Genomic DNA, 55,676 nt, shown 5'->3' with positions numbered 1-55,676 from the left:
CGGCGGCGGCGCGCATGGCGACGCCCCAGGAGGTGAACCGGAAGGCCAGCAGGAACGCGGTGATCAGCAGGGCGGCGGCGAGGAACGCGGCGATGCGCGTCTGCGCGATGGTGACGGAGCCGATCGTGACGACCGCGTCGCCCCACGGGTCGCCCGGCGAGAGCACGTCGGTGCCGATCCGGCGGGCGAGTTCGGTGGTCAGCAGGATGTCCACGCCGATCGTCACGATGGCGAGCACGCTGTGGTCCCGGCCCCGGTAGCGGCGCATCACCAGGAACTCGACGGCCGCGCCGACGAGGGCGGCCCCCGCGATGCCGGCGGCGAGCGCCGGCCAGAAGCCGATGTCGTCGTGGAGGACCGCGGTGACGTACCCGCCCGCGAGGAGGAGGGAGGCGTGGGCGAAGTTGACGACCTCGGTGGCGCGGAAGATGACCACGAATCCGAGGGCGATGAGGGCGTAGACGGACCCGAGGGCCACTCCGCCCAGGAGGAGTTCGGCGAAGGTGGTCACTCGGCGGTCTCCTGTCCGAGGTAGGCGCGGACGACGGCCGGGTCGTTCTGTACGTCGGCGGGGGCGCCGTCGGCGATCCGGCGGCCGAAGTCGAGGACGGTCACGGAGTCGGCGAGCCGCATCACCACGCCCATGTCGTGTTCGACGAGGACGATGGAGATGCCGAGGCTGTCGCGGACGCCCGCGATGACGGCCGCCGTGCGGCGGCGTTCGTCGCCGGTCATGCCGGCGACCGGTTCGTCGAGCAGCAGCAGCTTGGGCTCCATGCACAGGGCGCGGGCCAGTTCGGCGAGCTTCTGCTGCCCGTAGGGCAGGGAGGCCGCCGGGTGGTCCAGCTTGTCGGCGAGGCCCACGAAGTCGGCGATCTCCTTGACGCGGGCGCGGTGGCGGGCCTCCTCGCGGGCGGCGGACGGCAGGCGCAGTCCGGTGGCCAGGAAGCCGGCCCGGGTGAGGCGGTGGCGGCCCAGCATCAGCGCCTCGGCGACGGTGGCGTACGGCGGCAGGGCGAGGTTCTGGAAGATCCGTGCGACGCCGAGGGCGGCGATGCGGTGCGGCGGCAGTCCGGTCAGCTCGTGGCCGTCGAACCGGACGCTGCCGGAGGTGGCGCGGTAGACGCCGGACAGCACGTTGAAGGTGGTGGACTTGCCGGCGCCGTTGGGGCCGATGACGGCGTGCACGGTGCCCGGCTCGACCGTGAAGCCGACCCCGTCGAGGGCGGTGAGTCCGGCGAAGCGCACGGTGAGGTCGCGGACCTCGAGGGTGGTCATGCGTCCTCCCAGCGGGCCAGGTGCGGCACCGCGGCCGGTGCGGGGTCGGCGGCCGCCTGTTCGTCGACGACGCCGAGGTAGCGGCGGCGCACCTCGTCGGAGGCGGCCAGTTCCCCGGCGGGCCCCTCGGCCGCGACCTCGCCGACCTCCAGGACGTACGCGTGGGAGGCGAGGCGCAGCGCGAGGGCGGCGTTCTGCTCGACGAGCAGCACGGAGGTGCCCTGGGCGTTGATCTCGCGGATGGTGTCGGCGATCCGGGCGGCCATCAGCGGGGCGAGGCCGAGGGACGGCTCGTCGAGCAGCAGCAGGCGCGGGGAGGCCATCAGGGCGCGGCCGACGGCGAGCATCTGCTGCTCGCCGCCGGACAGCAGGCCGGCGCGCTGGTGGGCGCGGTCGGCGAGGACGGGGAACAGTTCGTGGACGCGGGCCAGGGCGGCGGCCCGTCCGGTGCGGGCGGCGGTGAGCGCGCCGGCGCGGAGGTTGTCCTCGACCGTCATGCGGGCGAACACCTGGCGTCCTTCGGGGACGTGGCACAGCCCGGCCACGACGACCCGGTCGGGCGGCAGGCCGTGCAGCGGTCGGCCGGCGAAGGTGACGGTGCCGGCGGTGGCGGCGCCGCCGTGGAACGCCAGCGTGCGCGACAGCGCGCGCAGCAGGGTGGACTTGCCGGCACCGTTGCCGCCGAGGACGGCGACGCAGGCGCCTTCCGGTACGTCCAGCGAGACGTCACGGAGGGCGGTCACGGGCCCGTACCCGGCTGTCAGCCCCCGCACGTGCAGGGCGGCAGCGCTCATGTGTTTCCCCTCGTCCGTGTGTTCGGTGGCGCTCACCCCAGCACCGGCCCCGGCCGCCCGTCCACGCCCGTGGCGGGAATCGCTGCCGTTGCCCAGCGGGCGTGGCGGCGGGTTGTGCACGCGCACAACACCGCGTGTCAGGGGCGTGCGCGACGGGCCGGGGCGGTGGCATCCTCCCGGCCATGGGAGCGCGACGACCGCGTACGGGGGACGACTGGAAACTGCTCGCTCAGGCGTGCGCGGCGCTGTTGGAGCGGCTTCCGGAGCTGGTGGACGAGCACGTGCGGGAGCTGCACGCGTACTCCCCCGCGTACGGCCGGGTCATCGGCTACGACCAGCACTGGCAGGAGGCCCGGGACGCGATGCGGATCGGCATCGAGACGATCTCGGCGCCGAGGGCGTCGCCGCGCCGCGACCTGGACCACGCGGAGTGGCTGGGGCGGCGGAGGGCCGAGCAGGGCCTGCCGCTGGAGCTGATGGTGCACGCCTACCGGCTCGCGGGCCACCAGGTGTGGGACGCGCTCCTGGAGGCCGCGTCGGCGGACGCGCGGCGTCTGGCGGTGCTGATGCAGTCGGCGACCATGGTGTGGTCGGCGGTGGACGCGCAGGCGGACACGGCGTCGGAGGCGTACCGGGCGACGGAGCTGGAGCTGCGGCGCCGCACCGACGAGCAGTTGCAAGCACTGCTCGACGCGCTGCTGGAGGGGGGCCGGTCGGCGGAGGTCGCGGCGCGGGCGGCGGCGGGGCTGGACCTGCCGGAGCGGGGGCGGTACGCGGTGGTGGTGCTGCGCACGGCCCGGCGGGACCTGACGCACCGGCGGCTGGAGGCGGAGGGGCTGCGGTTCGTGTGGCGGATGCGCACCGACTGCGAGGTCGGTGTGGTGTCGCTGGACGAGGGCACGGGGCTCGACGCGCTGGCGGAGCTGATGGAGGGGCGGTGCCCGGGTCCCGGCGGGATCAGCCCGGTGGTGACGGGGCTGACGGAGCTGGGCCGGGCGCGGCGCCTGGCGGAGCTGGCGCTGCGTACGTGTCCGGCGGACGCGCCCGCGATCGTGCGGCTGGACCGGCGGATGCCGGGCGCGCTGGTGGTGAGCCAGCCGGAGCTGTCGTCGCTGCTGGTGTCGGAGGTGCTGGGGGCGCTGCTGGACCTGGACCCGGCGGACCGGGCGGTGCTGCTGGAGACGCTGGACGTCTGGCTGGACTGCGAGGGCTCGGCGGGCCGGGCGGCGAGCCGCCTGTACTGCCACCGCAACACGGTCTTCAACCGGCTGCGCCGTCTGGAGCAGCTGACCTCCCGCTCGCTGTCCCGGCCGCGGGACCTGACGGAGATGACGCTGGCCCTGGACGCCTTCCGGCTGTCGCCGGGGTGACGGGGGCGGGCCGGGCCCGCTGCCGTGCCGGTCCACCGGTCACGTACGTGGTTCCCCCGAACGGGTGCAGTCGTCCGGGTCCCCGGTGCCGTTGATCCAGTGCGGTGTCCCGCCCACCCGGGCGGGGCCGCGCGGGCACGGAACGCTCCTGACGGGGCATACGGAGCCCGACGGCCGCCACTCACCGATCGGGGGATCCGCCCATGACGTCCGACCTGCTGCTCGCCCTGTCCGTCCCGGCCCTGGTCGTGGCCTCGGGGCTGTACGCGCTCGCCGAGTCGCAGTGGCGCCGCCGCCACCCCGCGCCCGGACCGGTCCCGTACCTGCCGGGGCGCGGCCCGTCCGCCGGGTACGAGCAGGTCGCGGCGGCGGAGGCCATCGTCGCCGACGCCTACGCCCGCTACGGGGACCTCTACGACCTCCCGGCGCCCCGCGACGGGCGGGGCTCCTTCGCGGGCCGGGGCGGGGCGGGCGGCGCGACCGGGTGACGGCGCCACGGACGTCCGGTGCGGTCCCGTCCCGGTGCAGGCGCCGGGGCCGCACGGGGCATCAGGTCGGCACCGGGCATCAGCTCCGTGCCGGACACCGGGGCGCCACCTGACACCAGGGACGCACCCGGCACCAGGCCGCCGCGTGTCGCGTCCTGGGTCCCAGAGTCGTGTCCCGCCCCTAGGTCAGGAAGTCCCGCGCGATGTTCGCCGCCTGGCGCTCCAGCAGCTGGCCGGCCTCGGCCATGCACCGGGCCGGGTCGGGCTCCAGCTCCAGCAGCGGGTAGGCGCGGCGGATGCCGGCCCGCCCCAGCGCCTCGGGCGGCAGGGCGAGGCGCCCGCAGACCGCGACGACCTCGATGCCCTCCGCCCGGGCCGCCGCTGCGACACCGGCGGGGGCCTTGCCGTGCAGGGTCTGCTCGTCGAGGGAGCCCTCGCCGGTGATCACCAGGGTGGCGCGGGACAGGGCGGGGCCGAAGCCCAGGACGTCGAGCATCACCTCGATGCCGGGGCGGAAGCCCGCGCCAAGGGCGACCAGCGCCCCGTACCCGATGCCGCCCGCCGCTCCGGCGCCCGGCGACGCGGCCAGCTCGGCGGCGCGGTCGCCGATCGAGTCGGCCAGGACCGACGCGAAGTGGGCGAGCGCGGCGTCCAGCTCCGCGACGTCCTCCGGGGAGGCGCCCTTCTGCGGCCCGTACACCGCGGGGGCGCCCTTCGGGCCGGTCAGCGGGTTGTCGACGTCGCTGGCGAGGACCAGCTCCACGTCCGCGAAGCGGGCGTCGATCCCCGAGAGGTCGGCGGTGGCGAGGTCCCGCAGGCCGCCGCCGCCCGGCCCGACCGGCTCCCCGTCCTTGTCCAGGAACCGGGCGCCGAGCGCGGCCAGCATGCCGGCACCGCCGTCCGTGGTGGCGCTGCCGCCCACGCCGAAGACGATGGTGCGCGCCCCCGCGTCCAGCGCGGCGCGCAGCAGCTCGCCGGAGCCGTACGTGGTGGACGTCAGCGGTGCGAAGACGCCCTCGGGGAGCAGCTGGAGGCCGGACGCCTCCGCCATCTCCACCACGGCCGTGCCGTCGCGCAGCGCGTACGCGGCGGTCACCGGCGCGCCGAGGGGGCCGGTGACCCGCACCTCGCGCCGTTCGAACCCGGCCGCCACGGCGGCGGCGACCGTGCCGTCACCGCCGTCGGCCACGGGCAGGGTCTCCACCTCGAGCCCCGGGACGACGCGCCGGAGCCCGGCCGTCACCCGCTCCGCGACCTGTACGGCCGTGAGCGAACCCTTGAACTTGTCAGCCGCGACGAGCACGCGCGCGGCCTCAGTTACTGCTCCGTCCGTCACCCTTGCATCCCTTGCTTTCGAACAGGCAGTCGCGCCGGGGCCGACCCTATCCGGAGGGCGAGACGCTGTGCCACCCCTGTCCGGCGGGCGGACCCGCTGGTCAGGCTGCCGACCAGGGCCAGTCCGCCGTCCGTCCGGCCTCCAGCAGCGGCACCATCCGGAACGCGGAGTCCGTGAGGCCGCCGAAGGTGTGCCGGGCGGCGTTCCCGGACGGGGCGTGGCCCGGCCGGTAGCCGGCCAGGTTCCAGGTGTAGACCGGCACGTCCGCCGGGACCTGCTGCACCGGGTCGCCGTGGTGGCTGTAGGACGCCTGCTCGTCGGTGACGATCAGCACCCGGTCGTGGCGGCGGTAGTGGGTGCGCACGGCCTCGGTGGTGTTGGTGCCGCCCATGCTGTGGAAGCGGTCCAGGACCTTCAGCACCGACTCCCCCGCGCTGTGGGGCACGGGCGCGCTGCTCGTGCCGAACTCCACCAGGTCGGCGTCGGCGGCCCGCATCGCCACCGCCGCGCCGAAGACGGCCGCCGCGTCCGCGCGGTTCAGCCGGGAGCGCTGCGACAGGGGCGCCCACATGGAGCCCGAGCGGTCGACCAGGACGAGGGTACGGCCCGGCAGCCGCGGGACGTTCGCCAGCGAGTGGCCGAGCGCCTGCTCCAGCGGGTACGACCAGCGCAGCGACGGCGCGTGCTGGTAGGCGGCCAGGTAGCGGAACGGGAACTGCCGGGAGGTGGCGACGGCCTCCGGGTCGGAGATCCGCGCGGCGACGTCGGCCGCCACCCGGTCGCTCACGCCCGCCTCGTCGAAGTTGCGCAGGTTGCGCAGGAGGGCCATCGTCCCCATGGAGGGGATGACCGCCTCCCAGGCGGCCGCGTCCAGCGGGCCCTGGAGCCAGCCGGCGAGCGCCTCCCAGGTCATGCCGGCCTCCGCCAGCCGCTCGGCCCCGCCGGGGCCGGTGACGACGGCACGCCGCTCGGCGGCCGGCAGCTCCATCAGCGCCCGGTGAGCGATGAGCATCCGGCTCGACGCGGGCGGCTGCGCGGCCTCGGGGTGGTGGCGGCGGTCCAGGGCGTACTGGAAGAGCGCGCCCTGCCAGGGCTTGTCCGGGTCGGGCGCGGCGTGCACCAGGTTGAGGACGTCGCCGAACCGGTACCCCTTGGTGGCGGTGTCGTACTTGAGCAGCGAACGGGGCCCGTAGAGCCGCCGGACGGCGTCCGCGATGCCCCGCTTGACCGGCTTGGGGACGTTGCGGCCGTACCGCGAGGTCCAGTAGCCGAGCAGCTCGCCGGGCTCGTCGGCGCGCTGGAGGACGGAATCGACGACCCGGCGGTTGGCGGGGCCGTCGGTCGCGGAGGCCTCCAGACGGGCCCTGACGTACTCGGCGGCGCCGACGAGGGCCGCGGTGCGCATGTTGCCCTCGCCGCGCAGCCAGCCCAGCAGTCCGGCCGTCCACTCGGGGTCCTCGACGGCGAGCCTGCGGACGAGCGCGGCGAACCGGTCGTCGCGCTCGCCGGCGGACTCGTAAAAGGTCTCCTGGGTGACGAAGTTGGCCACGGCGAGCAGGAACAGCTCGGAGCGCGGGTCGCGCAGGACACCGGCGCCGCCCTGGTGGGTGGCGGTGCGGCCGGTCGAGCGTACCGGCGAGACCGCGCGGCCGACGGCCGCGGCGGCGGACCTGCGGATGTTGAAGCGTGCCATGTGAATTCCCCCCGAATTCGGTGGGGACGCACGGCGGAGGGGGTGCCCGAGGTCGCACGCCGGCGACGGCCGTCACGACAGCCGCTCCACCTGGCCGAGCTGCACCGGCGGCTGCCGGTGGCGGGATTCGAACCCGCGCCCTGCTGTCCCCTGAGAAGTATCCGTCGCCTTCGCACCGGGCACCCCGTCCGCCGCGCCTCCCGAGATCAAGGAGGCCGCGGCATGGTTTCTTTGGAGGAAGTAGCCGCGGCCGGCGCACCGGGAGGTGCGTGACGTACTGCTGTCCAGAGTTCAAGGCCGGCGGAACCGACAAGGTGCTCTACCGACTGAGCTACACCGACCCGAAGTCGATGGCGGGACTCGAACCCGCGACCGCCCCATTAGCAGTGGAAGTAGGTCCTGCCTTCGCACCTGGACGCTGATCACTGTAGGGAGGCGGGCCGGTGGCGCGCCACGCATTATCCGCCGGGACGCCGTCCCGCGCGGTCGGGTCGCGGCTCTCGGCCATTCGTGTGACGCTGCCATACATGACGTGGGCATCGTGGACGACGACCGACGTGTACACGGGTCGTGGCGGGGTCCGGACCGACGAGCTCGGAATCGTCACCGGCAATGTCACCGTGCACACCACATGGGCGGGCGGCGAGGCACAGATCGCCGTCCAGTACAGCGGGGCCTCCGACTGGTTCACCATGACCGGCAGCCCCGTGCAGTGCCGTTCGGAGCGGGACAGCCGGGATCTGCACGAGGCGGTGGTGGAGGCCGTGCGGGAGGGCGGCGGGGCGGTGGTGCCGTCGCCGTCCCTGCCCTCTCCGTGACGTACGCCGCGCCCCGGTCACGGCGCCCGGTCCGGGCGGTGGCGCCCACTAGGCTGGCGCAGTGACCACCACCGATTACGCGGCGTACATCGCCGGACTCCCCCGTGTGCTGGCCGGTGCCGCGGCGCTGCTGCGCGACGGGGAGGGCCGTGTCCTGCTGGTCGAGCCGAACTACCGGGACGGCTGGACGCTGCCCGGCGGGACGGTCGAGTCGGACACCGGGGAGACCCCGAGGCAGGCCGCCCGGCGGGAGACCCTGGAGGAGATCGGCCTCGACGTGGAGCTGGGCGGGCTGCTCACGGTCGACTGGGTGCACGGGGCCGCGCGGCCGCCGATCGTGGCGTACGTGTACGACGGCGGCGTGCTGGACGGGGAGCGGTTCCGGGCGATCCGGCTCCAGGAGGAGGAGCTGATCTCCTGGAAGCTGGTGGAGCCGGAGGACCTGCCGACGTACCTGCTCGGTTCGCTGGGCTTCCGCGTGACGGCCGCGCTGGACGCGCTGGCGTCCGGACGGGGTGCCCTGGAGCTGGAGAACGGCCGCCCGGTGCGGTGAGCGGAGGCGGGGGCGCTGCCCGGTCCGGGGAGGCGGCGGGGCTGCGGGGCTGCGGGCAAATGGCTCGCGGCGGCCGGCGGACGCTGCGTAGCCTCGGCGGCATGACTCTCGTCGCGATCCTGAGCGGTGCCGGCATCTCCACGGACTCCGGCATCAGTGACTACCGCGGCCCCGACGGGCTGTGGCGGCGCGATCCGGAGGCCGAGAAGCTGGTCACCCACGCGTACTACATGGCCGACCCGGACATCCGGCGCCGGGCGTGGCTGATGCGGCGCGACGCGGCGACGCCGCCCCCCGCACCGAACGCCGCGCACCGGGCGATCGCCGAGCTGGAGCGGACACCGGGCCACGCGGTGCGCGTGATCACCCAGAACGTGGACGGGCTGCACCAGCTCGCCGGAATGCCTCCCCGCAAGGTGCTCGAACTGCACGGCACCGCGCGGTCCGTGGTGTGCACCGGCTGTGCCGCGCGGTCGTCGATGGACGAGGCGCTGGCCCGGGTCGGGGCGGGCGAGGACGACCCCGCCTGCCGGGCGTGCGGCGGGATCCTCAAGCCGGCGACGGTGATGTTCGGCGAGCGGCTGGACCCGGTGGTGCTGGGCGAGGCGATGGGGATCGCCAAGGCGGCCGAGGTCTTCATCGCGGTCGGCTCGTCGCTCCAGGTGCAGCCGGCCGCGTCGCTCGCCGGGACGGCGGCGGAGCACGGGGCGCGGCTGATCGTCGTGAACGCCGAGCCGACCCCGTACGACGAACTGGCCGACGAGATCGTGCGCGAACCCATCGGCACGGCCCTCCCGGCACTGCTCGCACGGCTCGCCAGGACCCCCCGCTCCTGAACCGGACACCCGTGGGCGGGTGCGCCCCAGGGGGGTGGTTCGAAGGTCCGGCCACCCAGGGCATGGCCGCTGTCCACAGGTTGCTTGGGTTTCACCGACTGGACCACCCAACGGTGCAAAAGGTGTGGGCCGACAGGGATTCGCCGGCCGCCTCGTCGACTGGGCCGCCAACACGCTCAACCGCATGGTGCAGGTCGTCCGCAAAGAGCCAGGCCAGCGCGGCCATCAGCGTGATGGTCCGTCGGCTCACTCGCGGGCGCCCGGCTCATAGGCGGGGGCCTCGACCTTTGTGCCGCACCGCCCACTGAGGGGCACGGTAGGCGATCATCGCCACATGGAGCGAGTCATCGATCTCGACGAAGTGGTTGCCGCAGTCGCTGCCCGCCGGCCCGCCTGGCAGGCAGCAGGACTGGCCGTCGGGCCCGTCACCTGGCGCGACGAAGCAGCTCCTTGGCCGCAGCGTCTCGAGATCGACAGGTCCAGGGTGAGTGATCCCGACTCAATCGGCATCCACATACGCAACTCGCACGAGGCCGAACTGCACGTCGTCCTCTACCGCGGCGGCTGGGCCGACGTCGACTACATCGCAAGCATCGACGACGCAGGCGTGATCCCTGCCCCGGCGATGACTTCCGCCCAGGCCTTCGGAGCCTTGCTCGACACCTGCATGGCGCGCGTCTTCGGCCCCCACGTCACCATCGAGTAGGGCCCGGTTCACGCTCTCGCAGACGCTGCAGGTCACACAGCACCTGAGGCAGGGCATCCACGATCAACCGTCGGCTCGCCGCCGCTTGATCCGCCTGGTCCACCCTTGCGGACGCAGCGGCTCGGCGGAGCATCACTGATGAACATACGGGGTGGTACGCCGTTCAGGGCTTCAGCTCGTGAGAGTCAGCGGAAGTCAGCGGCTCTCGCCGGGCGGCCTTCGTGCTGGACGTGTGTGTTCCTTGGTCGGAGCACATGGTCAGGCGAAGGCCGCTTCTGTGTACGGCGGATACCGACCGAATGATCAAGTATGACACCCCTTCGAGGAACGCCTTCTACCGGTGGCGCAGAGATCCGGGTCCGCAACGGGTTGACCAGTCGCCGGCCGGTGACAGTCGCTCTCCACTGGCCCGCACGACAACAAGCCTGTCGTCCTCGAAAGCGATTCGATCACCAGCAGCCAGGAAGAGCGGGCTCGCCAGCTCGAAGGCATATCCGTCGCCGGTCTCAAGATCCTTGACCAGTACCAACCGCGACGTCGGCGTGGCTCCGTCAGCTATCAGGCGCATGCGAGATGGTCCCACGCGGCCTGAGATCACCTCGACCCCGCTCAGCGGCTGACCAACGGCTCAGACGTTGAAGATCAAGTTAGGGGCCGCGCAGGGCGAGAACCGGAAGCTGTATCGGCGCCTAGCCGGTCACAAACCGATTGAGCGGTGACAGCACCGGACGAGGGTCAACTCAAAGACGCGTTCCAGCCGGCTCCTGCCGCGACGAACAAGGCACCCCGGTGCAGGTCAAGAGCGCAGGTGTCAGTGGGCCTTCCCACGTGGACGAGCGGGCCGGGGCCCTGGAACGCATCTGTGCGAAGGCGGAATGCGTCCGGAGCGTCACAGCCGACGGTACGCAGTCGCCAGGGCGCTGACGAGTCGTCGCCGGTGCGTGGAGGCAGGGCGAGTTGCAGCTGTGCGGCGGACGGACGCTTGGTCCGGTAGTCGGTGTGTGCCGCTGTCCAGGCGGTCATGACGAGAGCTGCCTGCGAAGGCGTGGCGGACGGGGGCGTACCGACGGTGAGGGAGGGAGGCGTTCGTTCGGGAGGGCGTGGGGTCTGGATGATGTCCGGGCGGCCTGCGCGTTCCCTGAGGACGGATGCGAGCCAGCGGGTGATGCCCGGGCCTCCTTGGCCGGCCCAGGTTCGGATCAGGTCCTGGAAGGCCGCCTCACGGCGGCGGGCGCCGTGTTGCGCTCCGGCGGCCGGGATCGCTTCACCCGCTCCTGAGAAGGTCCGGCACAGCGTCAGCACGGGGACATGATCCGCGTGGGCGGCATAGCGCACCGAGCGGAGTTCCAGCATGGCGTGGTGCAGGAGTGCGGCGGCAGCGTGCGCGTCGGGGCCCAGGTCTCCGCCCGGTGGCCGACGGGGGCGGCCCGACCGGCTGGTGCGGGGAGGGGTGAGCGCGTCCGCGCGTCGACCGGCTGTCGACAGGTGCCATGAACGGTCGTCCAGGCGATACTCGCCACCAGTGGCGCGGAGCCGGCCACCCGAGCTCAGGGATATTCCGATCTCCCCCGCTCCGGCGTCCAGGATCACTCCCTGTGAGCCTGCGCCGGGAAGATCGAAGGAGACGTCGGTGACACCATCCAGCCAGACCTCCAGCAGGGCGGGCGGCGCGGACCCATCGACGGTGAACGTGCGCTCGACGACCAGTTGGAGAAAGGCGGTCAGGCGAGTACCGGCACGCTCCACCCGCAGATGGCGGACGGACGCCGCCGCCAGATCGTAGTCGGGGCCCAGCTCATCCGCGTTCCGGCGCGTGAGCCGGCACTGCGGTGCCATGACGTGTCCGAGATAGTCGCGGCCCGGCGTGTACGGCCTGGCCGGTGGGAGGAGCGCGTCGATGTCGTGACCGGCAATCGCGGCCTGCTCGGTCATCCATCCGCGCCGCCGCTCGCCGAAGCCGGCCATCCACTCCAGTACGGCCGTCGCCCGCCGCTCGCGTTCGCCTTCATTGGATGTGCATGCGGCCCAGAACAGCGGAAACAGATTGTTGTCCCACACATCCGATGCCGCGCGAACGGCTTCCCGGTCGAACAGGCGGACGTCTGCCGCAGCCTCTGTCATCTGGTCCAGTGAGCGGTCCAGCAGCGCCGCCAGGACGGACATGGCTGAGGTGGGACGCATGGGTGGGCGCGGCGCATCGGATGGCGGAGGGGCGGGTATGGCCACGTCGCGATCGTCGCACATCCTTGGACGTCCTCATGAAAGAGCGTCAAAGGCACACCGCTGACGTGCTCCAGTGACGGCGCCGGGTGATCCGGTGCACAGAACCGGCGGGCCGGTCTGTCCGAGGCCGCGGTGGTCACCCCGGACCTTCAGTGACCGCTGTGGGAACTGCTGCGGGCCCTTGCCTCCGCCCCGTCGACCGACACGCTGTCCTGACGGAGCGCCGCCGGTTGGTCGCGCTGATGAGCTCCGGTGCAGTCCTGCCCCAAGGGGGCGGCGGGGCACAGACGTGCCGACGAACCGCGCGAACGATGCGATTCCCTATGCTTCTGTCAATTCGGTCATGGATGCATGAGTGCAACCGGGTGAAGCTCAATTTTTCCTCAGACCCGACTCAAGTTCTTGACGGCACGAGCTGTGCTGATCAAGATTACTCCCGACCATTCCAATCAAATAGGGGGAACAATCAGCGTGAAGAAGTTTTCTGCACGCACTCGTCGCGTACTGACCGCGATGGGCACCGTAGCCGCCACTGCGGGGACGCTGCTGGCGACCACCACTCCGGCCTCCGCAGCAGTGACGAGGTTCTGCACCCAGCCGTTCGCCAAAGCCGGGTATGCGTGTTTCTACTCGTCCGATGACCGGATCGAAGTGCTCGACAACTACGCCGACGGGCGCCGGTCGGTTGTCATTTGGTACGTCGCGGACAACGCCAACGGAAACAGGATCCTGGACCGGGGCGAGTGCCACAATGCCAAGGGGGCGGGAAAGACGGTCACCTGCGATTACGACTTCCGTGAGGGGCGAAGCATCTTCATCAACTTCGCGGTCGTGTCCAGGGACGGCGCCAATGGCGCCGATCGCGATCCCACCACTGCAGTCATAGGATACGTATCCGGTCGATAACCAGTCGAGCAAGGCCGAAATGGAAAGGGTGCGCCGCGATCCCACTCGGCGCACCCTTTCCGATTTGCAATCAGAATAACAACCAGGCACCACTGCGCCTTGTTTTTCGTCCGCTGCCGCCTCTGAGGGGTCTCCTGGCAGCCGGTGTGACCGTCGCTGAAGCGGCGCCAGCCTTCGAGGACCTAGAACAGGGCCCCCTCGTCCGGTGCTGCGCTGCCCAGGGCGCCCTCGAAGGTGAGCAGCCGCTGCTTGCGGTCGAGTCCGCCGCCGTACCCGGTCAGTCCGCCGCTCGCGCCGATGACGCGGTGGCAGGGGACGATGATCCCCACCGGGTTCCTGCCGTTGGCGAGGCCGACGGCGCGGGACGCCCCGGGCCGGCCGAGCATCTCGGCGAGTTCGCCGTACGTACGGGTCTCGCCGTACGGGATCCTCCGCAGCTGCTCCCACACACCGCGCTGGAAGGGCGTGCCCGCGAGGTGCAGCGGCAGGTCGAACTCGGTGAGTTCGCGCGCGTGGTACGCGTCGAGCTGGCGGACCACCTCCCGGAAGGGACGCGGGTCCGGGTCGCCGAAGGTCTCCTCCGGCGGCCGGTGCCGCTGGGCGGTCATGTAGAGGCCGCTCAGGGCGCCGTCCGTGCTGACCAGGGTGAGCGGGCCGTAGGGGCTGTCGACGACGGTGTGCCGGCGGTTCATCGGTGGACTTCCTTACGCGGGCAGGTGGTTGACGGGGTGGCTGTCGGTCGCCCACAGGTACTGGACGGCGTACGCGCGCCAGGGCCGCCAGGCGGCGGCGCGGGCCGTCAGGGCGGCGGGGGTGGCGGGAAGGCCGAGGACGGCGGCGGCGCGCCGGACTCCGAGGTCGGTGGCGAGAAAGGCGTCGGGGTCGCCGAGGGCCCGCATGGCGATCACTTCGACCGTCCAGGGCCCGAAGCCGGGCAGCAGCGAGAGGCCGGCGCGGGCCTCGTCCCAGTCGCTGTCCGGGCCGAGCCGCAGCGAACCGCCGGCGAGGGCGCCGATCAGGGTCGTGAGCGTGGTGCGGCGGCTGCGGGGCAGCGCGAGCGCCTCGGGGTCGAGCGCGGCCAGCCGCCCCGGTCCGGGGAAGAGGTGGGTGAGCCCGCCCTCGGGGTCGTCCACGGCGGTGCCGTGCGCGGCGACCAGCCGGGCGGCGTGGGTGCGGGCGGCCGCGGTGGAGACCTGCTGGCCGAGTACCGCGCGTACGGCGAACTCCGCGGCGTCGACGGTGCGCGGGACGCGCCGGCCGGGGGCCTTGTCGACGAGGGGCGCGAGGAGCGGGTCGGTGCGGAGCTGGTCGTCGACGGCCACCGGGTCGGCGTCCAGGTCGAGCATCCAGCGGCAGCGGCTGATGGCGAGCGTGAGGTCGCGCGGGTCCGTGAGGGACAGGCGGCAGGCGATGTGGTCCGGGTGCGGGGTGAGGGCGACGATGCCGTGGCCGTGCGGGAGATCGAGGGTGCGCCGGTACGCCCCGTCCCGCCACTCCTCGACGCCGGGCACCGCGGTCGCGGCCAGGTGGCCGAAGAGGTTGTCGGGGTTGAGCGGCGCCCGGTACGGGAGCCGGAGGGCGATGGCACCGGGGGCCGGGGGCGGGCCGCCGGCACCGCGCGCGGAGCGGGTGGCGCGGGCGCGCAGTTCGCTCGGGGCGAGGGCGAAGACCTCCCGGACGGTGTCGTTGAAGGTGCGTACGGAGGCGAATCCGGCGGCGAACGCGACGTCCGCCATGGGCAGTGCGGTCGTCTCGATGAGGAGGCGGGCGGTCTGGGCGCGCTGGGCGCGGGCCAGGGCGAGCGGCCCGGCGCCCAGTTCGGCGAGCAGCTGGCGTTCGATCTGCCGGGTCGAGTAGCCGAGCCGGGCGGCCAGGCCCGGTACGCCCTCGCGGTCGACGACACCGTCACGGATCAGGCGCATGGCGCGGGCCACCGCGTCGGCGCGGGCGTTCCACTCGGGCGAGCCGGGGCTGGTGTCCGGGCGGCAGCGCTTGCAGGCGCGGAACCCGGCCTGCTGGCAGGCTGCGGCGCTCGGGTAGAACACCATGTTCTCGGGCTTCGGCGGCACGACCGGGCAGCTGGGCCGGCAGTAGATGCGGGTGGTCAGGACGGCGGTGAAGAACCAGCCGTCGAAACGGGCGTCCTTGGACCGGACGGCCCGCACGCAGCGCTCGGTGTCGGTGTGCATGCCTCCAGCATCGGGCACCCGCCTCCGGCGTGGCTGGCGGGAAATCGACATCAGCCTCGCCCTGCCAGGGATGTGCCGAATCCCCCGCGGTCCGCCGTGACCACATGGGATCATCGCGTCACGCCACGTCGCCACACCTCAGGGGATGCATGATGACCGAGCGGATCCTTCTCGACCCCCACAGCCCGGACATGCGGGAGCAGGCGGAGGAGCTGCGGCGGCGGGGGCCCGTGGCCCCGGCCGAGTGGCCGGGCGGGGTGCACTGCTGGGCGGTCGTGGGCCACCCCGAGCTGGAGACCGTGCTGACCGATCCGCGGTTCGCCCGCTCGCCGGGGCACTGGCGGGCACTGAGGGACGGGGAGGTTCCGGCCGACTGGCCGATGCTGGCGCACCTCACCCGACGGTGGATGCTCACCGCCGACGGCGCCGAGCACCGGCGGCTGCGGCAGGCGGTCGCCGCGGCGTTCACGCCCCGCCGGGTCGAGGGGCTGGCGCCCGCGGTCGCGCGGACCGTCGACGAGTTGCTGGACGACATGGAGGCGCGGGCGCAGGAGGGGCCGGCCGACCTGCGGACGGCCTATGCGCTGCCTCTCCCGCTGCGTACGCTCTGCGCCCTGTTCGGCATCCCGGCCGAGGACCGGCCGGAGGTCCTGCGTCTCGTGGGGCTGGCGTTCTCCCGGTCGGCGCTCGGGCCGGAGGAGTCGGCGCGGCTGACGCGGGACATCAACGCGTATCTGACGGGCCTGGTGAGGAGCCGGGCGGCGGCGCCCGGGGACGACCTGGTGAGCGACCTGCTCCGCGAGGGCCCCGAGGGTCTGTCGGAGGCCGAACTCCTCGACACACTCTGGCTGTTCCTCGGCGCCGGGTTCGAGACCACGGCCGGGGCACTGGTCAACACGGTCCGGGCGCTGCTCACGCACCCCGGGCAGCTGGACCTCGCCCTGCGCGGGGAGGTCGGCTGGGACGCGGTCGTGGAGGAGGGCATCCGCCACGACTCCAGTGTCTACGCCCTGCCCTTCGCGTTCCCGACCGAGGACGTGGAGCTGGGCGGCCGGGCGCTGCGCGAGGGGGACGCCCTGCTGCTCTGCTTCGCGGCGGCCAACCGCGATCCGCGCCACGGCGCCGGCCGGTTCGAGGTCCGGCGCGACGGTGCGCGCGCACGCCAGCTCGGCTTCGGTCACGGGCCGCATTTCTGCGTGGGCGCCCCGCTCGCCCGCCTCCAGCTGCGGATCGCCCTCGCCCGCCTCTTCGAGCGGTTCCCCGGCCTGCGCCTCACCGGCCCGCCCGCCCCGCCGGTGCCCTCGCTGATCGCCAGTACTCCCCGCGCCCTCCGCGTCACCTGGTGAGCCGTTCCCGCCGGGGGGCCACGATCATCGGCGTTCTCCCCTGCGTTCTCCCCTCGCCGGAGGTCCCACCGCGGAGATTTCCCGGATCGGTGGGGACGAGCAGGTGTGAGCGCCCTCAGCCGGGGCAGACGAAGGTCACGGCCCCGTCGTGTCTCCCCCGTCGCGACGGGGCCGCCCCCTGTTCCCGGGCCCGCCCGGGCCGGCGGCGCACCGGCTCAGCGCTCGGTCTTCCGCAGATGGCGCCAGACCGCCTTCGCCGCGTTGTGGCCCGACATGCCGTGGACGCCGGGGCCGGGCGGGGTCGCGGAGGAGCAGAGGAAGACGGCCGGGTGCGGGGTGCTGTAGGGGAAGAGCGTGAGCCGCGGACGCAGCAGGAGCTGAAGGCCACTGGCGGCGCCGCAGGCGATGTCGCCGCCCACGTAGTTGGCGTTGCGCGTGGCGAGTTCGGCCGGGCCGGCGGTGGCGCGGGCGAGGACCAGGTCGCGGAAGCCGGGTGCGAACCGCTCGATCTGCCGCTCGATCGCGTCGGTGAGATGGCCCTCCCAGGCGTGCGGGACGTGTCCGTAGGCCCAGAAGACGTGCTTGCCCTCGGGGGCGCGGGACGGGTCGACCAGGCTGGGCTGCGCGGTGATCAGGAACGGGGTGCGGGGGGCCGTGCCGCCGGACGCCTGGTCCAGGGCGGTGGCGATCTCCCGGCTGCTGGGGCCCACCTGGACGGTGCCGGCCCGGCGGGCTTCGGCGGCGGTCCAGGGGACGGGCCCGTCCAGGGCGTAGTCGATCTTGTAGACGGAGGCGCCGTAGCGGTAGCGGTCGTAGTACCGGCCGAACCCGGCGATGCGGGCCAGGGCGGTCGGCGACGTGTCGAAGACGTACGCGCGGGCGGGCGGCAGGTCGTCGAGCCGCTTGACCTCGTAGGAGGTGTGGACGCCGCCGCCGAGGTCGGTCACGTACGCGGCGAGGGCGTCGGAGAGGGACTGGGAGCCGCCGCGCGGGAGCGGCCAGCCCCCGGCGTGGGCGGCGAGCGCGAAGACCAGGCCGACCGCGCCGGTGGCCAGGCCGCCGAGCGGGGCGATCACATGGGCGACGAGCCCGGCGAACAGGGCGCGCGCCCGGTCGTCGCGGAAGCGGCGCATCAGCCACGTGGACGGGGGCAGGCCGGCGGCGCCGAACCGCGCGAGTGTGACGGGGTCGCGCGGGAGGGCGGTGAGGGGAAGGGACATGAAGTCCCGGGCGAGCGTGTCCCACTTGCCGAGGTAGGGCGCGACGAGGCGGCGGTACGCGCCGGCGTCCCGGGCGCCGAAGGAGGCCGCCGTCTCGGCGACGGAACGGGACAGGACGGCGGCCGTGCCGTCGTCGAAGGGGTGCGCCATCGGCAGTTCGGCGTGGAGCCATTCCAGGCCGTACCGGTCGAGGGGCATGCCCTTGAAGGCGGGTGAGCCGGCGCCGAGCGGGTGGACCGCGGAGCAGGGGTCGTGCCGGAAGCCGGGCAGCGTGAGCTCCTCGGTCCTGGCTCCGCCCCCGACCGTGTCGAGGGCCTCGAACACGGCGACGGAGAAACCGCGGCGGGCCAGTTCGGCGGCAGCGGTCAGTCCGTTGGGCCCCGCCCCCACGACGACGGCATCGAGCATCGACGGCACCTTGGGACTCCTTCGTCAGCCGACGGCCAAGCTATCTCAGGATATTGGGCCGGTGACCGGCCGGGGCGGCGGGAGGGGCCGGTGGCCGGGACCGGCCCCTCCCGCGCGCCGCTACCCGCCGGCCAGCAGGCCGCGTACGCGGTCGGCGGTGGCCCGGTCGCGGGCGGCGGTGAACGGCAGGTCGTTGCCGCCCGTGACGCGGAACGGGGCGCCCGTCAGCGTCGTGTGGGCGCCGCCCGCCTCCTCGACCAGGAGCAGCCCCGCCGCGTGGTCCCAGGCCAGCTCCCACGAGAAGGCGACCGCGTCGAGCTCGCCCCGCGCCACGGCCAGGTACTCCAGGCCCGCGGAGCCGCACGGGCGGGTGTGCACGCCCTCGGTGCGGAGGCCCAGGAGCGCGGCCTTCTGGTCCGGGGTGGTGTAGTCGGGGTGGGACGTGGCGATCCGGAGGGCCGCACCGGGGGCGGGCGCACCGGCCCGTATCTCCGTGCCGTTCAGCCGGGCACCGCGCCCGCGCACCGCCACGGCCATCTGGTCCCGCGCCGGGGCGTACGTCCACGACGCCAGCACCTCGCCGCGCACCGCCAGGGCGACGAGCATGCAGAACCCGGCGTCCCCGTGCGCGAAGTGCCAGGTGCCGTCCACCGGGTCGACGATCCACACCGGCGCGTCGCCCTTCAGCTCCTCGTACACCGCGGGGTCGGCGTGGACGGACTCCTCGCCGACCACCACCGAGCCGGGCAGCAGCCGGGTGAGCGAGGCGGTGAGGTGGGCCTCGGCGGCCCGGTCGGCGATCGTCACCAGATCGTGCGGGCCGCTCTTCTCGACGATCTCGTGCGTGGCGAGCTGACGCCAGCGGGGCACGACTTCGGCGGCGGCCGCGTCGCGCACCGCCTGCTCGGTCGCGTCGGACAGGGTCCCGGAACCATCGAGAAGTTCATCGATCATGCGTCCAGCTAAGCACGCCCCGCTGACAGTCCGGCCCCCGGCCGGACGGCGGGCGGACGACAGCCGAGCGAGCGGAGGGCGGCCGGAGGGCGGCCGGAGGGCGGCCGGAGGGCGGCCGGAGGGCGGCCGGAGGGCGGCCGGAGGGCGGTGCTCAGCGGCCCACCGCGTACCCCTGCATCCCCCGCGGGTTGGCCGCCGCCGAGAGGATCCTGGTCCGCGGGTCCCTGGCGACCACGCACATCCGGCCCTCGGTCCAGGGCCCGCCGACCGTGACGTCGTGGCCGCGCCGGCGCAGGTCCTCGACGACCGCCGGGTCCGTGCGGGACTCGACGGTGAGCCCGCCGGGCCGCATGCCGCGCGGGTGGAAGGAGCCGGGGAAGGACTCGCTGTGCCAGCCCGGCGCGTCGATCGCGGCCTGCGGGTCCAGGCCGCCGTGGGTGACGGCGAGGAGGAAGTGCAGCTGCCACTGGTCCTGTTGGTCGCCGCCCGGCGACCCGAACGCCATGACCGGCTCCCCGTCGCGCAGCACCAGGGACGGCGAGAGCGTGGTGCGGGGGCGGCGGCCGGGCGTCAGCGAGTTCGGCAACCCCGGGTCCAGCCAGGCCATCTGGAGCCGGGTGCCGAGCGGGAAGCCGAGTTCGGGCACGACGGGGTTGGACTGGAGCCAGCCGCCGCTGGGCGTGGCGGCGACCATGTTGCCCCACCGGTCGACGACGTCGATGTGGCAGGTGTCGCCCCGGGTGGTGCCGTCGGGGCCGACCGTCGGCTCGCCCGCACCGGCGGCGTACGGGACGGCGGGCGCGCCGGGACCCGGCCGGCCGCGGGCCACGGCGACGGTGTGGTCGCTCAGCGCCGGCCGGCGGCCGCCGGGGCTGCCGGGACGCAGCTCAAGGGAGGCCCTGTCGCCGACGAGGGCGCGCCGCCGGTCGTTGTACGGGCGGGACAGCAGGGTGTCGAGGGGGACGTCGGCGGCGTCGCCGTACCAGGCCTCGCGGTCGGCCATGGCGAGCTTGCAGCCCTCGACGAGCAGGTGGACGTAGTCGGCCGAGCCGTACGGCGGCAGTTCGTCCGGCAGCAGGGCCAGTTGCTGGAGGAGCACGGGCCCCTGGCTCCACGGGCCCGCCTTGCACACGGTCCAGCCGTGCCGGTCGTACGTGACGGGGTCCTCGTACGTCGCGGACCAGCCCGCGAGGTCGTCGGCGCTCAGGGTGCCCGTGTGGCGGGCGCCGCTGGTGTCCATGGTGGGGCGCGACGCCTGCCGTACGAGGGCCTCGGCGATGAACCCCTGCCGCCAGACGCGGCGGGCCTCCTCGATCTGGCCGGTCCGGTCGCCGCTCCCGGCGGCGGCGGTCGCCTCCTCCACGAGGCGGCGCCAGGTGCGGGCCAGGGCCGGGTTGCGGAAGAGCCGTCCCGGGGCGGGGGGACGGCCGCCCGGGAGGTAGAGGTCGGCGGAGGAGGTCCACTCGTTCTCGAAGAGGGCGCGGACGGTCTCCACCGTCCCGGCGAGGCGCTCCAGGGGCGGGTGGCCGGTCTCCGCGTAGTCGATGGCGTACCGCAGGACCTGGGCGAGGGTCCTGGTGCCGTGGTCGCGGAGCAGGAGCATCCAGGCGTCGAAGGCGCCGGGGACGGCGGCGGCCAGCGGCCCGGTGCCGGGCACCAGGGCGAGGCCGAGGGAGCGGTAGTGCGCGACGGTCGCGCCGGCGGGGGCCGGCCCCTGGCCGCACAGCACCCGGACGGGGCGGCCGGCGGGCGCGAGGATCACCGGTACTTCGCCGGCCGGTCCGTTGAGGTGCGGCTCGACGACGTGCAGGACGAACCCGGCGGCGACGGCGGCGTCGAAGGCGTTGCCGCCGTCCTCCAGGACCGCCATGGCCGACTGGGAGGCGAGCCAGTGCGTGGAGGACACCATGCCGAAGGTGCCCCGGAGCGTGGGCCGGGTGGTGAACATACGGTCCGTCACCTCACTTCGCGGGCCCGGTGGCGGGCCGGGCAGCGAGCAGGCTACCGGCAGCCCGTCCGGCCCGGTACGGCCCCGGCACGACCGGGCACGACCCCGGCACGACGGGACACGGCCCCGGCACGACCGGATACGGCCCCGCCCCGGCCGGGTGCGCGGCGGCCGGGCCCGGGTGCCCACCGGGCCGCGATACGGGCATAGGGTGACATGACGGTCGGTTCGGGGACGGATGGGAGACGCGGGACGTGCATGGCGAATACAAGGTTCCGGGCGGGAAGCTCGTGGTCGTCGACCTCGACGCGGAGGACGGGGTGCTGCGCCGGGTGAGGGTCGGCGGGGACTTCTTCCTTGAGCCCGACGAGGCGCTGCCCGCCATCGACCGGGCCCTGGAGGGGGCGCCCGCGGACACCGACGCGTCGGGGCTCGCCGCCCGCATCGACGCGGCCCTGCCGCCCGGCACGCAGATGTTCGGGCTCACCACCGAGGGCATCGGGGTGGCCGTGCGGCGCGCTCTGGCGCACGCCACCGACTGGACCGACTACGACTGGCAGCTCGTCCACGACGGCGCCCAGCCGCCCGCCCTGCACATGGCGCTCGACGAGGTCCTCACCGCCGAGGTCGCGGCCGGGCGCCGCCCGCCGACCCTGCGCGTGTGGGAGTGGGGCGCCCCGGCCGTGGTGATCGGCAGCTTCCAGTCGCTGCGCAACGAGGTGGACACGGAGGCGGCCGAGCGGCACGGCATCACCGTGGTGCGCCGGATCAGCGGCGGCGGGGCGATGTTCATCGAGCCCGGCAACACCATCACGTACTCGCTCTCCGTGCCGGCCGCCCTGGTCCAGGGCCTGTCGTTCACCGACAGCTACGCGTACCTGGACGACTGGGTGCTGGGCGCGCTGGGCGACATGGGCATCAAGGCGTGGTACCAGCCCCTCAACGACATCGCCACCGACGCCGGGAAGATCGCCGGGGCCGCGCAGAAGCGGCTGGCCGGCGGCGAGGGAGCGGTCCTGCACCACGTCACGATGGCGTACGACATCGACGCCGACAAGATGACCGAAGTGCTGCGCATCGGCCGGGAGAAGCTGTCCGACAAGGGCACCCGCAGCGCCCGGAAGCGCGTCGACCCGCTGCGCCGGCAGACGGGCCTCCCGCGGGCGACGGTGATCGAGAAGATGATCGGTTCGTTCCGCGAGAGGTACGGTCTGTCGGCGGGCGGGGTCTCGGAGGGCGAGATGGCACGCGCGCGTGAGCTGGCCCGGACGAAGTTCGGCTCCCCTGAGTGGACGGCCCGCGTGCCCTGACCGCCGGGGCCGTCCCGGGACGTACCTAGCGGCCGAGGGCCGGGATGATCTCCGCTCCGTACGCGTCGATCGTCGCCTCCTTGGCGTCGTGCATGTCGTACACCGCGAACTGGTCGACGCCCAGGTCCCTGAGCGCCTCCAGCCTGGCGATGTGGGCGGAGGGCGGGCCCAGGAGGCAGAAGCGGTCGACGATCTCGTCGGGGACGAAGTCGGTGGAGGGGTTCCCGGCGCGGCCGTGGTGGCTGTAGTCGTACCCCTGGCGCGCCTTGATGTACGCGGTGAGGGCCTCGGGCACCAGGCCGGAGTGCTCGCCGTACCGGCTCACCAGGTCCGCCACGTGGTTGCCGACCATGCCGCCGAACCAGCGGCACTGGTCGCGCGCGTGCGCCAGGTCGTCGCCGACGTAGGCGGGTGCGGCGACGCAGATGGTCACCGCGGCAGGGTCGCGGCCGGCCTCCTCGGCCGCCTTCCGTACGGCCTTGATCATCCATTCGGTGAGGAACGGGTCGGCGAGCTGGAGGATGAACCCGTCGGCCTTCTGCCCGGCGAGCGCGAGCGCCTTGGGCCCGTACGCCGCCATCCACACGGGCAGCCTGCCGTCGCGTACCCAGGGGAGGCGCAGCGGCTGCCCGTCGACAACGGCTTCGCGGCCCTCCGCGAGGTCGCGGATGACCCCGATCGCCTCGCCGAGCCGGGCGAGGGTGTTGGGCTTGCGGCCGGCGACGCGCATCGCGGAGTCGCCGCGCCCGATGCCGCACACCGTGCGGTTGCCGTACATGTCGTTGAGGGTGGCGAAGGTGGAGGCGGTGACCTCCCACGTCCGGGTCCCGGGGTTGGTGACCATCGGGCCGACGATCAGCTTGCTGGTGTGCTCCAGGATCCGGCTGTAGATGACGAACGGTTCCTGCCAGAGCACGGCGGAGTCGAAGGTCCAGCCGTAGCGAAAGCCGTTGCGTTCCGCGCGCCGCATCAGGCCGACGACGGCGGAGCCGGGCGGGTCGGTCTGCAGGACGAGTCCGAAGTCCACTGTCCTGGCCTCCTAGTTCAGGTACTGGCAGGTGGTACGGGGGATGTAGACGCCGTGACCGGGACGGCCGGTATAGGTGCGCCGGTCGATGACGACGTGTCCGCGCGACAGGACCGTCTCGACCCGGCCGGTGACGGTCCTCCCCTCGTACGCGGAGTAGTCGACGTTCATGTGGTGCGTCTCGGCCGACAGGACCTGGGTGGTGTGCGGGTCGTAGACGACCACGTCCGCGTCCGCGCCGGGGGCGAGGGTGCCCTTCTTCGGGTGGAGACCGAACATGCGGGCCGGGGCCGCGCAGGCGATCTCGATCCAGCGGCGGCGGCTGATGTGCCCGTCCACGACGGCCTGGTGGAGGAGGTCCATGCGGTTCTCCACGCCGGGCAGACCGTTGGGGATCTTGGAGAAGTCGCCCCGGCCCAGCTCCTTCTGGCCGCTGAAGCAGAACGGGCAGTGGTCGGTGGAGACCACCTGGAGGTCGTTGGTGCGCAGGCCGCGCCAGAGCGCCGCCTGGTGCTCGCGCGGCCTCAGCGGCGTGCTGCACACGTACTTGGCGCCCTCGAAGCCCGGCTCGGCGAGGTTGTCGGTGGACAGGAAGAGGTACTGGGGGCAGGTCTCGCCGAAGACGTCGAGGCCCTGGTGGCGGGCGGCGGCGATCTCGGCGACGGCCTCCTCGGCGGAGACGTGGACCACGTAGAGCGGGGTGCCGCCGGCGACCCGGGCGAGCTGGATGGCGCGGTGCGTGGCCTCGGCCTCCAGCAGCACCTTGCGGACCTCGCCGTGGTGGCGCGGGTCGGTCTCGCCGCGGGCGAGGGCCTGTTCGACGAGGACGTCGATCGCGATGCCGTTCTCGGCGTGCATCATGATCAGTCCGCCGTTGACGGAGGCGCGCTGCATGGCGCGCAGGATCCGCCCGTCGTCGCTGTAGAAGACCCCGGGGTAGGCCATGAAGAGCTTGAAGGAGGTGACGCCCTCCTCCACCAGCAGGTCCATCTCCTTCAGGGAGGACTCGTTCACGTCCGAGAGGATCATGTGGAAGGCGTAGTCGACGGCGCACTTGCCGTCGGCCTTGGCGTGCCAGGCGTCGAGGCCGTCGCGCAGCGCGTGGCCCATGGACTGGACGGCGAAGTCGACGATGGTGGTGGTGCCGCCCCAGGCGGCGGCGCGGGTGCCGGTCTCGAAGTCGTCGGAGGCGAAGGTGCCGCCGAACGGCAGCTCCATGTGGGTGTGGGCGTCGACGCCGCCCGGGATGACGTACTTGCCGGTGGCGTCGATCGTCCGCTCGGCGGTCCACGACTCGGAGACGGTGGAGCCGTGGGCGGCGAGGGCGGCGATCCGGCCGTCCTCGATCAGTATGTCGGCGTGGGTCTCGTCCGTGGCGGTGATGACGAGGCCGCCTCGGATGAGGGTGCGGGCAGTGCTCATGGGTGGGTCGCCCCCTTGGGGTCAGATCGAGTGCAGGGCCCGTTCGAGGATCGCGGCGCCCTCCTCGGCCTCGGCGACGGTCAGGGAGAGCGGCGGGGCGATCCGCAGGGCGCTGGTGTCGTGGCCGCCGCCCTTGCCGATGAGCAGGCCGCCCTCCCGGGCCGCTTCGAGGACGGCTGCGGCGGCCTCCGGGGCGGCCTCGTCCGTGCCGGGCCGCACCAGCTCGATGCCGAGCATCAGGCCGCGGCCGCGCACCTCCCGGACGAACGGGTGGCTCGCCGTGACGGCGCGGAGCCGTTCGACGAGCAGCCCGCCGACCCGCCGGGCGTTGCCCTGGAGGTCGTGTTCGAGGAGGTACGAGAGGTTCGCGAGGCCGGCGGCCATGGTGACGGGTGAACCGCCGAAGGTGGAGATGGAGTTGGCGTTCAGGCAGTTCATGACCTCGGCGCGGGCGACGACGCCTCCGATGGACATGCCGTTGCCGATGCCCTTGGCGAAGGTGAGGACGTCGGGCGGGCCGCTCGCCGCGTGCGCCTGCCAGCCCCAGAAGTGCTCGCCGGTGCGCCCCCAGCCGGTCTGCACCTCGTCGGCGATCCAGAGGATGCCGCGGGGGGCGAGGACCTCCCGGAACGCGGCGTACAGCCCGTCGGGCGGGGAGGTGAAGCCGCCGACGCCCTGGATCGGCTCGGCGATCAGCGCGGCGACGTCGCCGGTGTGCCCGAGCAGGTCCTCGAGGTCGGCGACGCACGCCTCGATGAACCGCGCGTCGGACAGGTGGGCGTAGGGCCCCCGGCCGCGGACGCCGCCGTGCACGTACAGCGTCTGGAGCGGGGAGTAGGTGGTCGGCGACCAGGCGCGGTTGCCGGTGACGGAGACCGCCGAGAACGATCTGCCGTGGTAGCTGTTGCGCATGGCCAGGATCTGGTTGGTGCGGCGGTGCGCGGTGGCCAGGAGCAGGGCGGTGTCGTTCGCCTCCGTGCCGGAGGTGGTGAAGAAGACGCGGGCGTCGGGGATGCCGGAGAGGCGGGCGATGCGCTCGGCCAGCTCCACCATGGGGCGGTTGAGGTAGAGGGTCGAGGAGTGGATGATCCGCCCGGCCTGTTCGGTGATCGCCTTGGTGACCTCGGGCAGGGCGTGGGCGGTCATGGTGGTGAGGATGCCGCCGAAGAAGTCGAGGTACCGCTTGCCGCCGGCGTCCCAGACGTACCGGCCCTCGCCGTGGGTGATCTCGATGGGGTCCCGGTAGTAGAGCGAGACCCAGTCGGGGATGACGGCCCGGTGGCGCGCGTGGAGGTCGGCGGTGTGCCCGTTCCCGGTCATGGCTTCATCAGTCCCTCGTACGCGTCGGGACGCCGGTCGCGGTAGAAGGCCCAGGTCTGCCGTACGTCGTCGATGAGCCGGAAGTCGAGGTCGCGGACGACCAGTTCCTCGTCCTTGTCGGAGGCCACGTCGCCGACGAACCGGCCGCGCGGGTCCACGAAGTAGCTGGTGCCGTAGAAGTCGTTGTCCCCGTACTCCTCCCGGCCGACGCGGTTGATGGCGGCGACGTAGTAGAGGTTGGCGACGGCGGCGGCGGGCTGCTCCAGCTGCCAGAGGTGGGCGGACAGGCCGCGGTGGGTGGCGGAGGGATTGTAGACCAGCTGCGCGCCGTTGAGGCCGAGTTGGCGCCAGCCCTCGGGGAAGTGGCGGTCGTAGCAGATGTAGACGCCGACGCGGCCCACGGAGGTGTCGAAGACCGGCCAGCCGAGGTTGCCCGGCCTGAAGTAGTACTTCTCCCAGAAGCCCCTGACCTGCGGGATGTGGTGCTTGCGGTACTTGCCGAGGTAGGAGCCGTCGGCGTCGATCACGGCGGCGGTGTTGTAGTAGAACCCGGCGTCCTCGATCTCGAAGACGGGGACGACGATCACCATGCCGGTCTCGCGGGCGAGGTCCTGCATGCGCCGCACGGTCGGGCCGTCGGGCACGGGCTCGGCCCAGCGGTAGTGCTCCGGCTCCTGGACCTGGCAGAAATAGGGCGCGTTGAACACCTCTTGGAAGCCGATGACCTTGGCGCCCTGCCGGGCCGCCTCCCGGGCGTGCTCCTCATGCTTGGCGATCATGGATTCGGTGTCGCCGGTCCAGCTCGCCTGGACGAGGGCGGCACGCACGATGTGGGACATGAGCTGCTCCTTCGGCGTGGCGTCAGAGAGCCTCTACGCACGTAGACGGGGTGCGTAGGAAGCGAACGTAAGCCTCGTCACACGGCGGGGCAAGACCGCCGCCAGCAACCGCCGGAGTCGATCAAGTTTCGTACCCGACTGGTCCACATCGGACACGTGCGCACCGGGTCACGGCCGGGCCGGCGAGCGGGGCGCCCCGGGCGTCAGGAGGTGGGCAGGCCCGCGACACGGAGGGCGTGGAGGAGGTCCCGCCGATGCGCGGCGGTCGGGGCGGCGGCCAGCAGGGGCGGGACCAGCCGGTGCGGGGCGTGGGCGGCGAGGCGGACCGCCTCCTCGGCGGTACGGGATCCGGCGAAGGCGCGGATCAGGAGGGCGGCCTCCTCGGGGCGGCCGCTCCCGTCGAGCGCCAGCACCGCGGCGGCCGTCTCGGCCGGGGGCCGGGCGACGCCCTGGCGCAGCAGCTGCGCAGCGTCGTCGTCCCGCCCGGCGGCGGTGAGCGCCCCGGCGAGGGCGACGAGCCGCTCGGGGGGCTGCGCGGCGGCCTCCCACAGGAGGGTGCCCCAGTCGGGGCCGAGGCCCGCCCGGTGCAGTTCGGCGGCGAGCAGCGGCAGCCGGGCGGCCGGCCATGCGGCGGCCTCGCAGAGCAGGGCGTGCGCCTCGCCGCCGCGGCCCTCGGCGCGGAGCCGCAGCAGGACGGCGACGGCGTCCCGGGCGGCACGCGGCCCGTCGGCGTCCTCGTCCCCGCCGGGTGGCGGCGCCTCCCGCGACCCGGGCGGCTGCGGCGCCCGCCGCGGGTCCTCCGGTCCGGGGCCGGCGCCGAAGCGGGCGCCGCGCGGTGTCGTGGCGGCGGGCGGCAGGTCGGGCACGGGCGCGGGGCCGGCGGTGGCGTCCGGGAGGAGGGCGTCCGGGGCGGTGTCGTCGACCTCCAGCCAGGCGTACCGGGCGCCGCGGGGGCGCCTGCGGGCGGGCTTGGGCGGCGGCCCGGAGGCGGCGGCCACGGGCGGGGGTGGCGGCGGGGGCGGGGGTGGCGGAGCGGGGGGTTCGGGGAGCGCGGCGAGCCGGGCGCCGAACTCCTCGATCCGGGCCGTCGCCCTGGCATGGTCGTCGCGCACCCAGGCGAGGCCCTGCGCCAGCCCCTCAGCCTCCGGGGTGCCCTCCGGGACGGCCGCCAGCCGGGCGAGCAGCTCCTCCCCGCGCCGTACGGCGCCGGCCTGCTCGCGCCGCATCAGCGCCAGCCGCTCCCGCAGCGCCCGCCGGCCGTCCGGGCGCCGGTCGTGCGCGGCGGCCGCAGCGGCGTGCAGCTCCCGTGCCCGTACCGCCTCGGCCCGCACCTCCCGCGCCCGGGGCTCACCGCGTACCGCCGCGAGGTCGTGGAGCAGCGCCTCGACCACGTCCCAGGGCGGCACCTCCGCCCCGTGCAGACAGGCCCGCATCCCGTGCGGGTCGCGGTGCAGGAAGACGCCGTACCAGCCGCCGCCCTCGTCGAGCTCCGCCACCAGGTGCGCGAGGTACCCCGCGAACGTCCGCACCTCCTCGGAGAGGTGATGGTCCGTCATGCATGCCCCCGTCCGCGGCCGAATGGGATCCCCCGGGTCCGGAGGCATTCGACCCCAGCCGTGTTACAGGGGGGCTACAGGGGCTTTTCGGCGGGGAACTTCACCGCGATCCCCAGGTGCGGCCGCTTGCCGAGCCGCACCAGGGCGGCCGGCAAGTCGGCCATCCAGAACTGCCAGCCGTACTTGCGGGCCATCAGCTTCCGCACGGCCCTGACGTCGTCCAGCAGCCGTGCCGTGCCCTCGGCGCTCGCGGCACCCTCAGCGACCCGGCCGCGCACGTCGCAGGCGGTGACGACCACCCGGCTGTCGCGGCGCAGCCGCTTGACCTTCCAGGAGTCCTCCCGCGTCCAGACGAACAGCTCGTCGCCGTCCACCGCGTACCAGACCGGCGTGGCGACCCCCGTGCCGTTCTTGCGGAACGTGGTCAGGCTGACGTAACGGCCGTGCCGCAATCCCTCAGGTATCACGACGGCGAGCCTACGCCCTCGCGCGCCGCCCGCGCCCGGCCGGTGCGTGATCCGCGCCCCGGCCGGGCCGCGGGCGGTGCCCGCCGGGGCGGATCGGCGCGCCGGGCGCGGCCGCCGCGCCAACTACCCGTCTGTGGAACCGGGTTGTGCGACCGGCGGAGGGTGTCGACTTCACGACGCGCGGGTTCCGGGGCGGCGGGGGACGGGAAGATCGCGGTCATGACACCCCCCTGCCACATCCCCCCGGACCGTGACCCGGAGGTCACCAGGACGGTCTACGCCGTGGGCCGCGACCTCGGGGTCTCGGAGAAGGTCATGCTGGCCGCCTTCGAGGCCGGCTGGGTCGAGTCCCACATGAACAACCTCGACTGCGGCGACAAGGACTCGCTCGGCGTCTTCCAGCAGCGCCCCAGCCAGGGCTGGGGCACCCCGGAGCAGATCAGGCACGTGCCGTACGCGGCCCGGCGGTTCTTCGAGCGGGCCGTCCGGGTGGAGCGCCGGTCCCCCCACCTCAGCGCGGGCGCCACCGCCCAGGAGGTCCAGCGCTCCGCCCACCCGGACCGGTACGACGCGGCGGAGGACAAGGCGCGCGCCCTCCTGGAGGAGGCGATGGCCTCGGCCGGGCACGCCTGAGGCCATGACGGCAGCGGCGCGCCATCCGCGCCATCCGCGCCGTGCGGGCGCCGAGGGTGAGCGGACGGCCCCGCCCGCCGGCCGGGGCGGACGGGCCCGGCGCCGCGCGGCTCCGGCTCCGTCGCCCGCCCGCGACACGAGCCGCCCGGGCCTCGCGGCGTGCGGCCTAGGCGGCGTCGCTGCGGGGCACCGGGGCGCACCGCGTGACCAGGTCGTCCATCGACAGGCCCAGCGCGCCCGCGAGCGCCGCGACGGTGAAGAAGGCGGGCGTGGGCGCGCGTCCCGTCTCGATCTTGCGCAGGGTCTCGGCCGACAGCCCGGCGGCCGCCGCGATCTCGACCATGCTGCGCGGGCCGCGCGCTTCGCGCAGCAACCGGCCGAGGCGCTCGCCGCGTTCGCGCTCTTCCGGGGTGAGGGGGGTACGAACCATGAACCCATACTAATACCGGTATAGTAATTGGCATGGTGGAGATCAAGACCGATGCCTCCCTGGAGGCCATGCGTGCGACCGGACGGGTCGTCGCAAAGGCGCTGGCGGCGGCACGGAGCGCGGCCGTCCCCGGTGCGACGCTCGTGTCCCTGGACGCGGTCGCGCGCGAGGTGCTGCGCGAGGCGGGTGCCGCGTCACCCTTCCTGGGCTATCGCCCGCAGTGGGCTCCGGTGCCGTTCCCGGCGGTGCTCTGCGCGTCCGTCAACGACGCCGTGGTGCACGGCATACCGGACGGTTACCGGCTGCGCGACGGCGACCTCGTGAGCCTCGACTGCGGTGCGCTGCTGGACGGCTGGGCGGGCGACGCGGCGGTCAGCTTCACGGTCGGACGGGCCCGCCCCGCCGACACCCGGCTGGTCGGCACGGTCGACGAGGCGCTGGAGGCGGGGATCGCGGCGGCGGTCGTGGGCAACCGGATCGGGGACATCGCGCACGCCGTCGGCCGGGTGTGCCGTGCCGCGGGCTACGGCATCCCGGACGGGTTCGGCGGTCACGGCGTGGGGCGGCGGATGCACGAGGACCCCGGCGTGCCCAACGAGGGCCGGCCGGGCCGGGGCATGCTGCTGCGCCACGGCATGGTGCTGGCCATCGAGCCGATGGTGATCGGCGGCGGTGGCGACGGCCACCGCACGGACGACGACGGCTGGACGGTGCGCACCCTGGACGGCAGCCGGGCGGCCCACGCGGAGCACACGGTGGCGATCACGGCCGGGGGCCCGCGCGTACTGACGGCGCTCTGAGCGAGCCCGCGCCCGGCAGGACCGGGTGCCCCGTCCTCAGTACAGGACGGACCCTCAGTACAGGATGGACGGCAGGTACGCCCCGGCCGGCTCGTTGTAGAGGCCGACGGTCATCAGGCTCATGAGCTGCTGCACCTTGAGCCCGTTGCCGAGGCACCACCGCAGCAGGTCGCTGTCGCGCGCCGGGACGAGGATGCCGGGGCCGCCGAAGGACGGCGCCGCGGCGATGAGCGCCCGGACGTCCTCGGTGGTCTCCCCGACCGCGTGGGCGAAGAAGGACAGGTCGGTGGCGTATCCGGTGATCCGGCCGTCGTGCTCGGTCACCCGTGCCGTGCCCGCCTTGACCGCGTCGGCCAGTTCGCCGCCGCGGTCGACGCCGTGGACGCGGCGGCACAGGTCGTCGCAGGCGGCCAGGTCGGCGTCGGTGGCCGCGCGCACCACGTACCCGGGGACCGTTCCGCCGACCGGCGGCCCCTGGAGGCAGGCGAGGGTCTCGCGGAACGCGAACCCGAGGCCGGCGTAGAGCGCGAAGGACCGGCAGTGGTAGCCGCTCTGGAGCAGCCGGATGCCGGGCGCCCCTCGGTCGGCCGCCCGCTCCATGACGTCGTGCATGAGGCGGCGCCCGATGCCGCCGTCCTGCACGGCCGGGTCCACGGTGATCGGCCCCACGCCGGCCACGGGTGAACGCTCGTCGAGGCAGTTGCTGCCGACGATCCGGCCGTCCAGCTCGGCGACCACCGTGTAGAACCCGGGGTGGCCGAACACCATCCGGAACATGTCGGCGGCGGCCTCCGGACCCGGCATGTCGGAGCGGAAGCCGTGCTCCCGGGCGATGCCGTCGAAGGCCTCGAAGCAGATCCTGCCGCACTCCGGGGCGTCGTCCGCGCGTCCGGGACGCAGTACCAGGTCCATGGTCGCCTCTCCCCTTCTCCCTCCGGCGGGCGGTCCGCCGGGCCTCCCTTCCATCGAACGCGCCCGTCACCGGGGCGGCAATCGGGAGCGGCCGAGCCGTACGCGTCCGCTCGGCGCGCCCACCGGCCCCCGGGAGGCGGGTGGACGCCGGCGTACGGCCGTACGGTCGAGCCGACCGGTGGCCGACCGGGCGCGCGGGACGGGTGCGCGCCGGTCGGCCGGCGGCCGTGCTACGGGCGGCCCGCCGGGTGGACCACCATGGCCGAGCCGCCGCCCCGCCGGGTCTTCTCGGCGGCGGCGAGCCAGCGGCCGTCCGGGAGGCGCTGGACACCGGTGGCGGCACCGATCTCGGGGTTCCGCCGGAAGGCGTGGCCCAGGGCTTCCAGCTCCGCGCGGAGCGGGCTGTCGTAGAGGGCCGGTTCGAGTTCCGTGGTGGCCTGGTTGCGCTGGCTCGCGCGCGGGGCGGCGATGGCCTCGACGAGCGGGAGGTCGCGGTCCAGGACGCCCGTCAGGGTCTGGAGCACGGTGGTGATGATGGTGGCGCCGCCCGGGGAGCCGAGGGCCAGGACCGGGCGGTCACGGTCGTCCAGGACGATCGTGGGCGACATGGAGGAGCGGGGGCGCTTGCCGGGCCCGGGCAGGTTCGGGTCGTGCACGGCCGGGTCGGCGGGAGCGAACGAGAAGTCGGTCAGCTCGTTGTTGAGCAGGAAGCCCCGCCCCGGCACGGTGATGCCGCTGCCGCCGGTCGACTCGATGGTGAGGGTGTACGCGACGACGTTGCCCCACTTGTCGGACGCCGTCAGGTGCGTGGTGTTCTCGCCCTCGTACGTCGTCGGCGCGGCCCTGCCGGTCGTCGCGCACGGCACGGGGCGGCGCGGGTCGCCCGGTGCGAGAGGGCTCTTCAGGACCGCGTCGTCGCGGATGAGGCAGGCCCGCGAGTCGGCGAACCGCTGCGACAGCAGCCCCTTGACCGGGACGTCCTCGAACGCCGGGTCGCCGACCCACCGGCCCCGGTCGGCGAAGGCGACGCGGCTCGCCTCGATGAACCGGTGCAGGTAGCCGGCCTTGGGCAGGGACGACAGGTCGGTACGCTCCAGGATGTTGAGCGCCTCGCCCACGGTCGTGCCGCCCGACGAGGAGGGGGCCATGCCGTAGACGTCGAGGCCGCGGTACGACATCTTCGTGGGGCGCTGCCGCTTGGTGCGGTACACCGCCAGGTCGCGCTCGGTGAGGTCGCCGGAGCGGACCTTCCGGGTGGCGCCCTCCCGGACGGGCGGGTCCTGCACGGTGCGGACGATGTCGCGGGCCAGTTCGCCGTGGTACAGCGCCCCCACCCCGTGCCGGCCCAGCTTCTCGTAGGTGCGCGCGAGGTCCGGGTTCCTGATGACGGATCCCACGACGGGCAGCGCTCCGCCCGGCAGGAACAGCTCGGCGGAAGCGGGGAAGTCGCGGAACCGGGCCTCGTTGGCGGCGGTCTGGGCGCGGAAGGTGGCGTCGACGGTGAATCCGTCGCGGGCCAGCCGCTCGGCCGGCTTGAGCAGGTCCCGCAGCGACTTGCTGCCCCAGGCGTCGAGCGCGGCGTCCCAGGTGGCGGGGGTGCCCGGGGTGCCGACGCCGAGCCCGCTGGTCATGGCCTCCTCGAAGGGAAGGGGCTTGCCGTCCTCGCCGAGGAACAGGGACTCGTCGGCGGAGAGGGGCGCCGTCTCACGGCCGTCGACGGTGTGGACCGTGCGGGTCCTGGCGTCGTAGTAGACGAAGTAGCCCCCGCCCCCGATGCCCGCCGAGTACGGCTCGGTGACCCCGAGGGCGGCGGCGGTGGCGACGGCCGCGTCCACGGCGTTGCCGCCGCGCCGCAGCACCTCGATCCCGGCGGCGGAGGCGTCCGGGTCCACGCTCGCGACGGCGCCGCCGTGTCCGACGGCCACCGGTGTCTTGGCGGGTGCCGGACGTTCCGTGGGCGGCGGTGCCGCGGCCCCCACCGACAGGACCGTGGCGGCGACAGCGGCGAGCGAGACGTTACGTACGTGGGACCGACGCATCCGTACCTCCAGTCAACGACCGTCCGGGCAGCCTAACTTCGCGGGCAGCCCCGTGCCAGGACCGCCTCGGACGGTGTTCCGGTCCCCCGCTACCATGCGCGCCCATGTATGAAGACCTGCTCAACATCCTGCTCGGCGTCATCGCCACGGGGGTCAGCGCCTCGCTCGGCTGGCTCGCCCGCTCCGCGCTGTGGCGCCGCCGCCTCCGCCGCAAGCAGGCCTTCTTCGGGCTGCCGGGGAACGCCGAGTGCCTGCTGGTGGTGAACCGCGAGGCGGGCGGCGAGGGCGTGGTGCACCGCTTCGACGTGTTCGCGCTGCTGGAGCTGTCGGCGCTCGTCAAGGACTGCGGCGCCCACGCCCGCATCGTGCACCACGACACCGCGCAGCAGGGGTTCGGCGAGCGCACCGAGTTCTGCCTGGGCGGGCCGTACTCGAACCGCCGGATGGCCGCGCACCTGGCGACCCTGCTCCCGGGCGTGGACGTCAACACGGAGGTGGAGCCGGCCGCCGAGCGCGGCGCCTTCACCATCGGGACGGAGCGCTACGCCATGGACAAGGGGACGACCGAGTACGTCCTCCTCGCCCGGCTCACCGTCGGTGAGGGCGCGCGACCCGTGTTCCTCTTCTGCGGCCAGCGCGCGATCACCAACCAGGCGGCCAGCCGGTACCTGGTCCGGCACCACGAGGAGCTGGCGCGGAAGCACGGGACCGACGGTTCGTTCGTCCTGCTGCTGAAGGTGGTCAATTCGCAGGCGTACGGTCCCGACGTGGTCGAGCTGGTGGCCGACGTGACCCGGGCGGCCCGCACCGCCCCGGCGGCCGAGGTGCCGTAGCGGCACCTTCGGCACGCGCGGAGATTTCCGGCACTCCCGGGCAACCCGAAGCCTCCGATCGCCCTCTCCCCCAGGGACGAACGAACGCATCGGAGGTTTTCCAGGTGACCCGCACACGCCCGCGCAGCCCCTTCCGCACCGCCGCCCTGGGCGGTACCGCGGTCCTCGCCGCGGCCGCCCTGACCGCGTGCTCGGGCGGTGCGGGACCGGCGAAGGCCGACGGGAAGGACACCGCGCCCGACACCCGGATCACGGTGAACCTCACCGGGAAGCAGGCCCGGGCGGGCGAGCCGGTGAAGGTCACCCTGGCCGAGGGGGAGCTGCGGCAGGTCACCGTCAGCGACTCCAAGGGCGGGACGCTCGCCGGGAAGGTCTCGGCCGACGGCCGCACCTGGACGTCCACCCGCAAGGCGGCGCCCGGCACCGCGTACACGGTCGTGGCGCGGTCGGCGGCCGGCGGCACGGCCGAGGCCGGCTTCGCCACGGCCGCGGCCGGGAAGGTCAACAAGCTGACGCTGGCTCCGGGGAAGAACACCACGGTCGGCATCGCCCATCCGCTGTCGATCGTCTTCGACCACCCGGTGAAGAACAAGGCCGAGGTGGAGAAGCACCTCAAGGTGACGACCTCGAACGGCACGGTCGGCTCGTGGGGCTGGATGGAGGACTGGTCGGGCAAGGACCGGGTCGACTGGCGGCCCGAGAAGTACTGGAAGCCGGGCACCAAGGTCACCCTCGACGCGCAGCTGAACGGCGTCGACTCGGGCGGTGACGGCGGCTGGTTCGTCCGCGACTACACGACCAAGGTGACCATAGGCAGGAACCAGGTGGTCAAGGTCGATCTGGACAGCCACCGGCTGACGTTGCTGCGGGACGGCCGCGAGGTCAGGGACATCCCGATGTCAGGCGGCACCCCGGGCGGCGACAAGGCGTCCTGGCGCGGGCGGACCGTGCTGATGTCGAAGGAGGGCACCATCAACATGCGCTCCGAGACGGTCGGCCTGGGCGACGCGTACGACAAGATGGTCGACTACTCGATGCGCCTGACCTGGTCCGGGATGTACGCGCACGCCGCGCCGTGGAACGCCCGCTACATGGGCAACGCCAACCGGAGTTCGGGCTGCATCGGCATGGACACCCCGGACGCCCGCTGGGTGTACGAGCAGGTGCAGGTCGGCGACCCGTTCGAGGTGGACGGCGGCGACGCCAAGGGCACGCAGGCCCTCAACAACGGCTACGGCGACTGGAACCTGTCCTGGGCCGACTGGCAGGCGAAGAGCGCCCTTCGTTGACACGACGTCCAATAATCGTTACTACTGCGTAACTTACCGACGGGTTACCTGCGGTAAGCCACTCGTGCTTTTCTTCGGTTCACCTTTCAAGCGCTCACTGCGATGGGGGAACGAACCGTGGCGAAGCGGCACACTGTCCTGCGTACGACGACCACCGGCGCCGTCTCGGCCGCCCTTCTGGCCGGAACGGCCCTGGGGTTCGCCCCCGCGGCCGCGGCCACCGACGGGGCGGCCGGTATACGGTTCGTCGACATCGCCGGCGACGGCGGCACCGTACTGAAGGCCAACGTCGTCACCCCGGCGGGGTCCGACGGGACGCGCCGCTACCCGGTGATCGTGCTGCCGACGAGCTGGTCCATGCCGCAGATCGAGTACCTCGCCCAGGCGCGCAAGCTCGCCGACGCCGGCTACGTCGTCGTCGGCTACAACTCCCGCGGCTTCTGGGAGTCCGGCGGGAACATCGAGGTGGCCGGCCCGCCGGACGTCGCCGACGCCTCCAAGGTCATCGACTGGGCGCTGGCCAACACCCCCGCCGACCCCGAGCGGATCGGCATGGCGGGCGTCAGCTACGGCGCGGGCATCAGCCTCCTGGCCGCCGCGCACGACGACCGGATCAAGGCCGTCGTCGCGCTGAGCGGCTGGGCCGACCTCATCGAGTCCATCTACAGCGGCCGCACGCAGCACCTCCAGGCCGCCGCGATGCTCGGCGGCACCGGCTACCTCACCGGCCGGCCGAGCCCCGAACTCCGGCAGACCCTCAAGGACTTCCTCGCCTCCAACCTCGACCAGGAGGACGAGATGATCGCGTGGGGCGCCAAGCGCTCCCCCGCCTTCCAGCTGGACCGGATCAACGCCAACGGCACCGCGATCATGCTGGGCAACGCCTGGGGCGACACCATCTTCCCGCCCAACCAGTACGCCTCCTTCTACGAGAAGCTCACCGGCCCCAAGCGCCTCGAGTTCCGCCCCGGCGACCACGCCACCGCCGAGGCGACCGGCCTGCTCGGCCTGCCCAACGACACCTGGACCAACGCCCACCGCTGGTTCGACCACCATCTCAAGGGCGTCGACAACGGCATCGACCGGGAGCAGCCGGTCCAGCTCAAGTCCCGTACGTCCGGGGCGTACGAGGGCTACCCCGACTGGAAGTCCGTCGGCGCGACCGAGCGCAAGATCGCGCTCGCCGACGCGCAGAAGGTGTACGCCAACGTCGACTCCGGCGCCAACGGCGGCATCGTCATGCTCTCCAGCACCCTGGACCAGTTCCTCAAGCTGCCCCCCATGGCCTCCATCCCGCTCCTCCCCCGGTCCTTCGCGGCCGTCTGGCAGTCCGAGCGGTACGGCTCCGTCCAGCGCGTGCGGGGCACGGCGAAGCTGCACACCACCGTCACCAGCACCGCGTCGAGCGGCACCCTGGTCGCCTACCTCTACGACGTGGGCCCGCTCGGCGTCGGCAAACTGGTGACCAACGCGCCGTACACCTTCCACGACAGGACGCCGGGCCGGCCGTTCGCCGTGGACCTGGAGCTGTTCTCCACGTCCTACGACGTCCCGGCCGGCCACCGGCTCGCGCTGGTCGTCGACACCGTCGACCCGCTCTACATCGAGCACAACCCGTCCGGCGCGCGGCTGACCTTCTCCTCGCCGTCGTCCGACCCGTCGTACGTGTCGGTCCCGCTGCGCGAGAAGTGATCTCCGGCCGCCGCCGGTCGGGCCCGTCCCCTCGGTGTTCCGGCACCCCGACCCGCCGCCGTGCGCCCTCCGCGTCCCGCAGGGGCGCACGGGGGCGTCCGGGCGGCAGCGTCGCCGCGGCCGCCGGTCCGGTGTCCGCCGCCCCGGTTCCGGGGCGGCTCCGCCGCCCTCCGGCCGGCCGGGTCATGGTCCGCGTCCTGCCACGGCCATACGCTGTCCCGCCCCTTCCCGGCTGTGTCGAGGTCAGCGCAAACTATCCAGCCACGAAAGGGACTTCGGACCGCCGACACGCATAAAGGCGGCATAAGCCGTATAACCACCCCAACCGGTACTACCCCTCGGCAGCCTCCGCGTAGATCTGCGACAGCTCGGGCGAACCGCTGATCGCCCAGTCGAGACCGGCCTCCACGACATGGATCTCCCGGCCGGAGACCAGCCGGACGACGGGGTGGCCGCCCGGCGTCAGGTACCAGTGCGCGCCCGCCACCGTCCGTACGATCACCGTGCCGAGGTAGAGACCCGCGTCGTTGCCCAGCCAGGGCAGCTCCTCGGGGTCGTCCCGCCAGCGCGGCAGCAGCTGGTCGATGGCCTCCAACGACCGCGGGGTGTCGTCCAGTCGGACCCCGAACTCCTGCACCCGTGAGCGCAGCAGGTCGCACTCCGCGAGCATGTCGGCCACGCCCTCCGCGTCACGCTCCACCGCGGAAGGGGCGCGGCCGCCGCCGTGCCGCTTGCGCCAGGCCTCCAGGAAAGGGATGTTCATACCGCCCAGCCTCGCACCGAACCCACCGGACGCACTACAGGGCGCGCGCTACACGTCCAGGTCGACGACGACCGGGGCGTGGTCCGACGCGCCCTTGCCCTTGCGCTCCTCGCGGTCGACGTAGGAGTCCTTGACGGCGTCGGCGAACGGCTTGTTGCCGTAGACCAGGTCGATGCGCATGCCCCGGTTCTTGGGGAAGCACAGCTGGCGGTAGTCCCAGTACGTGAAGGGGTGGTCGTACTTCAGCGGGCGCGGCACCACGTCGGTGAGCCCGGTCTCGCGCAGCCCGGCCAGCGCGGCGCGCTCGGGCTCGGTGACGTGCGTGGAACCCTCGAACAGGGCGCGGTCGAAGACGTCCTCGTCGGTCGGCGCGATGTTGAAGTCCCCGAGCACCGCGAAGGGGCGGGCCCCCGCGGCGTCGTCGGCGACGGCCGCCTTGAGCGCCTCCAGCCAGCGCAGCTTGTAGGCGTAGTGCTCGTGGGCCACCTCGCGGCCGTTCGGCACGTACACCGACCAGACGCGGGCGGGGCCGCAGGTGGCGGAGATGGCCCGCGGCTCGGCCGCGCCGTCGTACTCCGGCCCGCCCGGCAGGCCGTGGACGACGTCCTCCAGGCCCACGCGGGAGACCAGGGCCACGCCGTTCCACCGGCCGGTGGCGTGCACCGACGACTCGTACCCCAGCTCGCGCAGCTCGTCGGTGGGGAACTGCTCCGCGGTGCACTTGGTCTCCTGGATGCACAGCACGTCCGTGCCGCTGCTCTCCAGCCAGGCCAGCAGCCGGGGCAGCCGGGCGGTGATCGAATTGACGTTCCAGGTGGCGATGCGCATGGCCCCCAGCCTATCGGGGGCCTGTGACAGTCAGAGGTCCGTCGCGTCCCCGGGCGTCAGCCGGCCGTGGCCGGTGCCGCCCAGGGCACCGATCTGGCGGTCGTAGATCGGCCGGGCCAGATCGGTGAGGAGCGCGTCGTGGATGTCGATGGCGCGCCGCGGCTTCACCTCGCGGACGTAGTCGATGACCTCGGAGATCTTGTTCCAGGGGGCCATCACCGGCAGCAGCAGCGTGTCGACCGGGCGGCCGGGGACGGTGAGCGCGTCGCCGGGGTGGAAGACCGCCCCGTCGTCGACGAGGAAGCCGATGTTGGTGATCCGGGGGATGTCGGGGTGGATCACCGCGTGCAGCTCGCCGTGCACCTCGACGTCGAAGCCGGCCGCCGTGAAGGTGTCGCCGTGGCCGACCGTGCGGACCCGGCCGGGGAAGGCCGCCGAGAGCTGCTCCGCGACGCTGCGCAGCGTCCAGATCTCGGCGCCCGGGGCGGCCTCCAGGGCGGCCCGCAGCCGCCCCTCGTCGAAGTGGTCGGGGTGCTCGTGGGTGACCAGGACGGCGTCGGCGCCGAGCGCCGCGTCCTGCTCGCTGAACCCGCCCGGGTCGATGACGAGCGTGCGCCCGTCCTTCTCCAGCCGCACGCACGCGTGGGACATCTTGGTCAGCCTCATGGGGGGCGTCCTCCTCCTGCCGGGTCCGCTCACGCCTCCGGTGTGGTCTCCTCCAGGATCACCCGGCGGGCGACGCGGAACGCCGAGTTCGCGGCCGGGACACCGCAGTAGACGGCGGTCTGGAGCAGCACTTCCTTGATCTCGGCGGGTGACAGGCCGTTGCGCAGGGCCGCCCGGGTGTGGAAGGCGAGTTCGTCCAGGTGGCCGCCGGCGACCAGGGCGGTCAGGGTGACGGCGCTGCGGGTGCGGCGGTCGAGTCCTTCGCGGGTCCACACCTCGCCCCAGGCGTAGCGGGTGATCAGTTCCTGGAAGTCGCCGGAGAAGTCGTCCGCGGCGGCCATGGCGCGGTCGACGTGGGCGTCGCCCAGGACCTCGCGCCGCACCTTCATGCCCGCGTCGTACGGGTCGGGCCGGCCGGCCGCGGCGGGTTCGGCCACCAGGGGCCCGGCGGTGCGGGCGGCGGCGGCCTGGGCGGCGCCGGGCGCGGCCGCCGCGTGCGGTGCGCCACCGGGCGCCGGTACGGGCACGGGCACGGTCCCCGCGGGTACCGCTCCCGGCGGGACGGCTCCGGCCGGCGCGGCGCCCGGCGGGACGGCGCCGGGCCCGTGGAGGGCGGCTCCGGGGGCGTGGGCGCCGGGCCCGTGGAGGACGGCTCCGGGCGCGTGGGCAGCGGCTCCGGGGGCGTGGAGGGCGGCCGCGTGCGGGGCGGCGGTGTCGCCGGGTCCCGCGAGGACGGCGGCGCCCGGCGGGGCGGCGTGCGCGGCGGGCGCGGGGGCGGCCGGCGCGGCGAGGGCCGGAACCACGGGCGGCGCCGCGAGCGCGGCCAGGCCGGTCGACGAGTCGGAGACCGCCTGCCACGAGGTGGAGAAGTGCCGTACCAGCAGGTCGGTGACGGCCGCGGGCTGCTCCACGGGCGCGAGGTGGGACGCGCCGGGCACCACGGCGAGCCGGGCGTCGGGGATGCCGGCGACCAGGTGGCGCGCCTCGGCCGGGCCGGTGACCCGGTCCTCGGAGCCGACCAGGACGAGGGTGGGGACGCCCACGCGGCCGAGGTCGGCGCGTACGTCGAAGGAGGCCAGGGCCTCGCACGCGCCGACGTACGAGGCGGCGTCGGTGGTGCGGACCATCTGCACGGCCCACTCGACGATCGCGGGCTGGGCGGCGGCGAAGCCGGGGGTGAACCAGCGCTCGGGGGCGGTGCGGGCCATCGGGTCGAGGCCGTTGGTGCGGACGATCACCCCGCGCTGGCGGAACTCGTCGGCGGTGCCGAAGCGGGGCGAGGAGGCGATCAGGGCGAGCGAGGCGAGGCGGTGCGGGGCGCGCAGGGCGAGGTCGGTGCCGATGGCACCGCCGATGGAGCAGCCGGCGTACCCGAAGCGCTGCACGCCCAGTTCGTCCAGGGTGGCCAGCAGGCGGTCGGTGAGCTCGGCGACGGAGGTCGCGGGCTGGGCGGGGGCGCCGCCGTGGCCGGGGAGGTCGAACCGGACGACCCGCCACTGCCGTACGAGCTCGGGTATCTGCCGGTCCCACATGTGCCAGGTCGTGCCCAGCGACGGTCCCAGGATCAGGACGGGCGCCTCGTCGGGGCCGTCGGACCGGTACTGGAGGGTGAGGGGGCCTGCTGGCTGCGGTTCGGTCGTCTGCGTCTGGCTCACTCGCTCCAGGGTAGCGAGCGGAACCGGCCCCCGAGGGTCAGGGGGTCGCCGTCGAGACGACGTACACGCGCGGGGCCGCCGGGTCGGTGAGGTCGACGGTGATGTCGCGGGTGGGGCGCGGGTCCTTCTGGCGGTGCGTGGTGGCGGACCAGTCGCGGCCGAGCGGGAACGTCCAGCCCACGGTGCGGGCGTCGCGCTCGCCGATGGTGACGTCCGCGGCGTCGAGCGCGGCGCGGCTGGTGCCGATGTCGTTCAGGAAGTCGTCCAGCCCCGTGCCGCTGGTGGTGAACTCGACGTACAGCCTGCTGGTCTTCCAGTTGCTGGTCTCGAAGTAGGCGACCTCGGTGGAGCCGCCGGGGATGGGGACCTCGAAGACGCGGCGCTTCATCTTCGACGGCCAGCTGTCCCGGAGGCCGGTGACGGACGACTCGGCCTCCTTGTCGCGGCCGCTGGCGCGGCTCTGCTGGGCGGAGATCACCAGGTAGCCGGCCGGGATGCCGATCAGCAGCACGATGACGACGGCGGTCAGGACGCGGCGGCGGATCATGCGCCGGCGCTCCTCCGGGGACGCGGGCTGGTTCAGCACGGACATGACTGACATGACTACGGTTCCTGGGGGGGTCGGGTGCTGCGGCCGGTGACGCCGCCGTTGCGGATGGCCTGGGCGTACCGCTCGTACTTCTCGTAGCGCTCCAGGCGGCGGCGGTTGGCGCGGCGGAAGCGGCGCGCGACGAGCCGGGCGAGGTCGGCGGCGCCGACCATGCCCGCCTCCGGGCCGAGCTGGGCGCGGGCGATCCGGGCCTCCGGGCGGTAGCCCCGGCCGGTGAGGTGGCGGCGGAAGGCCTCCCGGGCGGGGCCGATGAGCAGGTCGTCGGCGGCGCTGACGCCGCCGCCGACGACGAAGCAGGACGGGTCGAGGGCGGCGGCCAGGTTGGCGATGCCGACGCCGAGCCACTGGCCGATGTCCTGGAACAGTTCGATGCACATCGCGTCGCCCTCACGGGCGAGTTCGGTGATCAGCGGGCCGGTGATGTCGCCGACGGAGCCCTTGACGCGCTCGATGATGTTGTACGCGACCGGCGAGTCGGCCGCCGCCAGCTCGCGGGCCTCGCGGACGAGGGCGTTGCCGGAGCTGTACTGCTCCCAGCAGCCGCGGTTGCCGCACGGGCAACGGTGGCCGCCGGGCACCACCTGCATGTGGCCGAACTCGCCGGCCACGCCGTACTTGCCTCGCTTGACCTGCCCGTCCTCCAGGATGGCGCCGCCGATGCCGGTGCCGAGCGTGATCATGACGAGGTGGTCCTCGCCGCGGCCGGCGCCGAACCGCCACTCGGCCCAGGCGGCGGTGTTGGCGTCGTTGTCGACCATGACGGGCACGGCGAGCCGGGCCTGGAGCGAGTCGCGCAGCGGCTCGTTGCGCCAGGCCAGGTGGGGGGCGAAGAGGACGCGGCTGCGGTCGGCGTCGACCCAGCCGGCGGCCCCGATGCCGACGGCGTGCACGTCGTGCCGGTCGGAGAGGTCCAGGACCAGCTCGGTGATGGTGTCCTCGACGACCTTGGCGCTCTTGGACTTGTCGGGCGTCTCGGTCTTGATCTGTTCCAGGATCCGGCCGTCCGCGTCGACGACGCCCGCCATCACCTTCGTCCCGCCGATGTCGATGCCGACGGTGGGCACGCGCGGCGCGGTGAGGTGCGAGCGGCGTTCGCGGGCCGAGACGGTCCGCAGGACGGTGGCACGGGCGGATCCGCCGGGGGTCGCCGCCGCCCGGGCGCCGAGGGCCCGGGGGAGGGCGAGATCGCGGTACGTGCTCACGAGTCCTGTCGTCCCTGCTGGTGGGGGGCCGGGGAGGTGGGGGGTCCGGCGGCGGACGGCGCCCGCCGCCCCCGATTCTGCCAGGTGTACGGCCGGGGGCGGGGGCGCGCCGGGGTCAGGGCGCCGGGTCCGGGCGGTTGCCGTGGCCGCCGAGGTGGGTCGGGGCGGGGGCGCGTTCCAGCTCGTGGCGGAGGTCCTCGAGCTCGCTGCCGCCCGCCATCTGGCGGGTCAGCTCGTCGAGGGTGACGGACTCCTTGGTGTGGCTCGCCGACATCACTCCGCGCTTCAGCAGCACGAACCGGTCACCGACCAGGTACGCGTGGTGCGGGTTGTGGGTGATCAGCACCACCCCGAGGCCGGCGTCGCGGGCGGCCGCCACGTACTTGAGGACGACCCCGGACTGCTTGACGCCCAGGGCGGCGGTCGGCTCGTCGAGGACGAGGACCTTGGCGCCGAAGTACACGGCGCGGGCGATCGCCACGCACTGCCGCTCACCGCCGGACAGGGTGCCGATCGGCTGGTCCACGTCCCGCAGGTCGATGCCCATGCGCAGCAGCTCGGAGCGGGTGGTCTCGCGCATGAGGCCGACGTCGAGGCGCTTGAAGGGGCCGGCGCCCTTGGTGGGCTCGGACCCGAGGAAGAAGTTGCGCCACACCGGCATCAGGGGCACGACGGCCAGGTCCTGGTAGACGGTGGCGATGCCCCGGTCCAGGGCCTCGCGCGGGGAGGCCAGGGAGGTCTCCTCGCCGTCGATGCGCAGGGTGCCGCCGTCGTGGGTGTGCAGCCCGGCGATGATCTTGATGAGGGTGGACTTGCCCGCGCCGTTGTCGCCCAGGACACAGGTGATCCCGCCTGCGTGGACCTCCAGGGAGACGCCTTCGAGGGCGCGGATGTTGCCGTAGTACTTGCTGACGTCGTCGAGCTCTACCAGTGCCGTCACTTGGTGGCCTCCGCGCGCTTGCGGACCCAGGCGTTGAGCAGGGTCGCGAGGAGCAGCATCGCCCCGAGGAAGAACTTGAACCAGTCCGGGTTCCACTCGGCGTACACGATGCCCTTGCTGGTCATGCCGAAGATGAACGCGCCGACCGCCGAACCGATGGCGGAGCCGTACCCGCCGGTGATCAGGCAGCCGCCGATCACGGCCGCGATGATGTAGATCAGCTCGTTGCCGACGCCCTCGCCGGACTGGACGACGTCGAACGAGAAGAGCAGGTGCTGGCCGGAGACCCAGGCGCAGAAGGCCACGCCCGCGTAGAGGCCGATCTTGGTGGTGCGGACCGGGACGCCCACCGCGCGGGCCGCGTCGGCGCCGCCGCCGGCGGCGAAGATCCAGTTGCCGAAGCGGGTGCGCAGCAGGATCCAGGTGGCGAGGGCGACCAGGCCGAACCACCACAGGATGGTCACCTTGACGTCGACGCCGCCGAGGGTGAACTGGGAGGCGAACAGGGCGCGGGCCGAGGAGAAGCCCTCCATGTCGGCGATGGTCTTCGTCGAGACGGTGCCGCTGATCAGTTTCGTCAGGCCGAGGTTGAGGCCGGTCAGCATCAGGAACGTCCCGAGCGTGATGATGAAGCTCGGCAGTTTCGTCCGGGTGAGCATGACGCCGTTGAAGACGCCGACGGCGAGGGTGGCCAGGAGGGAGACCAGGACGCCGACCCAGACGTTCGCGGTCATCTGGTAGCTGAACATCGAGGAGATCAGCGCGGAGCTGGTCACCAGCACGCCGGCCGACAGGTCGAACTCGCCGCCGATCATCAGCAGCGCGACGGGTACGGCCATGATGCCGATGGTCGAGGCGGCGTAGAGGACCGTGCCGAAGCTGGACGCGCGCAGGAAGCTGTCGGCGACGATCGAGAAGAAGAGGAAGACGGCGACGGCCCCGACGACCGAGCCGAGCTCGGGGCGGCCGAGCAGGGCGCGCAGCGGTGAGGTGCGCAGGAGGCGTTCGTCGGCGGGGGCGCCGTCCTTCACCGGTGGTGCGGTCGCGGTCATCGGGTTCCTCGCTCCGTGAATTCCGCCAGCCTGGCGGCGTCCTTCTCGGTGATGATCTGCGGTCCGGTGAGGACCGGCCGGCCGCCGCCGAGCACGTCGGCGTTGTACCGGTACAGCCACAGCAGGTCCACCGCCTCGTACCCCTGGAGGTAGGGCTGCTGGTCGACGGCGAAGCCGAGCTGCCCCGCGCTGAGGCCGGCGGCCACCTTGGCGTTGAGGTCGAAGGTGTCGATCTCCGCCTCGGACCCGGCGCTCTTCTTCGCCTGGACGGCGGCGTCGGCGAACGGGGCGCCGAGGGTGACGACGGCGTCGATCGTGGGGTCGGTCTGGAGCTTGGCCTCGATGGACGCCTGGACGTCGGGCATGTTGGTGCCGTCGACGTAGAGGTTCTGGAGGGCGCCGCCGAAGGTCTTCCCGACGCCGGCGCAGCGCTGCTCGTGGCCGACGTTGCCCTGCTCGTGCAGGACGCACAGGGCCTTCTTGCGGCCCCGTTCGTCCAGCTCGTCGCCGACGGCCTCGCCGGCGACCGTCTCGTCCTGCCCGATGTGGGTGAGGGCGCCGAACGACTTGGACTGCTCGGATCCGGAGTTGACGGTGATGACCGGGATGCCGGCCTTCACGGCCCTGGCGACGGCCGCCTTCATGGCGTCGGGCTTGGCGAGGGTGACGATGAGTCCGTCGACCTTCTTGTCGATGTAGGAGTCCACCAGCTGAGCCTGCTGCTGGCCCTCGTCGCTGTGGGCGTACAGGAAGTTGATGTTGTCCTTGACGGCGGCCTGCTTGGCGCCGTTCTGGACGATGTCCCAGAAGGTGTCGCCGTCGCCGGAGTGGGTCACCATGGCGAAGGTCCACTTCGGGGTGTTCACCGCGGAACGGCCTTCGGCGGCGGCCGCCCTGCGGGCGTCTTCGGCGCGTTTCCCGCCGGTGGCGCTGCATCCGGCCACGGCTCCCGCGAGGGACACTCCGAGGACCGCCGCCAGCACCGCGCGGAGCGCGCGTACTCCTGTCCGAACCCTTGCCACGACGCCGTGCCCCTCTTGATGTGCCTGTTGTGTCCGCTGTGCCTTCTGTCGTACGACTGGCCAAGTATGGGTCATGGTGATGTGCCCGGATTTCATCGGGTACCGCGGGCGGTGAGTTTCTCGAGCACCGGTACGTCCTTCCTCGTGACGAGGGCGGGGCCGGTGAGGACCGGCCTGCCGCCGCCGATGACGTTGAGGTTGGTCCCGTGGAGCCAGAGGCCGTCGACGGCGAGGTAGCCCTGGAGGTAGGGCTGCTGGTCGACGGCGAATCCGATCTGGCCGGCCTTGAGCTGGGCGACGACGGCCGCGTTGAGGTCGAAGGTGTCGATCTCGGCGCGGGAGCCCGCGCTCCGCGCGGCCTTGACGGAGGCGGCGGCGAAGGGGGCGCCGAGGGTGACGACGGCGTCGATGTCCTTGGCGCTCTGGAGCTTGGCCTCCACGGAGGACGTCGTGGCCGGCATGTTGGTGCCCTCGACGTTGAGGTTCTCGACAGTGCCGTCGAAGGTCTTGGCGACCCCGGCGCAGCGCTCCTCGAGGGAGACGTTCCCCTGCTCGTGGATGACGCAGAGCGCCTTCTTCCGGCCGCGCTCGGTGAGCTCCTCGCCGACGGCCTCACCCGCCACGGCCTCGTCCTGGCCGATGTGGCCGATCGCGCCGAAGGCCTTGGAGTGCTGTCCGCCGGAATTGATCGTCACGACCGGTATGCCGGCGGCGACGGCCTTGGCGACGGAGGCCTTGACCGCCTCGGGTTTGGCGAGGGTGACGATGAGGCCGTCGACCTTCTTGGCGACGTACGAGTCGATGAGCGCGGCCTGTCCCTTGCCCTCCTTGTCGGCGGCGTAGAGGAACTCGACGTTGTCCTTGGCGGCGGCGGCCTCGGCACCGCTCTGGACGATGTCCCAGAAGGTGTCGCCCTCGCCGGAGTGGGTGACCATCGCGACGGTCATGCGGGGGGTGGTGGCGCTCGTGCCGCCGCCCTGGCCGCGGGCGCCGCCGTCCTCGGCGTCCTTGCCGCCCGAGCTGCTGCATCCGGCGGCGGTGACGGTGAGCGCGGCCGCGGCCAGCAGGGCCGCTGCCGCCGTGCGGGTGGTACGCATGCGTGATCCGCCTTGTCTCCCCGGCGCCGCCGAATTGCGGCTGGGTGAGTTTCTACGGGGGCGGGCGGGACCCGTCAATACTTTGTCCGAACATTCTTACCCGAGGTGCGGTGGCGGACACCGGGAGCCCGGCGTGATCGGCGAGACACCCGGTCAGGCCTCATGGCCTGACCAGGAGCTGGAACTCGAAGGCGTACCGCGACGCCCGGTAGATGTGGCTGCCGAACTCCACCGCCCGGCCGGTGTCGTCGAAGGTCGTCCGCTCCATGGTGAGCAGCGGGGCGCCCTTCTCCTCGGTGAGCAGCTCCGCCTCCAGTCCGGTGGCGGCCCGCGCGCCGACCTTCTGGCGGGCGCTGTGCAGGGTGATGCCGGCGCCGCGCATCATCCGGTACAGGCCGGTGCCCTCCAGCAGTTCGGTGTCCAGGTCGAGGAGGCCGAGCGGCAGGTGGTTGCGGAGCCGGGCCACCGGCTCGTCGTGGGCGAACCGCAGTCGCTCGACGTACCGGACGTCGGTGCCCTCGGGGACGCCGAGGGCGGCGGCGACCTCGGCGGGGGCGGGCTCGACGCGGTTGGCCAGGACGATGGTGGCGGGGCGCTGGCCGGCGGCCTCCAGGTCGTCGTAGAGGCTGCTCAGCTCCAGCGGGCGCTTGACCTGGCTGTGCACGACCTGGGTGCCGACGCCGCGGCGGCGCACCAGCAGGCCCTTCTCGACGAGGGCCTGGATGGCCTGGCGGACCGTCGGCCGGGACAGGCCGAGCCGTCCGGCCAGCTCGATCTCGTTGCCGAGGAGGCTCCCCGGGGTGAGCGTCCCGCGCTCGATGGCCGCCTCCAGCTGCTGGGAGAGCTGGAAGTAGAGCGGGACCGGGCTGGTGCGGTCCACGCTCAGCGGCAGGCGCACCACGGAACCGGTCTCTTCTCTGGCTGCTCGGGTCTGCTTGGGCACGGGCCGAGCCTATCCACAGGGAATGATGACGGGAAGTTGTGAAGTCATGTTGTCAGGACAAAAGCTTGACACGATGACAGGCTCGGCACCACCTTGGGGGCCATGCGCATCGGACTCATCGGAACGGGACGTATCGGGACCTTCCACGCGGGCGTGCTCAGCCGTCACCCCGACGTGGCCGATCTCGTGGTCACCGACGCCGACCCCGGCCGGGCGGCCCGGGTCGCCGAACTCACCGGCGCCGCGGCCGCGCCGACCGTCGACGCCCTCTTCGGCCGGGGCGTCGACGCCGTGGTCATCGCCTCGGCGACCTCCTCCCACGCCGACCTCATCGCCCGCGCCGCCCGCGCCGGCCTGCCCGCCTTCTGCGAGAAACCCATCGCCCTCGACCTGCCCGGCACCCTCGGCGCGCTCCGCGAGGTGGAGGCGGCCGGCACCCAGCTCCAGCTGGGTTTCATGCGCCGCTTCGACGCCGGGTACCGCGCCGCCCGCGACGCCGTGCGGTCCGGGCGCATCGGCCGGCTGCACACCGTCCGCGCCATCACCTCCGACCCGGCGCCGCCGCCCGCCGCCTACCTCCCCCTCTCCGGCGGGCTGTACCGCGACTGCCTGGTGCACGACTTCGACATCCTGCGCTGGGTCACCGGACGCGAGGTGACGGAGGTGTACGCCACCGGCTCCGACGGCGGCCCGGCGATGTTCCGCGAGGCGGGCGACGTCGACACGGCCGCCGCGCTCCTCACCCTCGACGACGGCACCCTCGCCACCGCGACGGCCACCCGCTGCAACGGCGCCGGGTACGACGTACGGATGGAGCTGGCGGGCGAGCGCGACCAGATCGCGGTGGGCCTCGACGGCCGGACACCGATCACGTCCACCGAACCGCTCGGCCCCGGCCCGGCCGACAAGCCGTGGCCGGGCTTCCTGGAGCGGTTCGCCCCGGCGTACGAGGCGGAGCTGGACGCCTTCGTGCGCCTCGCGCGCGGCGAGCTGGCCAACCCGTGCGACGGCCACGAGGCCCTCCGGGCGCTGCGCGTCGCCGAGGCGTGCGAGCTGTCGCGCCGCGAGCGCCGCCCGGTGCGCCTCGACGAGGTGCCGTCAGCGCTCTGATCCGTTCACCGACAGGACCGTGCCCTGGGCCACCGCGCACAGGGTCTCGGTCCCGTCCTCGTCCACCGTCAGCAGGTCGCAGCGCACCACCGCCTGCCGTCGGCCGGCGTGGACCACCGAGGCGCGGGCCAGCAGCGAGCGGCCGGTGGCGGGGCGGACGTACTGGATGGAGAAGCCGGCCGTGAGCACCGCCGGACCCAGCGCGCTGCCGGCGGCGAAGGTGATCGCGTTGTCGGCGGCGTAGGACAGGACCCCGCCGTGCAGGAATCCGTTCTGCTGGCGCAGGTCGTCGCGGACGTCCACCTCCAGCACGGCCTCACCGTCCTCGAAGGCGGAGATGCGGGCGCCGACGAGCCGGCTGAAGGGCTGGCTGTCGAGGACTTCGCGGGCGAGGGAGAGGTCGAAGCCGGTCACGTGCGCCGTCACCACCTGACGGGAAGGCGGCGGACGCCGCGCATGAGGAGGCCGGGCAGCCAGTCCAGCGGCCCGGCCTGCGGGTCGAGGGCCAGGGAGGGGAACCGCCTCAGCAGGGCGCCGATCGCGGTCCGGCCCTCCAGCCGGGCCAGCGGCGCACCGAGGCAGTGGTGGATGCCGTGCCCGAAGGCCAGGTGGCCGGAGGTGTCGCGGCGGATGTCGAACCGGTCGGGGTCGGGGAACCTCGCGGGGTCCCGGTCGCCGGCGGCGATGCCCACGAGGACGGCGGCGCCGGCCGGGACGACCGTGTCCCCGATCGGGACGGGCTCGCGGGCGAAGCGCGCCGTACCCGTCTCGACGGGGCCGTCGTAGCGCAGCATCTCCTCCACCGCTCCGTCGAGGAGGTCCGGTCGGCGCGGAGGGCGGCCAGTTGGCCGGGGTGTTCCAGCAGGGCCCGGACGCCGTTGGCGATCAGGTTGACCGTCGTCTCGTGCCCGGCGATCAGCAGCAGGTAGGCCATGGCGCGCAGTTCGGCGGCCGACAGCCGGTCGCCGTCCTCGGCGCGGGTCCGCACCAGCGCCGAGAGCAGGTCGTCGGTGGGGCCGGCGCACCGCTTGTCCTCGATGAGCGCGTCCAGGTAGCCGCCGAGCGCGTGGACGGCGGAGGTCTCGAACTCTCCGCCCGTCGGTGCGACGATCTCGCTCGACCAGGCGCGGAAGGCGTCCCGGTCGGCGGCGGGGACGCCCAGCAGCTCGCAGATCACCGTGATCGGCAGCGGGAAGGCCAGGGCGTCGACGAGGTCGGCGCGGCCGTGGGGTTCCATGGCGTCGATCAGCTCGTCGGTGACGCGCTGGACGCGCGGCCGCAGTGCCTCCACCCGCCGGCCGGTGAACTCTCGGGCGACGAGCCTGCGCAGCCGGGTGTGGTCGGGCGGGTCGAGGACGAGCAGGTACGGGCCGATGACCTCCTCGTCGAGCATCCGCCGCCCCACCGTGGCGGGCGCCTTCGACAGCCGGGGGTCGGCGAGGGCGGCGCGCGCCTCGGCGTGGCCGACGATCAGCCAGACCTCGTTGCCGAGGGACGTGCGCACGTGGTGGACGGGGCCGCTCTCGCGGAGTTTCGCGTAGACCGGGTAGGGGTCGGCGACGAAGTCCTCGCCGTACGCGCTCAGATCGACGGTGATCACCGGGCCAGGCTAGCCGTCCCCGCGCTCGTCGAGGAGTCCCGCGTCGTGGACCAGCAGCGCGATCTGGACCCGGTTGTTGAGGCCGAGCCGGGCCAGGATCCGGGAGACGTGCGTCTTGACGGTCGGCACGCTCATGTAGAGGGCGGCGGCGATCTCGGCGTTGGTGAGACCGCGGCCGACGGCGAGCGCCACCTCCCGTTCGCGCTCCCCCAGTTCGGCCAGGCGGCCGGCGGCCGTGGCCTGGCGGGTGTTCTCCGCGGCGCGGTCCGCCACATGGGCGATCAGCCGGCGGGTGACCGCGGGCGAGAGGACCGGGTCGCCGGCGGCGACCCGCCGTACCGACTGGACGATCTCGGCGGGCGAGGTGTCCTTCAGGACGAAACCGGCGGCTCCCGCCCGCAGCGCGCGCAGGACCTGCTCGTCGGCGTGGAAGGTGGTGAGGACGACGACCTCGGGGGCGCCGGGGCGGGCGCGGAGCCGTTCGGTGGCGGTGAGGCCGTCCACGCGCGGCATGCGGATGTCCATGAGGACGACGTCCGGGGCGGTATCGCGGACGAGGGCCGGGACGTCGGCGCCGTCGGCGGCCTCTCCGACGATCTCGATGTCGTCGGCGCCGCCGAGCATGAAGGTGAGTCCCGCGCGCACGAGGGGGTCGTCGTCGACGAGGAGCAGCCGGATGGTCATGGGGGCCACGGTAGCCAGGCGTGCAGGGCGTACCCGCCGCCGGGCACGGGTCCGTGGACGAGGCGGCCGCCCGCGAGGGTGGCGCGTTCGGTCAGCCCGATGAGCCCCTGGCCGGATCCGGGGACGTGCGGGACGGGTCCGGTGGGGGCGGGGTTGCGGACGTCGACGGTGAGCCCGTCGCCGGGGCGGCCGCGGACGGTGACGGTGACCTCGGTGCCGGGGGCGTGCTTGCGGGCGTTGGTGAGGGCCTCCTGCGCGATGCGGTAGACGGTGCGGCCGGTGGCGGCGGGGACCGCGGCGGGGTCGCCGATGCCGTTGTCGAGCACGACCTTTGTGCCGGCCGCGCGCGATTCGTCGACGAGCGCGGCCAGGGTGGCGAGGGTGGGCTGGGGGCGGTCGCCGTCCCCGCGGTCGCCGGGGGCGCGCAGCACCCCGATGATCTCGCGCAGGTCCTGGAGGGCCTCGTGGGCGCTGTCGCGGATGACGCCGGCGGCGCGGGCGACTTCGGGCGGGGGTGCGTCGGGCCGGAACTCCAGGGCTCCGGCATGGACGCTGAGCAGCGTGAGGCGGTGGGCGAGGACGTCGTGCATCTCGCGGGCGATGGCCTCGCGGGCGGCGCGCTGGGCCTGTCCGGCGCGCAGTTCCGCCTCGGCCTCGGCGCGTCGCGCCCGTTCGCGCAGGGCGACGACGAGTTGGCGGCGCGCGCGGACGAGCATGCCCCAGCCGGTGACCAGCAGGACCAGGACGACGCCGACGGCGACCGACGCCAGGGGGTGCAGCGTCGGGTCGGGGCGGACGACCACCTGGACGGCGCCGCAGACCAGCGCCAGGCCGCCGACCAGGGCGAGGCGCCGGAACGGCACGCGGACGGCGACCCCGAAGAGGGCGACCAGCACGGCGCCCCCGGCGGCGGGGACCACCGCGTGCAGGACGCAGAGGACGGCGGCCAGGCCCACGGGCCACCGGCGGCGGAGCCAGAGCCCGCAGCAGGCGGCGGCACCGAGCAGCTGGTCGGCGAGGACGGCGGCCTCGGAGTTGCCGAACCGGCTGCCGGCCTCCGCGGCGAGCAGGCCGAAGAACCCGGCGAGGACGAAGGCGGCAGTGTCGACGATCCAGTCGCGCACGGTACGGCGGTGGCGCCCCGCCCGGGGGCCGCCCGGACCGCCAAAACCGCCGGAACCGCCCGGTCCCCGGCGGACGTCGAAGCCGCCGGGGACGCCCGCGCCTTCGGGGGCTACGGGGGCTTCAGGGGCTTCGTCCGCCTCGGGGCCGCCGGAGCGCCGGGGTTCGCCGGGGCGGGCCGGTTCGGCCAGGTCCGAGGGCAGCAGCCAGGAGTACTCCGCGCGCGTCATGCCGGCAAAGCTATGCGCACGGGCGGGCCGGCCGGGGCCGGGGCGGCGGGTCCGCTACCAAAGTCGCGCGGGTTCGTACTTCCGGACCGCGTCCCCATGCCCGTGGCCGATGCGCCGGTCCGGGAGCCGGGCCGACGATCGGCGGCATGAAGAAGATCCTCGAAGTCGTCGGAACCCTGGTCATGGTCGTCGGTGCGTGCGGGGTGGTGCGCGAACTCACGGGCTGGTTCCCCTTCATGGGCCCCACCCGCTACCTGACGGAGAACGTGGCGATGCTGCACGGGCGGGAGGTGTTCGCCAACATCGTGATCGCGGTGGCGGGGTTCGGGATCCTGATGATCTCCGACCGGATGCGCTCGGTGTAGGGGGCCTGGTTTTTCCGGTGGCGCGCACGGGTAGAGCGCTTCTGGGAGCGCTCCCATCAGGCGGGGAAGACCACACCCGGAAGATGGAGCCGCACATGAACCGTCATGACCGCACCGCACCCCGTGCCCGTCGGGTGCCGCACCTGCTCGTCCTGTTGTGCGCGACGCTGCTCGGCCTGCTGCCCTGGACGGGCACCGCATCCGCGCACGGATCGGTCGTCGACCCCGCCTCCCGCAACTACGGCTGCTGGTTACGGTGGGGCAGCGACCACCTGAACCCGGCCATGGAGCAGCAGGATCCGATGTGCTGGCAGGCCTGGCGCGCGGACCCCAACGCCATGTGGAACTGGAACGGCCTCTACCGCAACGGTGTCGGCGGCGACCACCGGGCCGCGGTCCCCAACGGCCGGCTGTGCAGCGGCGGCCGCGCCGAGGGCGGTCGCTACAACGCCCTGGACGCGGTGGGCCCGTGGCGGACGACGAGGGTCGGCGGCACGTTCTCCGTCAAGCTGTACGACCAGGCGAGCCACGGCGCCGACTACTTCCAGGTCTACGTCACCCGGCCGGGCTTCGACCCCGCCACCCAGGCGCTGAGCTGGAGCGACCTCCAGCTCGTCCGGCAGACCGGCCGGTACGCGCCGAGCCAGAACTACCTCATCGGTGACGTCAGCGCTCCCGGGCGCACCGGTCACCACGTCGTCTACACGATCTGGAAGGCCTCGCACATGGACCAGACGTACTACCTGTGCAGTGACGTGACCTTCGGCTGAGCCACGCCCGGCCGGCCCCGCCCGCCACGCCACGGCGGTGGGGCCGGGCCGGCCGGCCCCACCGCCCCCGGGCCCGGCCACCGCCCCCGGCCACCGCTCCCCCGGCCACCGCCTCCGGCCCCGGGCGCCCGCTCGGGGTCACTCGCCGGGTGCGAACGTGCCGAACCGCGCCGGGCCGGCCGTCCGGTAGGTCTGGATGGTGACCCCGGTCGACGTGGTGCGGTGGCCGGTGAGCTCGAAGGAGGCCGGGGTGCCGCCGTCGGGGAAGAGCCGGCGACCCTTGCCGAGGAAGACCGGGTAGACCAGCAGGTTCAGTTCGTCGACGAGTCCGAGGGCGATGAGGCTCTGCGCGAGCCGGGCGCTGCCGTGCACCTGGATCTCGCGGCCGGGCCCCTGCTTGAGGCGGCCGACCTCCTCGGTCAGGTCGCCGCCGAGGACGGTGGAGTTGTGCCAGTCGGCCTTGTCGAGCGTCCGGGACACCACGTACTTGGGCAGGGCGTTGAGCCGGCCCGCGATGGGGTCGTTCTCGTCGGTGACCTTCGGCCAGTACGCGGCGAAGATCTCGTACGTCCGCCGGCCGAGCAGGAAGGCGTCCACGCGTCCGAAGACCTCGTCCATGAAGCGGCCGAACTCCTCGTCCACGAAGGGGACGCTCCAGCCGCCGTACTCGAAGCCGTCGCTGCGGTCCTCGTCGGGGCCGCCGGGTGCCTGCATCACGCCGTCCAGCGTCATGAAGGTGGTGAGGGTGAGCTTGGCCATGGCAGGTGCCTTCCGTTCTCCGTCGGGTCCGTCTCTCATCGTGCGTCACGGGTGGTGACCCCGCCCGCCCCCGGAACTCATCGGTGGACGGGCCCCGGGCACGCCGTCCGATTCCCGCCGGTGCCGCACCCGCCCCTCCGCTGTGATGGAGCCCGCAACCACTTGTGGCGGATCCACGGAGGACACCATGAACGGCAGGACAGCCCTGGTCACCGGCGGCAGCCGCGGCATCGGGGCCGCGACGGCGCTGCGGCTGGCCCGGGCGGGCGCGGACGTCGCGATCACGTACGTGACGGACCGGGAGGCGGCCGAGGACGTGGTACGGAAGGTCGAGGCGGCGGGCCGCCGCGGGGTCGCCCTGCGGGCCGACTCGGGCGACGCGGCCGAGGCGGCGGACGCCGTGCCGCGGGCCGCCGACGCACTGGGCGGCGGACGGCTGGACATGCTGGTCAACAACGCGGGCGTGGGGGTGGTGGGCCCGCTGGAGGAGCTGACGGCGGCCGACGTCGACCGGGTCCTGGCGGTGAACGTCCGGGGCGTGTTCCTGGCGTCGCGGGCCGCCGCCGCCCGGATGGGGCCCGGCGGGCGGATCGTCACCATCGGCTCGTGCCTGACCCAGCGGG

General features: G+C 73.6%; 53 protein-coding genes, 1 tRNA gene and 1 pseudogene (1 of these 55 running past the window's edge). 18 read left to right on the top strand and 37 right to left on the bottom strand.

All coding sequences use genetic code 11. From position 1 onward, the window contains the following. The 3 genes in view from A4V12_RS28330 to A4V12_RS28320 are tightly spaced (each overlapping or abutting the next) and all read right to left on the bottom strand, a layout consistent with a single transcriptional unit that may run on beyond the window. Positions 1 to 511: the 5' portion of a branched-chain amino acid ABC transporter permease gene (locus A4V12_RS28330; protein WP_064072286.1), read on the bottom strand. It extends 380 nt beyond the left edge of the window; 511 of the gene's 891 nt are visible here — the first part of the coding sequence; its start codon is at positions 509 to 511; its stop codon lies beyond the left edge, outside the window. Continuing rightward, positions 508 to 1,278 (bottom strand): ABC transporter ATP-binding protein, encoded by a 771-nt coding sequence (locus tag A4V12_RS28325; RefSeq protein WP_064072285.1) that lies wholly within the window; start codon positions 1,276 to 1,278, stop codon positions 508 to 510. Before A4V12_RS28325 ends, A4V12_RS28330 begins: the two co-directional genes overlap by 4 nt. After that, positions 1,275 to 2,072, bottom strand: coding sequence for an ABC transporter ATP-binding protein (locus tag A4V12_RS28320; RefSeq protein ID WP_064072466.1), 798 nt, complete (start codon positions 2,070 to 2,072; stop codon positions 1,275 to 1,277). Before A4V12_RS28320 ends, A4V12_RS28325 begins: the two co-directional genes overlap by 4 nt. A gap of 182 nt (positions 2,073 to 2,254) precedes the next feature. Between A4V12_RS28320 and A4V12_RS28315 the strand changes: the two genes are divergently transcribed. Continuing rightward, the gene (locus tag A4V12_RS28315; protein ID WP_064072284.1) at positions 2,255 to 3,442 is read left to right on the top strand and encodes a PucR family transcriptional regulator; all 1,188 of its coding nucleotides are present in this window, start codon (positions 2,255 to 2,257) and stop codon (positions 3,440 to 3,442) included. Between the two features lie 203 nt (positions 3,443 to 3,645). After that, positions 3,646 to 3,930, top strand: coding sequence for a hypothetical protein (locus A4V12_RS28310; RefSeq protein WP_064072283.1), 285 nt, complete (start codon positions 3,646 to 3,648; stop codon positions 3,928 to 3,930). 181 nt (positions 3,931 to 4,111) lie between these two features. On the opposite strand, the gene A4V12_RS28305 is transcribed toward A4V12_RS28310, so the two are convergent. The 3 genes from A4V12_RS28305 to A4V12_RS37730 all read right to left on the bottom strand — a co-directional run bounded on the left by A4V12_RS28305 (position 4,112) and on the right by A4V12_RS37730 (position 7,377). After that, complete coding sequence (locus tag A4V12_RS28305; protein ID WP_079137403.1) at positions 4,112 to 5,266, bottom strand: glycerate kinase; 1,155 nt, start codon at positions 5,264 to 5,266, stop codon at positions 4,112 to 4,114. Between the two features lie 100 nt (positions 5,267 to 5,366). Continuing rightward, positions 5,367 to 6,959 carry a TROVE domain-containing protein gene (locus A4V12_RS28300; RefSeq protein WP_064072281.1) on the bottom strand — a complete coding sequence of 531 codons (1,593 nt, stop codon included), beginning with the start codon at positions 6,957 to 6,959 and terminating at the stop codon, positions 5,367 to 5,369. 348 nt (positions 6,960 to 7,307) lie between these two features. Continuing rightward, a tRNA-Ser gene (locus A4V12_RS37730) sits at positions 7,308 to 7,377 on the bottom strand. 109 nt (positions 7,378 to 7,486) lie between these two features. Here A4V12_RS37730 and A4V12_RS28295 point away from each other — a divergent pair. The 4 genes from A4V12_RS28295 to A4V12_RS28280 all read left to right on the top strand — a co-directional run bounded on the left by A4V12_RS28295 (position 7,487) and on the right by A4V12_RS28280 (position 9,872). Continuing rightward, positions 7,487 to 7,777, top strand: coding sequence for a hypothetical protein (locus tag A4V12_RS28295; protein ID WP_064072465.1), 291 nt, complete (start codon positions 7,487 to 7,489; stop codon positions 7,775 to 7,777). Positions 7,778 to 7,838: 61 nt separating this feature from the next. Continuing rightward, positions 7,839 to 8,330 (top strand): NUDIX domain-containing protein, encoded by a 492-nt coding sequence (locus A4V12_RS28290; protein WP_064072280.1) that lies wholly within the window; start codon positions 7,839 to 7,841, stop codon positions 8,328 to 8,330. A 101-nt stretch (positions 8,331 to 8,431) separates the two neighbouring features. Next, positions 8,432 to 9,166: an SIR2 family NAD-dependent protein deacylase gene (locus A4V12_RS28285; RefSeq protein ID WP_064072279.1), complete on the top strand. Its 735-nt coding sequence runs from the start codon at positions 8,432 to 8,434 to the stop codon at positions 9,164 to 9,166. Positions 9,167 to 9,500: 334 nt separating this feature from the next. Then, complete coding sequence (locus tag A4V12_RS28280; protein ID WP_064072278.1) at positions 9,501 to 9,872, top strand: hypothetical protein; 372 nt, start codon at positions 9,501 to 9,503, stop codon at positions 9,870 to 9,872. 735 nt (positions 9,873 to 10,607) lie between these two features. Here the strand turns inward: A4V12_RS28280 and A4V12_RS28275 are convergent. Further along, the gene (locus tag A4V12_RS28275) at positions 10,608 to 12,035 is read right to left on the bottom strand and encodes a hypothetical protein (RefSeq protein ID WP_079137402.1); all 1,428 of its coding nucleotides are present in this window, start codon (positions 12,033 to 12,035) and stop codon (positions 10,608 to 10,610) included. 477 nt (positions 12,036 to 12,512) lie between these two features. Between A4V12_RS28275 and A4V12_RS28270 the strand changes: the two genes are divergently transcribed. Continuing rightward, positions 12,513 to 13,001: a hypothetical protein gene (locus A4V12_RS28270; RefSeq protein ID WP_159028949.1), complete on the top strand. Its 489-nt coding sequence runs from the start codon at positions 12,513 to 12,515 to the stop codon at positions 12,999 to 13,001. 182 nt (positions 13,002 to 13,183) lie between these two features. Here A4V12_RS28270 and A4V12_RS28265 read toward each other — a convergent pair whose 3' ends face one another. Beyond that, the gene (locus A4V12_RS28265) at positions 13,184 to 13,693 is read right to left on the bottom strand and encodes a methylated-DNA--[protein]-cysteine S-methyltransferase (protein ID WP_064072275.1); all 510 of its coding nucleotides are present in this window, start codon (positions 13,691 to 13,693) and stop codon (positions 13,184 to 13,186) included. A 12-nt stretch (positions 13,694 to 13,705) separates the two neighbouring features. After that, positions 13,706 to 15,190, bottom strand: a complete 1,485-nt coding sequence (locus tag A4V12_RS28260; protein WP_064072274.1) for an AlkA N-terminal domain-containing protein — start codon at positions 15,188 to 15,190, stop codon at positions 13,706 to 13,708. A gap of 152 nt (positions 15,191 to 15,342) precedes the next feature. Between A4V12_RS28260 and A4V12_RS28255 the strand changes: the two genes are divergently transcribed. After that, the gene (locus tag A4V12_RS28255; RefSeq protein ID WP_107415533.1) at positions 15,343 to 16,536 is read left to right on the top strand and encodes a cytochrome P450 family protein; all 1,194 of its coding nucleotides are present in this window, start codon (positions 15,343 to 15,345) and stop codon (positions 16,534 to 16,536) included. A 215-nt stretch (positions 16,537 to 16,751) separates the two neighbouring features. Here A4V12_RS28255 and A4V12_RS28250 read toward each other — a convergent pair whose 3' ends face one another. The 3 genes from A4V12_RS28250 to A4V12_RS28240 all read right to left on the bottom strand — a co-directional run bounded on the left by A4V12_RS28250 (position 16,752) and on the right by A4V12_RS28240 (position 21,066). Further along, positions 16,752 to 18,173, bottom strand: coding sequence for a phytoene desaturase family protein (locus tag A4V12_RS28250; protein WP_064072272.1), 1,422 nt, complete (start codon positions 18,171 to 18,173; stop codon positions 16,752 to 16,754). A 111-nt stretch (positions 18,174 to 18,284) separates the two neighbouring features. After that, on the bottom strand, positions 18,285 to 19,118 hold the full coding sequence (locus A4V12_RS28245; RefSeq protein ID WP_064072271.1) for an inositol monophosphatase family protein: 834 nt from the start codon (positions 19,116 to 19,118) through the stop codon (positions 18,285 to 18,287). 151 nt (positions 19,119 to 19,269) lie between these two features. Continuing rightward, entirely contained in the window at positions 19,270 to 21,066 is a 1,797-nt protein-coding gene (locus A4V12_RS28240; RefSeq protein ID WP_064072270.1) for a gamma-glutamyltransferase family protein, read from the bottom strand. Positions 21,067 to 21,320: 254 nt separating this feature from the next. On the opposite strand from A4V12_RS28240, the gene A4V12_RS28235 reads away from it, so the two are divergent. Further along, a complete protein-coding gene (locus A4V12_RS28235) occupies positions 21,321 to 22,376 on the top strand; it encodes a lipoate--protein ligase family protein (RefSeq protein ID WP_064072269.1) in 1,056 nt (351 codons plus the stop codon). Positions 22,377 to 22,401: 25 nt separating this feature from the next. On the opposite strand, the gene A4V12_RS28230 is transcribed toward A4V12_RS28235, so the two are convergent. From A4V12_RS28230 to A4V12_RS28205, 6 genes are all read right to left on the bottom strand, one after another. After that, entirely contained in the window at positions 22,402 to 23,403 is a 1,002-nt protein-coding gene (locus A4V12_RS28230; protein ID WP_064072268.1) for a TIGR03842 family LLM class F420-dependent oxidoreductase, read from the bottom strand. Positions 23,404 to 23,415: 12 nt separating this feature from the next. Next, on the bottom strand, positions 23,416 to 24,825 hold the full coding sequence (gene hydA, locus A4V12_RS28225; RefSeq protein ID WP_064072267.1) for a dihydropyrimidinase: 1,410 nt from the start codon (positions 24,823 to 24,825) through the stop codon (positions 23,416 to 23,418). Between the two features lie 21 nt (positions 24,826 to 24,846). Further along, entirely contained in the window at positions 24,847 to 26,145 is a 1,299-nt protein-coding gene (locus A4V12_RS28220; RefSeq protein WP_064072266.1) for an aspartate aminotransferase family protein, read from the bottom strand. After that, positions 26,142 to 26,984 carry a nitrilase-related carbon-nitrogen hydrolase gene (locus A4V12_RS28215; protein ID WP_064072265.1) on the bottom strand — a complete coding sequence of 281 codons (843 nt, stop codon included), beginning with the start codon at positions 26,982 to 26,984 and terminating at the stop codon, positions 26,142 to 26,144. The genes A4V12_RS28220 and A4V12_RS28215 overlap by 4 nt, the downstream gene beginning before the upstream one ends. Positions 26,985 to 27,187: 203 nt before the next feature. Then, positions 27,188 to 28,540, bottom strand: coding sequence for a hypothetical protein (locus A4V12_RS28210; protein WP_064072264.1), 1,353 nt, complete (start codon positions 28,538 to 28,540; stop codon positions 27,188 to 27,190). Between the two features lie 74 nt (positions 28,541 to 28,614). After that, positions 28,615 to 29,007: a PPOX class F420-dependent oxidoreductase gene (locus A4V12_RS28205; protein WP_064072263.1), complete on the bottom strand. Its 393-nt coding sequence runs from the start codon at positions 29,005 to 29,007 to the stop codon at positions 28,615 to 28,617. A 219-nt stretch (positions 29,008 to 29,226) separates the two neighbouring features. On the opposite strand from A4V12_RS28205, the gene A4V12_RS28200 reads away from it, so the two are divergent. Further along, positions 29,227 to 29,640: a hypothetical protein gene (locus tag A4V12_RS28200; protein WP_064072262.1), complete on the top strand. Its 414-nt coding sequence runs from the start codon at positions 29,227 to 29,229 to the stop codon at positions 29,638 to 29,640. A 166-nt stretch (positions 29,641 to 29,806) separates the two neighbouring features. Here A4V12_RS28200 and A4V12_RS28195 read toward each other — a convergent pair whose 3' ends face one another. Beyond that, the gene (locus tag A4V12_RS28195) at positions 29,807 to 30,070 is read right to left on the bottom strand and encodes a helix-turn-helix domain-containing protein (protein ID WP_064072261.1); all 264 of its coding nucleotides are present in this window, start codon (positions 30,068 to 30,070) and stop codon (positions 29,807 to 29,809) included. A gap of 32 nt (positions 30,071 to 30,102) precedes the next feature. Here A4V12_RS28195 and map point away from each other — a divergent pair, with 32 nt between their 5' ends. Further along, entirely contained in the window at positions 30,103 to 30,870 is a 768-nt protein-coding gene (gene map, locus A4V12_RS28190; protein ID WP_064072260.1) for a type I methionyl aminopeptidase, read from the top strand. Positions 30,871 to 30,924: 54 nt separating this feature from the next. On the opposite strand, the gene A4V12_RS28185 is transcribed toward map, so the two are convergent. Then, positions 30,925 to 31,782 carry a GNAT family N-acetyltransferase gene (locus A4V12_RS28185; protein ID WP_079137401.1) on the bottom strand — a complete coding sequence of 286 codons (858 nt, stop codon included), beginning with the start codon at positions 31,780 to 31,782 and terminating at the stop codon, positions 30,925 to 30,927. A gap of 230 nt (positions 31,783 to 32,012) precedes the next feature. Then, positions 32,013 to 33,821: a gamma-glutamyltransferase gene (gene ggt / locus A4V12_RS28180; protein ID WP_064072258.1), complete on the bottom strand. Its 1,809-nt coding sequence runs from the start codon at positions 33,819 to 33,821 to the stop codon at positions 32,013 to 32,015. Positions 33,822 to 33,925: 104 nt separating this feature from the next. Between ggt and A4V12_RS28175 the strand changes: the two genes are divergently transcribed. The 3 genes from A4V12_RS28175 (at position 33,926) to A4V12_RS28165 (ending at position 37,635) form a co-directional block, all read left to right on the top strand. Further along, positions 33,926 to 34,654, top strand: a complete 729-nt coding sequence (locus A4V12_RS28175; protein WP_064072257.1) for a hypothetical protein — start codon at positions 33,926 to 33,928, stop codon at positions 34,652 to 34,654. Positions 34,655 to 34,758: 104 nt separating this feature from the next. Beyond that, positions 34,759 to 35,943, top strand: coding sequence for a L,D-transpeptidase (locus A4V12_RS28170; RefSeq protein WP_064072256.1), 1,185 nt, complete (start codon positions 34,759 to 34,761; stop codon positions 35,941 to 35,943). A gap of 117 nt (positions 35,944 to 36,060) precedes the next feature. Further along, positions 36,061 to 37,635 (top strand): alpha/beta fold hydrolase, encoded by a 1,575-nt coding sequence (locus A4V12_RS28165; RefSeq protein WP_234372361.1) that lies wholly within the window; start codon positions 36,061 to 36,063, stop codon positions 37,633 to 37,635. A 331-nt stretch (positions 37,636 to 37,966) separates the two neighbouring features. Here A4V12_RS28165 and A4V12_RS28160 read toward each other — a convergent pair whose 3' ends face one another. From A4V12_RS28160 to A4V12_RS28105, 11 genes are all read right to left on the bottom strand, one after another. Next, the gene (locus A4V12_RS28160) at positions 37,967 to 38,398 is read right to left on the bottom strand and encodes a DUF6278 family protein (protein WP_064072254.1); all 432 of its coding nucleotides are present in this window, start codon (positions 38,396 to 38,398) and stop codon (positions 37,967 to 37,969) included. A 48-nt stretch (positions 38,399 to 38,446) separates the two neighbouring features. Further along, on the bottom strand, positions 38,447 to 39,226 hold the full coding sequence (locus A4V12_RS28155) for an exodeoxyribonuclease III (protein WP_064072253.1): 780 nt from the start codon (positions 39,224 to 39,226) through the stop codon (positions 38,447 to 38,449). A 30-nt stretch (positions 39,227 to 39,256) separates the two neighbouring features. After that, a complete protein-coding gene (locus A4V12_RS28150) occupies positions 39,257 to 39,892 on the bottom strand; it encodes an MBL fold metallo-hydrolase (protein WP_064072252.1) in 636 nt (211 codons plus the stop codon). 29 nt (positions 39,893 to 39,921) lie between these two features. Next, positions 39,922 to 41,547 carry a 4-carboxymuconolactone decarboxylase gene (gene pcaC / locus A4V12_RS39210; protein WP_234372360.1) on the bottom strand — a complete coding sequence of 542 codons (1,626 nt, stop codon included), beginning with the start codon at positions 41,545 to 41,547 and terminating at the stop codon, positions 39,922 to 39,924. A 37-nt stretch (positions 41,548 to 41,584) separates the two neighbouring features. After that, positions 41,585 to 42,139 carry a hypothetical protein gene (locus A4V12_RS28135; protein ID WP_064072464.1) on the bottom strand — a complete coding sequence of 185 codons (555 nt, stop codon included), beginning with the start codon at positions 42,137 to 42,139 and terminating at the stop codon, positions 41,585 to 41,587. A gap of 11 nt (positions 42,140 to 42,150) precedes the next feature. Next, positions 42,151 to 43,359: an ROK family glucokinase gene (locus A4V12_RS28130; protein ID WP_423539589.1), complete on the bottom strand. Its 1,209-nt coding sequence runs from the start codon at positions 43,357 to 43,359 to the stop codon at positions 42,151 to 42,153. A 115-nt stretch (positions 43,360 to 43,474) separates the two neighbouring features. Next, the gene (locus A4V12_RS28125; protein WP_423549911.1) at positions 43,475 to 44,329 is read right to left on the bottom strand and encodes an ATP-binding cassette domain-containing protein; all 855 of its coding nucleotides are present in this window, start codon (positions 44,327 to 44,329) and stop codon (positions 43,475 to 43,477) included. Beyond that, the gene (locus tag A4V12_RS28120) at positions 44,296 to 45,351 is read right to left on the bottom strand and encodes an ABC transporter permease (protein ID WP_064072250.1); all 1,056 of its coding nucleotides are present in this window, start codon (positions 45,349 to 45,351) and stop codon (positions 44,296 to 44,298) included. The genes A4V12_RS28125 and A4V12_RS28120 overlap by 34 nt, the downstream gene beginning before the upstream one ends. Beyond that, a complete protein-coding gene (locus A4V12_RS28115) occupies positions 45,348 to 46,373 on the bottom strand; it encodes a sugar ABC transporter substrate-binding protein (RefSeq protein WP_079137400.1) in 1,026 nt (341 codons plus the stop codon). Before A4V12_RS28115 ends, A4V12_RS28120 begins: the two co-directional genes overlap by 4 nt. A gap of 92 nt (positions 46,374 to 46,465) precedes the next feature. Further along, positions 46,466 to 47,470 carry a substrate-binding domain-containing protein gene (locus A4V12_RS28110; protein WP_064072248.1) on the bottom strand — a complete coding sequence of 335 codons (1,005 nt, stop codon included), beginning with the start codon at positions 47,468 to 47,470 and terminating at the stop codon, positions 46,466 to 46,468. 160 nt (positions 47,471 to 47,630) lie between these two features. Then, positions 47,631 to 48,350: a GntR family transcriptional regulator gene (locus tag A4V12_RS28105; RefSeq protein WP_064072462.1), complete on the bottom strand. Its 720-nt coding sequence runs from the start codon at positions 48,348 to 48,350 to the stop codon at positions 47,631 to 47,633. A 165-nt stretch (positions 48,351 to 48,515) separates the two neighbouring features. On the opposite strand from A4V12_RS28105, the gene A4V12_RS28100 reads away from it, so the two are divergent. Beyond that, a complete protein-coding gene (locus A4V12_RS28100) occupies positions 48,516 to 49,523 on the top strand; it encodes a Gfo/Idh/MocA family protein (RefSeq protein ID WP_064072247.1) in 1,008 nt (335 codons plus the stop codon). Here A4V12_RS28100 and A4V12_RS28095 read toward each other — a convergent pair. The 4 genes and pseudogenes from A4V12_RS28095 to A4V12_RS28080 form a co-directional block, all read right to left on the bottom strand. Next, positions 49,512 to 49,949 (bottom strand): PaaI family thioesterase, encoded by a 438-nt coding sequence (locus A4V12_RS28095; protein ID WP_064072246.1) that lies wholly within the window; start codon positions 49,947 to 49,949, stop codon positions 49,512 to 49,514. The two genes, A4V12_RS28100 and A4V12_RS28095, sit on opposite strands and share 12 nt — an antisense overlap. Further along, positions 49,946 to 51,123: pseudogene (locus A4V12_RS28090) on the bottom strand (cytochrome P450 family protein). The gene A4V12_RS28095 and the pseudogene A4V12_RS28090 overlap by 4 nt, the downstream one beginning before the upstream one ends. A 9-nt stretch (positions 51,124 to 51,132) precedes the next feature. Further along, the gene (locus A4V12_RS28085) at positions 51,133 to 51,807 is read right to left on the bottom strand and encodes a response regulator (RefSeq protein ID WP_064072245.1); all 675 of its coding nucleotides are present in this window, start codon (positions 51,805 to 51,807) and stop codon (positions 51,133 to 51,135) included. Continuing rightward, positions 51,804 to 53,159 (bottom strand): sensor histidine kinase, encoded by a 1,356-nt coding sequence (locus A4V12_RS28080; protein WP_234372359.1) that lies wholly within the window; start codon positions 53,157 to 53,159, stop codon positions 51,804 to 51,806. Before A4V12_RS28080 ends, A4V12_RS28085 begins: the two co-directional genes overlap by 4 nt. Before the next feature lie 146 nt (positions 53,160 to 53,305). Here A4V12_RS28080 and A4V12_RS28075 point away from each other — a divergent pair, with 146 nt between their 5' ends. After that, entirely contained in the window at positions 53,306 to 53,524 is a 219-nt protein-coding gene (locus A4V12_RS28075) for a hypothetical protein (RefSeq protein WP_064072244.1), read from the top strand. A gap of 95 nt (positions 53,525 to 53,619) precedes the next feature. Further along, entirely contained in the window at positions 53,620 to 54,294 is a 675-nt protein-coding gene (locus A4V12_RS28070; protein ID WP_064072243.1) for a lytic polysaccharide monooxygenase auxiliary activity family 9 protein, read from the top strand. A 138-nt stretch (positions 54,295 to 54,432) separates the two neighbouring features. Here the strand turns inward: A4V12_RS28070 and A4V12_RS28065 are convergent, their stop codons facing one another. Next, positions 54,433 to 55,053 (bottom strand): dihydrofolate reductase family protein, encoded by a 621-nt coding sequence (locus A4V12_RS28065; protein ID WP_064072242.1) that lies wholly within the window; start codon positions 55,051 to 55,053, stop codon positions 54,433 to 54,435. Positions 55,054 to 55,240: 187 nt separating this feature from the next. Between A4V12_RS28065 and A4V12_RS39205 the strand changes: the two genes are divergently transcribed. Next, positions 55,241 to 55,676, top strand: a 436-nt coding sequence (locus tag A4V12_RS39205) for an SDR family NAD(P)-dependent oxidoreductase (protein WP_234372358.1), incomplete at its 3' end; no start/stop codon positions are given.

Origin of the sequence: Streptomyces noursei, from assembly GCF_001646665.1 — a bacterium.
Classification (GTDB): Bacteria; Actinomycetota; Actinomycetes; order Streptomycetales; family Streptomycetaceae; genus Streptomyces; species Streptomyces lavendulocolor.
The sequence above is the reverse complement of the archived record's forward strand: the minus strand, read 5'-3'. Positions and strand labels throughout refer to the sequence as shown.

Coding starts and splice junctions, on each gene's coding strand:
- A4V12_RS28325 (WP_064072285.1), bottom strand. CDS start 1,278: ATGACCACCCTCGAGGTCCGCGACCTCACCGTGCGCTTCGCCGGACTC.
- A4V12_RS28320 (WP_064072466.1), bottom strand. CDS start 2,072: ATGAGCGCTGCCGCCCTGCACGTGCGGGGGCTGACAGCCGGGTACGGG.
- A4V12_RS28315 (WP_064072284.1), top strand. CDS start 2,255: ATGGGAGCGCGACGACCGCGTACGGGGGACGACTGGAAACTGCTCGCT.
- A4V12_RS28310 (WP_064072283.1), top strand. CDS start 3,646: ATGACGTCCGACCTGCTGCTCGCCCTGTCCGTCCCGGCCCTGGTCGTG.
- A4V12_RS28300 (WP_064072281.1), bottom strand. CDS start 6,959: ATGGCACGCTTCAACATCCGCAGGTCCGCCGCCGCGGCCGTCGGCCGC.
- A4V12_RS28295 (WP_064072465.1), top strand. CDS start 7,487: ATGACGTGGGCATCGTGGACGACGACCGACGTGTACACGGGTCGTGGC.
- A4V12_RS28285 (WP_064072279.1), top strand. CDS start 8,432: ATGACTCTCGTCGCGATCCTGAGCGGTGCCGGCATCTCCACGGACTCC.
- A4V12_RS28280 (WP_064072278.1), top strand. CDS start 9,501: ATGGAGCGAGTCATCGATCTCGACGAAGTGGTTGCCGCAGTCGCTGCC.
- A4V12_RS28275 (WP_079137402.1), bottom strand. CDS start 12,035: ATGTCCGTCCTGGCGGCGCTGCTGGACCGCTCACTGGACCAGATGACA.
- A4V12_RS28265 (WP_064072275.1), bottom strand. CDS start 13,693: ATGAACCGCCGGCACACCGTCGTCGACAGCCCCTACGGCCCGCTCACC.
- A4V12_RS28260 (WP_064072274.1), bottom strand. CDS start 15,190: ATGCACACCGACACCGAGCGCTGCGTGCGGGCCGTCCGGTCCAAGGAC.
- A4V12_RS28255 (WP_107415533.1), top strand. CDS start 15,343: ATGACCGAGCGGATCCTTCTCGACCCCCACAGCCCGGACATGCGGGAG.
- A4V12_RS28245 (WP_064072271.1), bottom strand. CDS start 19,118: ATGATCGATGAACTTCTCGATGGTTCCGGGACCCTGTCCGACGCGACC.
- A4V12_RS28240 (WP_064072270.1), bottom strand. CDS start 21,066: ATGTTCACCACCCGGCCCACGCTCCGGGGCACCTTCGGCATGGTGTCC.
- hydA (WP_064072267.1), bottom strand. CDS start 24,825: ATGAGCACTGCCCGCACCCTCATCCGAGGCGGCCTCGTCATCACCGCC.
- A4V12_RS28220 (WP_064072266.1), bottom strand. CDS start 26,145: ATGACCGGGAACGGGCACACCGCCGACCTCCACGCGCGCCACCGGGCC.
- A4V12_RS28215 (WP_064072265.1), bottom strand. CDS start 26,984: ATGTCCCACATCGTGCGTGCCGCCCTCGTCCAGGCGAGCTGGACCGGC.
- A4V12_RS28210 (WP_064072264.1), bottom strand. CDS start 28,540: ATGACGGACCATCACCTCTCCGAGGAGGTGCGGACGTTCGCGGGGTAC.
- A4V12_RS28200 (WP_064072262.1), top strand. CDS start 29,227: ATGACACCCCCCTGCCACATCCCCCCGGACCGTGACCCGGAGGTCACC.
- A4V12_RS28195 (WP_064072261.1), bottom strand. CDS start 30,070: ATGGTTCGTACCCCCCTCACCCCGGAAGAGCGCGAACGCGGCGAGCGC.
- map (WP_064072260.1), top strand. CDS start 30,103: ATGGTGGAGATCAAGACCGATGCCTCCCTGGAGGCCATGCGTGCGACC.
- A4V12_RS28185 (WP_079137401.1), bottom strand. CDS start 31,782: ATGGACCTGGTACTGCGTCCCGGACGCGCGGACGACGCCCCGGAGTGC.
- ggt (WP_064072258.1), bottom strand. CDS start 33,821: ATGCGTCGGTCCCACGTACGTAACGTCTCGCTCGCCGCTGTCGCCGCC.
- A4V12_RS28175 (WP_064072257.1), top strand. CDS start 33,926: ATGTATGAAGACCTGCTCAACATCCTGCTCGGCGTCATCGCCACGGGG.
- A4V12_RS28160 (WP_064072254.1), bottom strand. CDS start 38,398: ATGAACATCCCTTTCCTGGAGGCCTGGCGCAAGCGGCACGGCGGCGGC.
- A4V12_RS28155 (WP_064072253.1), bottom strand. CDS start 39,226: ATGCGCATCGCCACCTGGAACGTCAATTCGATCACCGCCCGGCTGCCC.
- A4V12_RS28150 (WP_064072252.1), bottom strand. CDS start 39,892: ATGAGGCTGACCAAGATGTCCCACGCGTGCGTGCGGCTGGAGAAGGAC.
- A4V12_RS28135 (WP_064072464.1), bottom strand. CDS start 42,139: ATGTCCGTGCTGAACCAGCCCGCGTCCCCGGAGGAGCGCCGGCGCATG.
- A4V12_RS28120 (WP_064072250.1), bottom strand. CDS start 45,351: ATGACCGCGACCGCACCACCGGTGAAGGACGGCGCCCCCGCCGACGAA.
- A4V12_RS28110 (WP_064072248.1), bottom strand. CDS start 47,470: ATGCGTACCACCCGCACGGCGGCAGCGGCCCTGCTGGCCGCGGCCGCG.
- A4V12_RS28100 (WP_064072247.1), top strand. CDS start 48,516: ATGCGCATCGGACTCATCGGAACGGGACGTATCGGGACCTTCCACGCG.
- A4V12_RS28085 (WP_064072245.1), bottom strand. CDS start 51,807: ATGACCATCCGGCTGCTCCTCGTCGACGACGACCCCCTCGTGCGCGCG.
- A4V12_RS28080 (WP_234372359.1), bottom strand. CDS start 53,159: ATGACGCGCGCGGAGTACTCCTGGCTGCTGCCCTCGGACCTGGCCGAA.
- A4V12_RS28075 (WP_064072244.1), top strand. CDS start 53,306: ATGAAGAAGATCCTCGAAGTCGTCGGAACCCTGGTCATGGTCGTCGGT.
- A4V12_RS28070 (WP_064072243.1), top strand. CDS start 53,620: ATGAACCGTCATGACCGCACCGCACCCCGTGCCCGTCGGGTGCCGCAC.
- A4V12_RS28065 (WP_064072242.1), bottom strand. CDS start 55,053: ATGGCCAAGCTCACCCTCACCACCTTCATGACGCTGGACGGCGTGATG.